General features: G+C 68.6%; 48 protein-coding genes and 2 pseudogenes (2 of these 50 only partly in view). 23 read left to right on the plus strand and 27 right to left on the minus strand.

What is annotated here, in order from left to right; genetic code table 11:
- Window positions 1-424: the 5' portion of a M23 family metallopeptidase gene (locus tag J4H86_RS23485; protein ID WP_236540412.1), read on the minus strand. The gene continues 71 nt to the left of window position 1, outside the view; the window shows 424 of its 495 coding nt (coding positions 1-424); its start codon is at window positions 422-424; its stop codon lies off the left edge, out of view.
- 254 nt (window positions 425-678) lie between these two features.
- On the opposite strand from J4H86_RS23485, the gene rpsB reads away from it, so the two are divergent.
- From rpsB to J4H86_RS23510, 5 genes are all read left to right on the plus strand, one after another.
- Window positions 679-1635 carry a 30S ribosomal protein S2 gene (gene rpsB / locus J4H86_RS23490; RefSeq protein ID WP_236540413.1) on the plus strand — a complete coding sequence of 319 codons (957 nt, stop codon included), beginning with the start codon at window positions 679-681 and terminating at the stop codon, window positions 1633-1635.
- Window positions 1636-1669: 34 nt separating this feature from the next.
- Window positions 1670-2506 (plus strand): translation elongation factor Ts, encoded by an 837-nt coding sequence (gene tsf, locus J4H86_RS23495; RefSeq protein ID WP_236540414.1) that lies wholly within the window; start codon window positions 1670-1672, stop codon window positions 2504-2506.
- A gap of 122 nt (window positions 2507-2628) precedes the next feature.
- On the plus strand, window positions 2629-3396 hold the full coding sequence (gene pyrH, locus J4H86_RS23500; RefSeq protein WP_236540416.1) for a UMP kinase: 768 nt from the start codon (window positions 2629-2631) through the stop codon (window positions 3394-3396).
- Between the two features lie 56 nt (window positions 3397-3452).
- Entirely contained in the window at window positions 3453-4010 is a 558-nt protein-coding gene (gene frr, locus J4H86_RS23505; RefSeq protein ID WP_236540418.1) for a ribosome recycling factor, read from the plus strand.
- 3 nt (window positions 4011-4013) lie between these two features.
- A complete protein-coding gene (locus J4H86_RS23510) occupies window positions 4014-4949 on the plus strand; it encodes a phosphatidate cytidylyltransferase (protein ID WP_236540420.1) in 936 nt (311 codons plus the stop codon).
- A gap of 49 nt (window positions 4950-4998) precedes the next feature.
- Here J4H86_RS23510 and J4H86_RS23515 read toward each other — a convergent pair whose 3' ends face one another.
- Window positions 4999-5844: an NmrA family NAD(P)-binding protein gene (locus J4H86_RS23515; protein WP_236540422.1), complete on the minus strand. Its 846-nt coding sequence runs from the start codon at window positions 5842-5844 to the stop codon at window positions 4999-5001.
- A gap of 203 nt (window positions 5845-6047) precedes the next feature.
- Window positions 6048-7115, minus strand: coding sequence for a suppressor of fused domain protein (locus tag J4H86_RS23520; RefSeq protein ID WP_236540424.1), 1068 nt, complete (start codon window positions 7113-7115; stop codon window positions 6048-6050).
- 250 nt (window positions 7116-7365) lie between these two features.
- On the opposite strand from J4H86_RS23520, the gene rlmN reads away from it, so the two are divergent.
- Window positions 7366-8460, plus strand: a complete 1095-nt coding sequence (rlmN, locus tag J4H86_RS23525; RefSeq protein WP_236540425.1) for a 23S rRNA (adenine(2503)-C(2))-methyltransferase RlmN — start codon at window positions 7366-7368, stop codon at window positions 8458-8460.
- A 7-nt stretch (window positions 8461-8467) separates the two neighbouring features.
- Window positions 8468-8932, plus strand: coding sequence for a hypothetical protein (locus tag J4H86_RS23530; protein WP_236540427.1), 465 nt, complete (start codon window positions 8468-8470; stop codon window positions 8930-8932).
- 165 nt (window positions 8933-9097) lie between these two features.
- Here the strand turns inward: J4H86_RS23530 and J4H86_RS23535 are convergent, their stop codons facing one another.
- From J4H86_RS23535 to J4H86_RS23545, 3 genes are all read right to left on the minus strand, one after another.
- Complete coding sequence (locus J4H86_RS23535; protein WP_394356410.1) at window positions 9098-9340, minus strand: hypothetical protein; 243 nt, start codon at window positions 9338-9340, stop codon at window positions 9098-9100.
- Window positions 9341-9639: 299 nt separating this feature from the next.
- Complete coding sequence (locus J4H86_RS23540) at window positions 9640-10455, minus strand: carbon-nitrogen hydrolase family protein (protein ID WP_236540429.1); 816 nt, start codon at window positions 10453-10455, stop codon at window positions 9640-9642.
- Window positions 10452-11387 (minus strand): 3-methyladenine DNA glycosylase, encoded by a 936-nt coding sequence (locus J4H86_RS23545; RefSeq protein WP_394356532.1) that lies wholly within the window; start codon window positions 11385-11387, stop codon window positions 10452-10454. Before J4H86_RS23545 ends, J4H86_RS23540 begins: the two co-directional genes overlap by 4 nt.
- Before the next feature lie 464 nt (window positions 11388-11851).
- On the opposite strand from J4H86_RS23545, the gene J4H86_RS23550 reads away from it, so the two are divergent.
- From J4H86_RS23550 to J4H86_RS23575, 5 genes and pseudogenes are all read left to right on the plus strand, one after another.
- Window positions 11852-13570, plus strand: coding sequence for an ABC transporter substrate-binding protein (locus tag J4H86_RS23550; RefSeq protein ID WP_236540433.1), 1719 nt, complete (start codon window positions 11852-11854; stop codon window positions 13568-13570).
- An 85-nt stretch (window positions 13571-13655) separates the two neighbouring features.
- Entirely contained in the window at window positions 13656-14660 is a 1005-nt protein-coding gene (locus J4H86_RS23555) for an ABC transporter permease (RefSeq protein WP_236540435.1), read from the plus strand.
- On the plus strand, window positions 14660-15613 hold the full coding sequence (locus J4H86_RS23560; RefSeq protein ID WP_236540437.1) for an ABC transporter permease: 954 nt from the start codon (window positions 14660-14662) through the stop codon (window positions 15611-15613). Before J4H86_RS23555 ends, J4H86_RS23560 begins: the two co-directional genes overlap by 1 nt.
- 7 nt (window positions 15614-15620) lie before the next feature.
- Window positions 15621-16677 (plus strand): annotated as a pseudogene (locus J4H86_RS23565) (ABC transporter ATP-binding protein).
- 137 nt (window positions 16678-16814) lie between these two features.
- The gene (locus J4H86_RS23575; protein WP_236544149.1) at window positions 16815-17891 is read left to right on the plus strand and encodes an ABC transporter ATP-binding protein; all 1077 of its coding nucleotides are present in this window, start codon (window positions 16815-16817) and stop codon (window positions 17889-17891) included.
- A gap of 368 nt (window positions 17892-18259) precedes the next feature.
- Here J4H86_RS23575 and J4H86_RS23580 read toward each other — a convergent pair whose 3' ends face one another.
- Entirely contained in the window at window positions 18260-21511 is a 3252-nt protein-coding gene (locus tag J4H86_RS23580; protein WP_236540439.1) for a tetratricopeptide repeat protein, read from the minus strand.
- 637 nt (window positions 21512-22148) lie between these two features.
- Between J4H86_RS23580 and J4H86_RS23585 the strand changes: the two genes are divergently transcribed.
- The 3 genes from J4H86_RS23585 (at window position 22149) to J4H86_RS23595 (ending at window position 25288) form a co-directional block, all read left to right on the plus strand.
- Window positions 22149-23210: a C40 family peptidase gene (locus tag J4H86_RS23585; protein WP_236540441.1), complete on the plus strand. Its 1062-nt coding sequence runs from the start codon at window positions 22149-22151 to the stop codon at window positions 23208-23210.
- A 291-nt stretch (window positions 23211-23501) separates the two neighbouring features.
- Window positions 23502-24389, plus strand: a complete 888-nt coding sequence (locus tag J4H86_RS23590; protein WP_269134497.1) for a carbohydrate kinase family protein — start codon at window positions 23502-23504, stop codon at window positions 24387-24389.
- Entirely contained in the window at window positions 24386-25288 is a 903-nt protein-coding gene (locus J4H86_RS23595; protein WP_236540443.1) for a pseudouridine-5'-phosphate glycosidase, read from the plus strand. The genes J4H86_RS23590 and J4H86_RS23595 overlap by 4 nt, the downstream gene beginning before the upstream one ends.
- Window positions 25289-25351: 63 nt before the next feature.
- Here the strand turns inward: J4H86_RS23595 and J4H86_RS23600 are convergent, their stop codons facing one another.
- From J4H86_RS23600 to J4H86_RS23615, 4 genes are all read right to left on the minus strand, one after another.
- Window positions 25352-26251 carry a DedA family protein gene (locus tag J4H86_RS23600; protein ID WP_236540445.1) on the minus strand — a complete coding sequence of 300 codons (900 nt, stop codon included), beginning with the start codon at window positions 26249-26251 and terminating at the stop codon, window positions 25352-25354.
- Window positions 26252-26498: 247 nt separating this feature from the next.
- Window positions 26499-28007: an Hsp70 family protein gene (locus J4H86_RS23605; RefSeq protein WP_236540447.1), complete on the minus strand. Its 1509-nt coding sequence runs from the start codon at window positions 28005-28007 to the stop codon at window positions 26499-26501.
- Between the two features lie 61 nt (window positions 28008-28068).
- Window positions 28069-28980, minus strand: coding sequence for a tetratricopeptide repeat protein (locus J4H86_RS23610; RefSeq protein ID WP_236540448.1), 912 nt, complete (start codon window positions 28978-28980; stop codon window positions 28069-28071).
- Between the two features lie 617 nt (window positions 28981-29597).
- On the minus strand, window positions 29598-30470 hold the full coding sequence (locus tag J4H86_RS23615; protein WP_236540450.1) for a metal ABC transporter substrate-binding protein: 873 nt from the start codon (window positions 30468-30470) through the stop codon (window positions 29598-29600).
- Window positions 30471-31104: 634 nt separating this feature from the next.
- Between J4H86_RS23615 and J4H86_RS23620 the strand changes: the two are divergent.
- Window positions 31105-32450: pseudogene (locus J4H86_RS23620) on the plus strand (MFS transporter).
- A gap of 67 nt (window positions 32451-32517) precedes the next feature.
- On the opposite strand, the gene J4H86_RS23625 reads toward J4H86_RS23620, so the two are convergent.
- From J4H86_RS23625 to J4H86_RS23635, 3 genes are all read right to left on the minus strand, one after another.
- The gene (locus tag J4H86_RS23625; RefSeq protein WP_236540452.1) at window positions 32518-33195 is read right to left on the minus strand and encodes a potassium channel family protein; all 678 of its coding nucleotides are present in this window, start codon (window positions 33193-33195) and stop codon (window positions 32518-32520) included.
- A 19-nt stretch (window positions 33196-33214) separates the two neighbouring features.
- A complete protein-coding gene (locus J4H86_RS23630; RefSeq protein WP_236540454.1) occupies window positions 33215-34636 on the minus strand; it encodes a TrkH family potassium uptake protein in 1422 nt (473 codons plus the stop codon).
- Between the two features lie 118 nt (window positions 34637-34754).
- The gene (locus tag J4H86_RS23635) at window positions 34755-35666 is read right to left on the minus strand and encodes a cation diffusion facilitator family transporter (protein ID WP_236540456.1); all 912 of its coding nucleotides are present in this window, start codon (window positions 35664-35666) and stop codon (window positions 34755-34757) included.
- Between the two features lie 85 nt (window positions 35667-35751).
- On the opposite strand from J4H86_RS23635, the gene cmtR reads away from it, so the two are divergent.
- The gene (cmtR, locus tag J4H86_RS23640; RefSeq protein WP_236540458.1) at window positions 35752-36099 is read left to right on the plus strand and encodes a Cd(II)/Pb(II)-sensing metalloregulatory transcriptional regulator CmtR; all 348 of its coding nucleotides are present in this window, start codon (window positions 35752-35754) and stop codon (window positions 36097-36099) included.
- A gap of 138 nt (window positions 36100-36237) precedes the next feature.
- Here the strand turns inward: cmtR and J4H86_RS23645 are convergent, their stop codons facing one another.
- The gene (locus tag J4H86_RS23645) at window positions 36238-36744 is read right to left on the minus strand and encodes an ATP-binding protein (protein ID WP_236540459.1); all 507 of its coding nucleotides are present in this window, start codon (window positions 36742-36744) and stop codon (window positions 36238-36240) included.
- A 360-nt stretch (window positions 36745-37104) separates the two neighbouring features.
- Entirely contained in the window at window positions 37105-38001 is an 897-nt protein-coding gene (locus J4H86_RS23650; protein WP_236540460.1) for a helix-turn-helix domain-containing protein, read from the minus strand.
- Window positions 38002-38280: 279 nt separating this feature from the next.
- On the opposite strand from J4H86_RS23650, the gene J4H86_RS23655 reads away from it, so the two are divergent.
- From J4H86_RS23655 to J4H86_RS23670, 4 genes are all read left to right on the plus strand, one after another.
- Window positions 38281-38493 (plus strand): hypothetical protein, encoded by a 213-nt coding sequence (locus tag J4H86_RS23655; protein ID WP_236540462.1) that lies wholly within the window; start codon window positions 38281-38283, stop codon window positions 38491-38493.
- 435 nt (window positions 38494-38928) lie between these two features.
- Window positions 38929-39798 carry an ABC transporter permease gene (locus J4H86_RS23660; protein WP_236540463.1) on the plus strand — a complete coding sequence of 290 codons (870 nt, stop codon included), beginning with the start codon at window positions 38929-38931 and terminating at the stop codon, window positions 39796-39798.
- Window positions 39795-41900 (plus strand): dipeptide ABC transporter ATP-binding protein, encoded by a 2106-nt coding sequence (locus tag J4H86_RS23665; protein WP_236540465.1) that lies wholly within the window; start codon window positions 39795-39797, stop codon window positions 41898-41900. The genes J4H86_RS23660 and J4H86_RS23665 overlap by 4 nt, the downstream gene beginning before the upstream one ends.
- A 135-nt stretch (window positions 41901-42035) precedes the next feature.
- On the plus strand, window positions 42036-42752 hold the full coding sequence (locus tag J4H86_RS23670; RefSeq protein WP_236540467.1) for a hypothetical protein: 717 nt from the start codon (window positions 42036-42038) through the stop codon (window positions 42750-42752).
- Here J4H86_RS23670 and J4H86_RS23675 read toward each other — a convergent pair.
- The 4 genes from J4H86_RS23675 to J4H86_RS23690 all read right to left on the minus strand — a co-directional run bounded on the left by J4H86_RS23675 (window position 42749) and on the right by J4H86_RS23690 (window position 47973).
- Window positions 42749-43138 carry a hypothetical protein gene (locus tag J4H86_RS23675; RefSeq protein WP_236540468.1) on the minus strand — a complete coding sequence of 130 codons (390 nt, stop codon included), beginning with the start codon at window positions 43136-43138 and terminating at the stop codon, window positions 42749-42751. The two genes, J4H86_RS23670 and J4H86_RS23675, sit on opposite strands and share 4 nt — an antisense overlap.
- A gap of 445 nt (window positions 43139-43583) precedes the next feature.
- Window positions 43584-44987: a hypothetical protein gene (locus J4H86_RS23680; protein WP_236540470.1), complete on the minus strand. Its 1404-nt coding sequence runs from the start codon at window positions 44985-44987 to the stop codon at window positions 43584-43586.
- 231 nt (window positions 44988-45218) lie between these two features.
- Entirely contained in the window at window positions 45219-47357 is a 2139-nt protein-coding gene (locus J4H86_RS23685; protein WP_236540472.1) for a serine/threonine-protein kinase, read from the minus strand.
- Between the two features lie 100 nt (window positions 47358-47457).
- Window positions 47458-47973, minus strand: a complete 516-nt coding sequence (locus J4H86_RS23690) for a hypothetical protein (RefSeq protein ID WP_236540473.1) — start codon at window positions 47971-47973, stop codon at window positions 47458-47460.
- Window positions 47974-48297: 324 nt separating this feature from the next.
- On the opposite strand from J4H86_RS23690, the gene J4H86_RS23695 reads away from it, so the two are divergent.
- Window positions 48298-49005, plus strand: a complete 708-nt coding sequence (locus J4H86_RS23695) for a response regulator transcription factor (protein WP_236540475.1) — start codon at window positions 48298-48300, stop codon at window positions 49003-49005.
- Complete coding sequence (locus J4H86_RS23700) at window positions 49002-50285, plus strand: sensor histidine kinase (protein WP_236540476.1); 1284 nt, start codon at window positions 49002-49004, stop codon at window positions 50283-50285. The genes J4H86_RS23695 and J4H86_RS23700 overlap by 4 nt, the downstream gene beginning before the upstream one ends.
- A gap of 36 nt (window positions 50286-50321) precedes the next feature.
- Here J4H86_RS23700 and J4H86_RS23705 read toward each other — a convergent pair whose 3' ends face one another.
- The 7 genes from J4H86_RS23705 to J4H86_RS23735 all read right to left on the minus strand — a co-directional run.
- On the minus strand, window positions 50322-51134 hold the full coding sequence (locus J4H86_RS23705; RefSeq protein ID WP_236540477.1) for a polyphosphate polymerase domain-containing protein: 813 nt from the start codon (window positions 51132-51134) through the stop codon (window positions 50322-50324).
- Window positions 51131-51805: a DUF4956 domain-containing protein gene (locus tag J4H86_RS23710; RefSeq protein ID WP_236540479.1), complete on the minus strand. Its 675-nt coding sequence runs from the start codon at window positions 51803-51805 to the stop codon at window positions 51131-51133. Before J4H86_RS23710 ends, J4H86_RS23705 begins: the two co-directional genes overlap by 4 nt.
- Window positions 51806-51903: 98 nt before the next feature.
- A complete protein-coding gene (locus J4H86_RS23715) occupies window positions 51904-52623 on the minus strand; it encodes a hypothetical protein (RefSeq protein ID WP_236540480.1) in 720 nt (239 codons plus the stop codon).
- 19 nt (window positions 52624-52642) lie between these two features.
- Complete coding sequence (locus J4H86_RS23720) at window positions 52643-54571, minus strand: NHL repeat-containing protein (RefSeq protein WP_236540482.1); 1929 nt, start codon at window positions 54569-54571, stop codon at window positions 52643-52645.
- Between the two features lie 181 nt (window positions 54572-54752).
- Window positions 54753-56693: an NHL repeat-containing protein gene (locus tag J4H86_RS23725; protein ID WP_236540485.1), complete on the minus strand. Its 1941-nt coding sequence runs from the start codon at window positions 56691-56693 to the stop codon at window positions 54753-54755.
- A gap of 184 nt (window positions 56694-56877) precedes the next feature.
- Complete coding sequence (locus J4H86_RS23730; protein WP_236540487.1) at window positions 56878-57525, minus strand: hypothetical protein; 648 nt, start codon at window positions 57523-57525, stop codon at window positions 56878-56880.
- Between the two features lie 60 nt (window positions 57526-57585).
- On the minus strand, window positions 57586-57671 hold the 3' end of the coding sequence (locus tag J4H86_RS23735) for a serine/threonine-protein kinase (RefSeq protein ID WP_236540489.1). It continues 1390 nt past the right edge of the window; 86 of the gene's 1476 nt are visible here — the last part of the coding sequence; its start codon lies off the right edge, out of view — the gene reads right to left on this strand; it ends in the stop codon at window positions 57586-57588.

The following is a 57671-nucleotide window of genomic DNA, read 5'->3' on the forward strand; positions in this document are numbered from 1 at the left end:
ATCCGCGCAGCAGCCCCCAGTGCAGGCAGTCGCGGTCCGCGCAGTGCCGGCCCTGGTCGCTGAGCGTTCCCACCGGTTCCCCGGCGGCCACGACATCGCCCCGCGCGACGTCACCGGCCACGGGCAGGTAGGTGGTGCGGAGGTCGCCATGGCTCACCGACACGACAGGGGTGCCCGCGACGTCTCCGGCGAACCGCACCACCCCGGCGCCCGCCGCGTGGACCGTATCGCCAGGGTCCGCCGCCAAGTCCACTCCCCGGTGTCCGGACAGCCACGGCTCGGGTGGCGGGGCGAAGCCGCGCAGTACCTCCGGCTCCGGTCGAAGCGGCCACGTCCAGGGGCCGGGGGCGGTGTCCGCGTGCGCCGGAGGCGTGGCCGAGCACAGGAGCGCGGCGGCGAGCAGAAGAACGCGTGGGGTCGTCATGGCGTTCACACTGGGACAGGACCCGTGGGCCCGCCAGTCGCCGTCCGCGCCCTGTGGACGAATCCGGGGGCGCGTGAAGGGGTGCGCAGCGGCTAAACTCACGAGGTGGCCCCAGGGCCAAACAATTCGCGCGTCCTCTGTCCTCCCGCCGGGAGGGGTTCGGCCCCGCGGTCCACCTTCGGGTGGCGGGCCGACCAGGACGCCAGGACCAACCGTGGCGGGCATGTGTCCGCCGGCTGCAAGGAGGACCAGTCATGGCCGAAGTCGTGACGATTCGCCAGCTTCTGGAGAGTGGCGTCCACTTTGGACACCAAACCCGGCGCTGGAACCCGAAGATGCAGCGCTTCATCTTCACTGAGCGCAACGGCATCTACATCATTGACCTGCAGAAGTCGCTGGACTACATCGACCGCGCCTTCGAGTTCGTCAAGGAGACCGTCGCCCACGGTGGCACGATCCTGTTCGTCGGCACCAAGAAGCAGGCGCAGGAAGCGATCGAGGAGCAGGCGCGTCGTGTCGGCCTGCCCTACGTCAACCAGCGCTGGCTCGGTGGAATGCTGACCAACTTCTCCACCGTGCACAAGCGGCTCCAGCGGCTCAAGGAGCTGGAGGAGATCGACTACGACGACGTCGCCGGTTCTGGTCTGACCAAGAAGGAACTGCTCGGGCTGCGCCGTGAGAAGGAGAAGCTGGAGCGCACGCTCGGCGGTATCCGGGACATGGCCAAGGTGCCCAGCGCGGTGTGGATCGTGGACACCAAGAAGGAGCACATCGCCGTCAGCGAGGCGCGCAAGCTCAACATTCCGGTGGTCGCCATCCTCGACACCAACTGCGACCCCGACGAGGTGGACTTCCCCATCCCGGGTAACGACGACGCGATCCGCAGCGTGAGCCTGCTGACCCGCGTGGTCGCCGACGCCGCCGCCGAGGGCATGCTCGCCCGCTCGGGCGCGTCCACCGGTGGTGCGAAGGACACGGCGGAGCCGCTCGCGGAGTGGGAGCGGGAACTGCTGGAGGGCAAGGCCAACGAGGCGGCTGCCGAGCAGCCCGCCACGGATGCGCCCGCGGAGTCCACCGAGGCCGCCGCCCCGGCCGAGGCCCCCGCCGCCGAGGCCGCTGCCGAAGAGGCGCCGGCCGCCGAGGCCACGCCGGCCGAGGAGAGCGCGCCGGCCGAGGAGACCGCCTCGGCTCCCGAGCAGACCGAGTCCTGACGAGCCCACGAACCACGAAACGAGTTCTTTAGTTATGGCGAACTTCACCGCCGCCGACGTCAAGAGGCTGCGTGAGCTGACCGGCGCCGGCATGATGTCGTGCAAGAAGGCCCTGGAGGAGTCCGACGGTGACTTCGACGCCGCCGTGGAGTTCCTTCGCGTCAAGGGCGCGAAGGACGTGGGCAAGCGCCAGGAGCGGGTCGCCGCGAACGGCCTCGTCGCCCTCCACACCACGGGAGACTCCGCCGCGGTTCTGGTCGAGCTGAACTGCGAGACCGACTTCGTGGCGAAGAACGAGCAGTTCCAGAAGCTCGCGGCGGACATCGCGGAGTTCGTGGACCAGAAGGAGCCGGCGGACGTCGCCTCCCTGCTGTCCGCGGAGTTCGGCGACGGCAAGACCGTGCAGACCGTCATCGACGAGACCAGCGCGATCATCGGTGAGAAGCTGGAGCTGCGCCGGTTCGCGAAGTTCGAGGGCGCCTACGTCGCGAACTACCTCCACAAGTCCGACCCGGACCTGCCGCCGACCCTCGGCGTGCTGGTGGAGCTGGACAAGGCCGACGCCGAAACCGCTCGGGACCTCGCCCAGCAGATCGCCGCCCTCGCTCCGAAGTACGTGAGCAAGGACGAGGTCCCTGAGGACGTGGTCGAGAACGAGCGGCGCATCGCCGAGGCCACGGCCCGCGAGGAGGGCAAGCCCGAGCAGGCCCTGCCCAAGATCATCGAGGGTCGCGTGAACGGGTACTTCAAGGAGACCACTCTCCTGGGGCAGCCGTTCGTGAAGGACAACAAGAAGACCATCCAGAAGGTGGTCGACGAGGCCGGTGTGACGGTGAAGCGCTTCGTGCGGTTCAAGGTCGGACAGGCCTGAGGGTTTTGACATGATGGGAGGTGTCGGGGAGTTCCCCGGCACCTCCCATGAGGATGAGGGGCCGGGCGTCACCACAGTGGGACGTCCGGGCGAGAAGAATCGACTGAGGAGGACGAAGCACAGTGCCAGAGACCGAGGGGTCGATCCCCGCCAGGAACGAGGTTTCACCTGAGCGGCGCTGGCACCGAGTCGTCCTCAAGCTGTCCGGCGAGGCTTTCGCCGGCGGCGACGGACTCGGGATCAACACCGAGACAGTCGAGTACATCGCCGCCTCGGTGGCGGCCGCCGTCGCCGAAGGTGTGGAGGTCGCGGTCGTCGTGGGCGGCGGCAACATGTTCCGTGGCTCGGAGCTGTCCGCCGCGGGTATGGAGCGCGGCCGCGCCGACTACATGGGCATGCTCGGGACGGTCATCAACTGCCTGGCCTTGCAGGACTTCCTGGAGCGGTTGGGCGTGGACACCCGGGTGCAGACCGCGATCGCGATGAGCCAGGTCGCCGAGGCCTACATTCCGCGCCGCGCCGTGCGTCACCTGGAGAAGGGCCGAGTGGTGATCTTCGGCGCCGGACTCGGGCAGCCGTTCTTCTCCACCGACACCACCGCGGCGCAGCGGGCGCTGGAGATCGGCGCCCAGGCGGTGCTCAAGGGCACGCAGGTCGACGGCGTCTACGACTCCGACCCGCGCAAGAACGCGGAGGCCGTGCGGTTCGACCACCTCGAGTACAACGAGGTGCTGACGCGGGGGCTGAAGGTGATGGACGCGACCGCGGTCAGCCTCTGCATGGACAACGGGCTGCCGATCGTCGTCTTCGACCTGATCGGGCAGGGCAACATCGTTCGCGCGGTGCGGGGAGAGAAGATCGGCACCCTGGTGGGGCCGGCGACGAGCTGACCGCGACGCCCACGAACGCAATCCGGCGCACGAACCAGCGACACACGGGAGCCGACATGATCGACGAGACCCTGCTGGAAGCAGAGGAGAAGATGGAGAAGGCCGTCGTGGTCGCCAAGGAGGACTTCTCCGGCATCCGCACCGGCCGCCCCAGCCCTGCGACCTTCAACAAGATCACCGCCGAGTACTACGGCGCTCCGACACCGATCAACCAGTTGGCGTCGTTCCAGGTTCCCGAGCCCCGCATGGTGGTCATCTCGCCGTTCGACAAGTCCAGCCTGTCGGCGATCGAGCGCGCCATCCGTGACAGCGACCTGGGCGTGAACCCCGCCAACGACGGCAACCTGATCCGGGTGGTGTTCCCGGACCTGACCGAGGAGCGTCGCCGGGAGTACATCAAGGTCGTGCGTTCCAAGGCCGAGGACGCCCGGGTGTCGATCCGCAACATCCGCCGTCACGCCAAGGACGCCATGGACAAGGCGGTCAAGGCCGGCGACATCGGCGAGGACGAGGGCCACCGGGGCCAGGAACAGCTCGACGAACTGACCCACACCTACGTCGGGCAGATCGACGAGTTGCTCAAGCACAAGGAAGCGGAACTCCTCGAGGTCTGATCCTTGTCCACACCCGATCCCTCAGCGGACGATTCCGGTAACGACAACGCCGAGCCGCGGGCGGAGAGCACCGCCGGCGACTCGGACAAGAAGGGCTTCGCCCTACACAAGCCCGACGGTCAGCCCGTCCGTGCCGGGCGTAACCTGCCTCTCGCCGTCATCACGGGGGTGGCGCTCGGCGCGCTGGTGCTGGGGTCGCTGTTCACTTTCCAGTGGACCTTCGTGGTCGTCCTCTCGGCGGGCTTCCTCCTGGGTCTGCGCGAGCTGTGGCGGGCCTTCGCCGCACAGGAGACGAAGCTCGCCGTGTTGCCGCTCGCCGTGGGCGGCATCACCATGCTCGCCGGCGCCTACTTCGGTGGAACCCGGTGGCTCTTCGGCGCACTGGCGCTGACCGCGATCGCCACACTGGTCTGGCGGCTCGCCGGCGGTGCGAACGGCTATCTCCGCGACGTCGGGGCGAGCCTGTTCACCCTGGTCTACGTGCCGATGATGCTGGCGTTCTGGCTACTGATGCTGGATACCGACGGAGACGGTCGCTCCCGGCTGATCGTCTTCATCATCGTCACCATCGCCAGCGACATCGGCGGCTACTTCGCCGGTATCTTCTTCGGCCGGCACAAGATGGCCCCCACCATCAGCCCGAACAAGACCTGGGAGGGCTTCGCCGGGTCCATGCTGACCTGTGTCGTGGCCGGTGTTCTCAGCGTCGTCCTGCTGTTGGACGGGGCCTACTGGGCCGGGATCGTGCTCGGTGCGGCGGTGTGCGTGGCGGCGATCCTGGGCGACCTGATCGAGTCGGTCATCAAGCGCGACACCGGCGTCAAGGACATGGGAAGCTTCCTTCCCGGTCACGGTGGCCTCCTTGACCGCCTTGACTCGCTCCTCGTCGCCGGTCCTGTCGCCTGGCTCGTCCTCACCCTCCTGGTGTCGTCGGCGTAGCCGTGCTCCGCCCGGTGTCCGCCGGGGGATCCCGGCGGGATCGGAAACCTCACCGGAAGTCCGCGGCGTGGTCCTGGGCCCACTGCCGGTAGGTTCGGGCTGGTCTACCAGTCACGGCGCTGGACGGGTTCAGCTGTTCCTCGTAGTCGGGCCGGGAGAACAGTTCGTGCGCCTCCAGGATGGCGTCGATGAAGTCGTCCGGAAGTCCGGAGGCGCTGAGTTCCATCCGGGCCTCCTCCAACGGTTGCTCCTCGAGACGCAGCGGCCGACCAACCGCCTCGCCGATCATGGCGACCCGGTCCTCGGTGCTGAGCATCTCCGGCCCGGTGACGGTGTACGTCGCACCATCGTGGCCGTTCTCCGTCAGGGCCACGACTCCCACCTCGGCCAAGTCCGCCTCGTGCACCATGGACCGACGCGCCTTGGGGAACGGGTCGCGGACGACGCCGTTCGCCCGGATCCCCTTCGCCCACTCCAAGTCGTTGCTGGCGAACCCACCACCACGAATCGTCGTCCGTCGGATCCCGGACGCTCGCAGTTGCCGTTCGATCCGCGCGTGCATCCCGTTGATGGGATCCGCCTGCTCCTCCACCTCGTCGTTCACCCCGTCGGAGGAGAGATGGATCACCCGCCGCGCATGGGACGTCAGTAGGTCGAGCACCGGTGTCGGGTCCAACTCCAACGCGGCCCACACCAGGAAGACGTCGTCCACACCGCGCAGCGCCTTACGTAGCGACTCCGGGTCGTCGAGGTTGCCTCGAACCACCTCGACCCCCACCGGAAACCGAGTCCGAGCCGGATCCCGGACGAACGCCCGTACCGGAATCCCACGCTCCGACAACTGCCGCACCGCGGCTCCGCCGACCTTGCCCGACGCCCCAATGACCAGGATCATGCGTGACTCCTCTGAGTTGCCTCTCACCGGGAAGTCCGGAGAGACACCACTGAGCCAAATCCATCAACCTAACTTGATGTCAAGCGGACGCCCACCCCATCGCATCCTGGTTGGCTGTCTGAAGGGATCGACGCAGCGAACGTCGTCCTGGCGGTCGCGAGCCCCCAGCGCTCCCAGAGAACCGAGCCATGAGAGAACACGACCTAGCGCAGGACCCAACTGCGGCCTTCGGCGGCGAGCTTGTCGAGGAGGGTGGCGGCGTCGTGTTCCTTGGCGAACATGTGTTCTGGGCGGGTGATGGGGACCACCCAGAGCCATCGGACGGGGTCGCCGTGGAACTCTAGCCCCGAGGTGTCGGGGGCGGGCGGCCCCGGGAGGACGGCGGGGTCGGTGATGAGGAGGGCGGCGGCGTAGGTGGGGCTGAGGCCGGAGCCGTCCTCTCCCTGGAACCACTTCACGCTGTGGCCGGGACCGAACCAGGTGACGGCGCGCCAGGGGAAGACTCCGAGCCAGCGGAACACGTGAGCCGCGCGGTCGGCGGGGAGGGTGGTGGCCATGGCGAGTTCCACCCGGGCGTAGGAGGCGGACTCGGCCATGTACCGGTCGAGGGTGGGCATGCGTTGCCCACACATGCCCACGGTGCTGACCACGGTGTAGTCGCGGCCCTCGGTGGCGGGGCGTTCGGAGACGCAGATGAGTGGTGGCTGTCCGTCGGAGACGTCCCAGTAGTGGTCGCCGGGGCCGATCGTGCGGGACAGGTGGGAGAACACGGTGCGCTGTACGGTGCGGGACGCGCCGGGGGCGTCGCGCCACTGCCAGTAGGCGTCGGCGTGCACCACACGGGGCCACAGCCGGTGCGCCACGTCGTCCAGGGCCCAGGCGTGCGTGCTGCGCCCCACGGCCTCGCGTGCGTAGCCCGGGAGACCGACCTCGGCCTCGGCCCAGCCGGGGATGACGGCGAGAAGGCTCTCACCCTCGAGGAGCGCGACGCCGTCGCCCTCCTCGAACCACACCGCGCGCAACTGGTCGGAGAGGATTGGGGGATGGCCCTTGGGGTGCTTGGTGTGCCGGGCCGGTACCAGCGTCCCGTTGCCGGGCGCCGTGGGGTCGGCGACCGCGGGGGCGGGGGTGTGGTTGGCCAGCCACACCGGCACGAGGATCTCGCCCCGTGGGTCCCGGAGGTGGGCGCGGGTGGTGTGGGCGTCGCTGACCACAGTGACCCGACGGCTGCGGTACGGGCTGACCTCGTCGAGCAGGATGTCCACCGTCATACTCCCGCCTTACCACGGGAGGTGTCTTCGGATCCGCGGCCCATGGGGTGCCGACCCACTCCTCCCGACGCCGCGCACCGTTGCGTTCACCAGGCCGGCGGCGGTGCTGCGCACGCATAGACTTCAGGGGCGCCCCAAGACAACCGGCCTTGCCCGTGGGGGTGCTTGATGTCTCAATCATGGCGCATCGTGCAGGTTCTAGCCAGCGCCGCGAGCCAGCTCCGTGTTTCCGACCCCGTGGGTGCCACTGATGCCGACAGAACTGACCTTCACCGCGCCGAGGCGGGCCAAGCCGCCGCGTCACCTCGCTGACCTGGACGCGGCCGAGCGCGCCGAGGTGGTCTCGGAGCTGGGTGAGCGACCCTTCCGGGCGAAGCAACTGGCGCGACACTATTTCGGCCGGTTGGAGCGCGACACCGAGCGGATGACGGACCTCCCCGGCGCCACCCGGGAGGCCCTCGGTGCGGCCCTCCTGCCGGAACTGCTCACCAGCGTCCGCCACATCGCCTGTGACGACGGCCAGACCCGTAAAACGCTGTGGCGAGCCTTCGACGGGGTCCTGTTCGAGTCGGTGCTCATGCGCTACCCGGACCGCAACACCCTGTGCGTGTCCTCCCAGGCCGGCTGCGGCATGAACTGCCCGTTCTGCGCCACCGGCCAGGCCGGTCTGACCCGCAACCTCTCGACTGGCGAGATCGTTGATCAGGTCGTGGCCGTCGCACGCGACCTGGAGCGCGGTGAGGTCGCGGGCGGCCCCGGACGGATCAGCAACATCGTGTTCATGGGGATGGGGGAGCCACTGGCCAACTACCGCCGGGTGCTCCAAGCGGTGCGGCGCATCACCGACCCGGTACCGGACGGGCTGGGCATCTCCCAGCGCGGGGTGACGGTCTCCACGGTGGGTCTCGTGCCCGCGATCAACCGCATGATCGAGGAGCGGTTGAAGGTCCGGCTCGCCGTCTCCCTGCACGCTCCCGACGACGAGCTGCGCGACGAACTGGTGCCGGTCAACACGCGGTGGAAGGTGGCGGAGGTCCTGGACGCCGCCTGGCGCTACGCCGGAGAGACCGGGCGTCGCGTCTCCATCGAGTACGCCCTGATCCGAGACATCAACGATCAGGCGTGGCGCGCGGACCTGCTCGGCCGCCTGCTGGCCGGCAGGCTCGCCCACGTCAACCTCATCCCGCTCAACCCCACGCCCGGATCCAAGTGGACCGCGTCGCGGCCGGAGGACGAGCGCGAGTTCGTGCGCCGGCTCGAGTCGCACGGTGTTCCGGTGACGGTTCGCGACACTCGGGGACAGGAGATCGACGGGGCCTGCGGGCAGCTCGCGGCGCGGGCATAACCGAGGTATGACCGAGGTACTCCTGGCCATGGCGGTCGCCGTGGTGAGCGCGCTGGCGCCGTTCGTCAGCATCGAGGTGTATCTCGTGGGAGCGACCGCCGTGACCCCGGAGGGCGCCTTGGCCGCGATGGCGATCGGGGCGGGGGTGATGCAGCCCATCGGGAAGCTCGCCTACTACTCCATGGGCCGAATCCTCAACGTTCGCTGGCTCAAGCGCAAGAAACCCGGCCGCTGGGCGGGGCGAATGGCGCGGTGGCGGGAACAGGCCGAGGACCGTCCCGTATGGTTCGCCGCCCTCATGGGCGCGAGCGCCTTCGCCAGCGTCCCGCCCTACCTGCTGATGTGTGTCCTGGCGGGAACGGTACGGATGAACGTCGTCGTGTTCCTCGCGGTGAGCGTTCCGGCGCGGATCGCGCGGTTCCTCATCGTGGTCTTCGTCCCCCACGCCGCCTTCACGTGGTTCGGACTCTGATCGGCGGCACGATCCTGGCGCCCGGGGCGTGGCGGCACCGATGGAAGCGCGGGGGCATGGCGCTGGACCGCTGCGAGTGGGCGCCGGTCGTGGGCGCCGGGTGGACGGTCGATTCCGGCCGTCGTGTCGGACGCGAGGTTCGTTCCTCGAACACGCGTGGCCACCTCAGGCGAGCGCCATCTGCCCCCCGACCGGTGTCTGGGTGATCTCCGCGCACTCGGCGCAGCAGTAGATCGGGCTCCCGTCCGCGAGCACCCCCAGGGCTGTGCGTGGCCTCGGCCAGTGCGAATGGCAGACCGCGCACGCGTCTCCCATTGTTTGTGCCGTGGTCAACGCCCAGGTGTCCAAGGCGGTGTCGGTGAGTACTGTGGGATCGACGGAGAATCCCATCGTGCTGAGACCGCTCAACGTCCCTGCTCCCCCCTGAATAGGACAGTCTGCGGATCGTCACCGAGGCTCGGTTGAACCGGAGACATGCTCCTGTCGGAACGATTCAACCGCGTTTCGGTCACTCATTGTTTACATTTAACTCCGTAGAGTAGTCAAATGTTGATCAAGCTTTCCTGAAAGTCCGCTTTGCGTGTCCGGCGGCGCGCGTCCCGACGAGGCGATGCCGTCCAGAGGTGAGCGCGTACCGCCGTGACGGGCCGCCCACGCCTCGGGGAGTCGGCGCCCCTCAAGCGGAACCGCGCCTCTCGGCGGGCCGTCTAGCCGGTTGTCGAGTTGGTGGGGCGCGCCGTCACCGCGAAGCGCCGCACCCGCAGCGCGGGGTTACGCTCACGCACCTCCGCGGTACGTTCCTGGCGCACGTGACCGACCGCGACACCAGTCTCCTCCGCGAGGGACGCGATCGGCGCCCCCATCGGGTCGACGATCATGCTCCGACCCGCGCCGGTCGGGGCATTCTGCGCCGCCGCCGCGACGTACAGGGTGTTCTCGATCGCCCGCGCCCGCAGCAACGTGACCCAGTGGTCCTCCTTGAGCGGCCCGGGCACCCACTGCGCGCCCATCAGCAACACGTCGGCCCCGGCGTCCACGATACGCCGCGTCACCTCGGGGAACCGGAGGTCGTAGCAGGTTTGCAGCCCGAAGACCGTGTCGTCCACGGTGAAGGTCTCCGGCGCGGCGATGTCCCCTGGGCGCACGACGTCGGACTCCCGGGCGCCGAAGGCGTCGTAGAGGTGCAGCTTCTGGTAGGAGGCGACGAGCTCTCCGCGTTCGTCCAGGGCCACCAGGCGGTTGGTGAACAGATCCGGGTCGGAGGTGGACTCGTTCACCCCCGCCACCACCACGAGGCCCAGGCGCCGCGCGATGCCCCGGAGACCGGTCATGAAGGGGCCGTCCAGGGGTTCCGCCGCCGTGACGAAGCGCGTGTCGGTTCGCGGAGCCGTGAACATCGTGTACTCCGGCAGCACCACGACCCGGGCGCCCCGTTCCGCCGCCTGTCGGACCAGCCCCTCCGCCGTCCTCAGGTTGGCGGTCTTGTCCTCCGTGGGCGCGAACTGCGCCACCGCGACCTTCACGACGCGACCTCCCAATTCGTCTCGCTGGCCTCGGTGTGCTCCAACGCGGCGCACACCTCGAGGAGCCGCCCTCGCAGCTCCGACGCGCGCCGGGCGAACTGCCGTTGCGCGGCGACGTACTGCGCCTTACCCTCCGGCGTCTCGATCGCGACGGGTTCGTAGCCGTATGCGCGCAGGTCGTAGGGGGAGGCCCGCATGTCGAGCTCCCGGACGTCGCGCGCCAACGTGAAGCAGTCGAGGACCAGTTCCCCCGACGTGGCCGGTGCGAGCTTGTAGGCCCACTTGTACAGGTCCATCGTGGCGTGCAGGCAACCCGGCTGGTCCATCTCCACCTGGGTGTCCCGCGCGGGCTGCCGTTCGTTCAGCGGCCGCGCCGGGGGCGTGAAGAAGCGGAACGCGTCGAAGTGGGAGCAGCGAATCCGGTGGGACGCCACGACCTCGTCGGTCTCCGCTCTCCCCAGGCGCAGCGGAACCCGCGCGTGGCGTTGCTGTTCGGGTGACTGCCGGTACACCATGGCCCACTCGTGCAACCCGAAACAGCCGAGGAACGCGGGACGGTCTTGGGTGGCGCGCAGCAGTCGGGACACGAAGTCGATGGCACGGCTCCGGTCGGCCCGGAACCCCTCCCGGTCCACGCCCACGCCTGTGCGTTGACCTGAGGCCCGTGCGGCGTCTTCGGGCACCGGCCGCGAGGTGTAGTGGCGCCGGGACAGGAACTCCTGGGCGCCGTCCCCGGTCAGCAGAGCGGAGACCCCCGGATGCCACCGGGACAACCGACTGGGCGAGTAGCTGTAGTAGGTGAACAGGAAGTCCTCCACCGGATGGGGCTCACCCGCGGCGCGGCGGCGCCGGTGCCCGGCGAGCAGCGCCTGGGCACGCGCCGTGTGGCGTTCCTGGCGGGCCGCCCACTCGCCCTGGTCGAGAACCTGGATCACGCTGCACAGGATAGGCGCCGTCGCGCGGGGATCCGAGCGGGGGCGGGCGCCGCCCGCCGCGGGCCGTCCGGACGTGGCGCGGCGAGAAGAGCCCCTGGTACGGGAAATCGAGCACCGACCCCGGGCGACAAACTCGGGGAGTAGTCGACCCGGGACACCGGATATTTCCGAGAGTTACGACTCCGGCGTTCGGAAAGAAACTGTGCCAGGTTTCGGCGGAGGATTTTGGCAGCTCGAGTGGCGTTCGTTTTTCGAACGAACGTTCCTGGTGGGTGTCACTCCCTCGATGAATAGCGGAGAGTGAGCGTGTCACGTGGGGTACGGATCAGAAACATTCCCATTAAGAGCGCGTATCGCTCTCGGTATGCGCCGTTCCGGGTGATCTCCTAACCGGAGAAAGCGGTCATAATGGCGTGGATTCGGACGCAGCGTTCCGACACACCCGACGACGAGGTGGGAGTATGCGGAGACTCAAGAGATCACTTCTTTTGCCCGCCGCGGCGGCGATGGCCCTGGCTATGGCCGCAGCCGGCTGTGCCCAGAGTGACCGGGACGGCGGTGGTGACGCATCGGAACGTAACGAAAGCGATCCGTTTATCTTCGCAGGTGCGAGTAACCCGCGATCGATGGACCCGATTTACGCCAGTGACGGCGAGACCTTCCGAGTTTCCCGGCAGACGACCGAGGCACTCCTCCGGCACGAGCCCGGCGGCACCGAACTCGAAGGTGCCCTCGCCGAGGACTGGGAGCACAACGAAGAAGGTACCGAATGGACCTTCTTCCTGCGTGACGGCGTGACATTCCACGACGGCGACGAGTTCAACGCCGACGCGGTCTGCGCCAACTACGAACGGTGGAACGAAACCACCGGAATGGCGCAGTCCAGCTCGGTTATGTACTACTGGAACGTTCTCTTCGACGGCTTCGCCGAGAACGAGGACGACGACATGCCCGACTCGAACTTCGTCGGCTGTGAGGCCGAGGACGACCTCACCGTCACGATCGAGATCGAGGAGTACTCGGCCCGGTACCCGGGTGCCTTCAGCATGGCCGCCATGGGGCTGCTGAGCCCCAGCACCATCGAGCAGATCCCGGACGACCCGGTCGGCGGCGACAGCGACGACCCGTCCCTGCCCGAGTACGCCCTCGACGACACGATCGCCGGCACCGGTCCGTACGAGCTCGTCGACTGGGATCACGGCTCCGAAGAGGTCAAGCTCGAGCGCTTCGACGACTACTGGGGCGACACCGCGAACATCCGCGAGATGATCATCAAGACCATCGACGACGAGACCGCCCGTCGGCAGGCTCTCGAAGCCGGTGACATCCACGGATACGACCTCGTCGCCCCCGCCGACGTCGACCCGTTGGCGGACGCCGGGTTCAACGTGCCCGAGCGCGACGTCTTCAACGTGATGTACCTCGCCATGGTGGGCGACGAGCGCATCGAGGACGACCACCCCGACCGCCTCGAGGAGGCCGAGGCGCTGGCCGACAAGGACGTGCGTACGGCGATCGCCCACGCGGTGGACCGCCAACGCATCGTGGACACCATCCTGCCCCCCGGCGGCGAGGTCGCGACCCAGTTCATCCCGGACACCCTCTCCGGCTTCTCCTCCGACGTCACGACCTACGACTACGACCCGGACCTCGCCCGCGAGATGCTGGAGGACGCGGGATACGAGGAGGGCGACCTGGAGCTGGAGTTCTGCTGGCCGACGGACACCACCCGTCCCTACATGCCCGCACCGCAGGACATCTTCAACGTGGTCTCCAACGACCTCGAAGAGGTGGGCATCACGGTCAACGAGAACGGCCTGATCTGGGACGACTACATCCCCTACACCGAGGACGGGGCGTGCAGCCTCTACCTCCTGGGGTGGACCGGTGACTACAACGAGACCTACAACTTCCTCGGAACCTGGTTCGCCGGGTACAAGAGCGCGTGGCGGTTCGAGGACGACGACGTGTTCGACACCCTCGACGCCGTGAACGCCGAGCCGGACGACGAGGCGCGCATCGAGCTGTACGAGGAGGCGAACGAGGCGATCATGGACTACCTGCCGGGCCTTCCGCTCTCCTCCTCGCCCCCGTCCATCGCCTTCGCGGAGGACATCGACCCGCCGACGGTGAGCCCGCTCACGCAGGAGGACTTCGCCGAGACCTCCTGGGCGGAGTGACCACAACCAAATAGGCACAGTCTTGGCTGCCCGGCCCCTGTGGGTCGGGCAGCCAACGCCTGACGAGTGAGAGGTGACTTCGCGCGTGTCGCGTTTCATCGTTCGCCGCCTCCTCCAGCTCATCCCCACGCTGTTCGGTCTCTCGGTCGTACTGTTCATCTGGTTCAACCGCCTGCCCGGCGGACCTGAATTCGCCCTCATGCCGGAGAACGCCACTCCGGAACAGCGCGAACAGATGCGAGAGATACTGGGGCTGGACGAACCGGTGGCAGTCCAGTACATGAAGTTCCTCGGCCGCCTGGCGGAGGGAGACCTCGGTGTCTCCATCGCCTCCGGCCGCCCCGTCCTCGAGGAGTTCGCGACTCGGTTCCCCGCGACCGCGGAGCTGGCCATCCTGGCGATCCTCATCGCCGTCACCCTGGGCATCCCCCTCGGCTACATCGCCGCGCGCAACCGAGGTCGCTTCCTCGACTTCGCCGCGATCGGCGGATCCCTGCTGGGGATCTGCACCCCCGTCTTCTTCCTCGCCTACATCTTCAAGGTGATCTTCGCCGAGAACCTCGGCATCTTCCCCTCGGCCTTCCGGCAGTCCGCGGGTCTCAACGCCACGAACATCACGGGCTTCGCGATCCTCGACGGACTCATGACCCGCGAGTGGGACGCGGCGCTGGACGCGTTCATGCATCTGGTGCTCCCCGCGGCGGCCGTGGCGACGATCCCTCTCGCCGTGATCGTGCGCATGACGCGCGGCAGCGTCTTGGAAGTACTCAGTGAGGACTACGTGCGCACCGCGGAGGCCAAGGGGCTGCACCGCCAGACCATCCGTGGCCGCCACGTGCTGCGCAACTCCATGCTCCCGGTCGTCACCGCCATCGGTTACCTCTCCGGCCAACTGCTGGCGGGCGCGGTCCTCACCGAAAGCGTGTTCGCGTTCAACGGGATCGGCTATTTCATCTACCAAGCCACTCAGAGTCGCGACTATCCCGTCGTCATGGGGTTCATCCTGATCATCGCGCTGATCTATGTCCTGATCAACACGCTGGTTGACATCTCCTACAACCTGCTCGACCCGAGAGTGCGGGTGAACTGATGTCCCGCAAGACCGAACGGATCGACCGGCTGGCGGAGCTCACCGCGAAACGCGTCACCCACGGACAGGGGCGCGGGATCTGGCGGGAGACCTTCGACCGGCTACGTCGCAGCCCGATGGCCATCACCGGGGCCGTCATCGTCGGACTCTTCGTGCTGGTCGCCCTCCTGGGCAACCTCATCGCACCCTACGCACCCGGCGCACAGACCTGGGGCAACGAAGTCTTCCCGAACCAGAACATCTTCGTCGGACCCCGCGCGGAGAACTGGTTCGGCCTCGACAACCTGGGCCGGGACCAGTACTCCCGTATGGTGATCGGGGCGCGCCAGTCCCTGCTCGTCGGCGTGGTCGCCACCCTTCTCGGACTCGTGGGTGGAGCCATCATCGGCGGCCTCGCCGGTGCGGCGGCCGGCCTCGGCGGCCGATGGGGGCAGCGCATCGACGCCACCCTCAGCCGGATCATCGACATCCTGCTGTCCATGCCGACCCTGCTCCTGGCGATCACCGTCGCCGCGATCCTCGGCCCAAGCCTCCTCACCGTCATGGTCGCGGTCGGTGTCGCCAACATCCCCCAGTTCGCGCGGCTCCTCCGTGGATCCATGATCGCCCAGTCCAGCCGGGACTACGTACTCTCGGCCCGCGCGCTGGGTGTGAAGACCCCCCGGATCGCCCTGAGCCACATCCTGCCCAACTCCCTCGGCCCCGTGTTGGTGCAGGCCACCCTCGCCCTGGGAATCGCGATCATCGACGCGGCGGCCCTGTCCTACCTCGGACTGGGCAACCCGGACTCGGCCTCGCCCGAGTGGGGAACGATGCTCGCCGACGCCCAACGGTTCCTGTCCGCCGCGCCCCAGCTCGCGGTGTACCCCGCGGTGGCGATCATCACCGCGCTCGGGTTCACCCTGTTGGGCGAGGCGCTGCGGGAGTCCCTCGACCCGAAGTTGCGGAGTTGATGTCTCGATGACCCTGTTGAGCGTGGAGGACCTGGCGATCACGTTCTCCCGGCGCGGGACACCCGACTTCCATGCGGTGAACGGGATCTCCTTCGCCTTGGAACAAGGCAAGATCGTCGGGCTGGTCGGCGAGTCCGGCTGCGGCAAGAGCGTGACATCCCTGGCCCTGATGGGCCTCCTTCCCGACCGCGGGGGTGAAGGTCTCCGGCAGCGCGCACTTCGAGCTGGAGGACGAGTTCGTCCCCACCGGAGGACGGGCCCGACAGGACCTCAGCGGCGTGGTCGACCTACTGGCGCTGGGCCGGGAGCCCATGCGGGAACTCCGGGGCTCCCAACTGGCCATGGTGTTCCAGGACCCCTTGACCTCGCTCAACCCGGTCGTGCCGATCGGGCGGCAGGTCACCGAGATCCTGAAACGCCACCGAGGCATGAAGGGCGAGGCCGCGCGGACGGAGGCGGCGAACCTCCTGGAACGTGTGGGGATCCCCGACCCGACGCGGAGGCTCAAGGAGTACCCGCACCAGATGTCGGGCGGTATCCGGCAGCGTGCGCTGATCGCCATCGCGGTGGCGTGTCGGCCCCGTCTCCTCATCGCCGACGAACCCACCACGGCCCTGGACGTGACGATCCAGGCGCAGATCCTGGAGCTCCTCCGGGATCTGGTGACCGAGGAGGGCACGGCCCTGTTGATGATCACGCACGACCTGGGCGTGGTCGCCGGGCTGTGTGACTCCATCAACGTGCTGTACGCCGGCAAAGTGGTGGAGTCCTCACAGCGTCACGCGCTCTACGCCGCTCCCACCCATCCCTACTCCGCGGGCCTGTTGGGGTCGATCCCGCGGCTCAACGCCCCACGGGGCGAGCCACTGACGCCGATCCGCGGTTCGGTCAACGACAACATCGCCTGGGACGACGGCTGTGCGTTCGCGCCCCGGTGCGACCACTACACCGAGGACTGCCTGGACGGGACCCTCGGTCTCACCGTGTCGACGAGCGACCATTTCTACCGGTGCGCGAACCCGGTGCGCCATCCGCAGCCCGAACACGAAGGGGGGCGACGTTGACCAGCGACGGTTCCGCCAACGAGGACAAGAACACCGGCACCCCCGAGGGCTCGTCCCCTCCGGAGCCGGACGAGGCCACCTCCGACGCCCGGGACAAGGCCCTCGCCACGGAGGAGTCCGGCACTCCGGTCGGTGACATGGGAGAGGCCGATGGGGACTCCGTGGACGAGGAGGTCCTGCTCACGCTGGACGACCTCAAGGTGCACTTCCCGATCCGCAGCGGCATCCTGACCGACCGGGTGGTCGGTCACGTCTACGCCGTGGACGGGGTGTCGCTGTCGGTCCGGCAGGGTCAGACCTACGGGCTGGTGGGGGAGTCCGGCTGCGGCAAGACGACACTGGGGCGGGCGGTGCTGCGCCTCTCGCCGGTGACCGACGGCTCGGTGTGGTTCAAGGGGACCGACCTCGCTGGGCTCTCCAACGAGGAGATGCGGCGCCAGCGCCGACACCTCCAGATGGTGTTCCAGGACCCCCTGGGCAGTCTCAACCCCCGGCAGAACGTCGCGACGATCCTCAACGAGGGGTTGTACGTCCACGACCTCGGGGGTTCCAAGGCGGAGCGTCGGGACCTCATCGTCGACGCGCTGGAGACGGTGGGACTGCCGTCATCGGCGCTGGACCGCTACCCGCACGAGTTCTCGGGTGGACAGCGGCAACGGATCGGCATCGCGCGGGCCCTGGTGCTGGAGCCTGACCTGATCATCTGTGACGAGCCGGTGTCGGCGCTGGACGTCTCCATCCAGGCCCAGGTCCTCAACCTCTTGGAGGACCTCCAGGAGTCCAAGGGTCTGACCTACCTGGTGATCGCGCACGACCTGTCCGTCGTGCGCCACATCAGTGACATGGTGGGCGTGATGTACCTCGGTGGACTGGTGGAGGAGGCGGACTCCGACACCCTCTACTCCGAACCGATGCACCCCTACACCAAGTCCCTCATGTCGGCGGTGCCCGTCCCCGATCCCGAGGTGGAGGACACCCGCGAACGCATCCTCCTCACCGGGGACCTCCCCTCTCCCGCCAACCCTCCAGCCGGCTGCCGGTTCCACACCCGCTGCCCATGGGCCCAACCCGAACGGTGCGCCGACGAGCGTCCCGTTCTGCGCCGCGTGGGTCCGGACCACCGCGTCGCCTGCCACTACGCGGAGGAGATCAAGGCCGGCACCATCCACCCCAAGGCCGGTGACACCGCCACGATCGTCCAGCCCACCGCCTGACCCTGGCCGGTTGGGCCGCGCGAGCCCCCGTGCGGCCCAACCGGAAATCGGAGGGCGTCCCCGGCCCGGAAGCGTCCCTGGGACTCCGAGCCTGGCCCGTCGGTCGTGGGTGCCGGATCGTGGCCGTCCCCCCGCCGCGTCGTGTACCCCGGCCAGGCGTGGACGTCGACCGCCGCGTTCGGGCACGGAACACTCGGCACCACCTGTTCTGGCCGCCTGCCGGACGCGGAGCGCCGCTGGGTGGTTCGTCGCGGAGGGGGAGAACCCAAGCGGCGAGTCGTGCGGCGTGTCCCGGCCGGGCGCGGTCCGGCGAACGGTCCCCGGAGAGTGTCGCCAACCGCCCCTCGTCACAGGTCCACGACGTCGCGTCACGGGGCCGGGTGGTTCGGGGGGAGCATGGATCCGCCGCTGGTGATTCTGAGCCAGTGAAGCCACTTCGTCGCCTCGCGTTCGACCTGGAGGAAACCCTCCTCGCGGGCTTGCTCGGCGTAGGCCGACAGCCGGCCGCGCAGTCGCTCCGGGGCGATGCCGCCGGCGGCGCGGTCGATCCGAACGAGCAGGATCTTGGTCAGCAGGACGCCGACGGGTTGGTCGGCCTCGGCGTAGGCGTCGTGGGCGGTCTCGGCGTGGACACGAGCCTCGGAGACCACACCTTGGCGCCAGGGGGACGCGGCGACCAGGTCCAGGACACCGAACGGCCCGTACCCCTCGAAGGAAGGGGTACCGCCGTCGTCGGATCGCAGGAGCATGGTGAGGATCTCCTGCGCGGCGAAACGGTGGGAGCGAGCGAACCACCACGGGTCGCCGATGGCGGCGAAGCCCTCCGCGGCGGCGACCACCTGTTCGCGACCCTTGACCACATCGGACATGCGGATGAGCAACAGACCGTGGGTGAGGGTGGTCCAGTGCAGGCCCCACTGGTCGCCGATGCGCCGCAAGATGCTCATGGCCTCCTCGAGCATCGCGATCTGGGACCGTGGCGAGAAACCCGTCAACACCTGGCGGCGGCGAAGACGTCCCCTTGAGGCGGTCTCCATCGCGTGCCCCAACTGTTCCCTGGCGCGACGCGTCATGCTCTCCTCCCACTGGGTGGTGCCGGCGAAGACGTCGGCGCACTGGGAGTTCAGCAGTCGGCTGTCCAGGGACCCCAGCGCGCGCAGACAGCGGGCGTGGTACCAGGACTGGCGGCGGGTGTCCGTGCGGCCACGGATCTCCTGCAGCAGAACCCACGCCTGTAGCGCCTGCCCCCGGTTGGCCAGAACCTCCGCGAGCCGGAGTTGGGCGAGGTCGTGCTGTTGGTTGTCCCGCGCCTGGTCGAACTGGGCGATGGCCCGACGGAGGAGCTCCTCCGCCTCGTCGTACTTGCTGAGATGGTCCTGGAGGTCGCCGAGGTTGGCCTGTGTGCGGGCGAGCCAACGCGACTCATCGTGTTCGGTGAAGACCCGCACCGCTTCCTCGAGCTGGACGAGGGCGCGCGCGGTCTCACCCTTTCGGTGCAGGCTGACCCCGAGCGCGCGGTCGGCTCGGGCCCGCCAGCGTGGGTCCAGGTCCGCGTCGACGCACAGCGCGTGGGCGTCCCGCGCATACCGGGCGCCCTCGTCGTACTGGCCCTGGTTCGCGCGGATCTCGGAGTGGTCGAGGAGCGCCATCGCCATCCGCTGCTGGTCGCCGAGGAGTTCCGCGGCGCGGCGCTGGGACTGGACGGCGCGCTCCCACTCGTCCCAGTGCATCCGCAGGACCTGGCACATCTGGGAGACCGCGCGGGAAGTGCGCCACTGGAGCTCGACGTGTCCCTGGGTTTCCGCGGTGGTGAGACACCGCAACAGTGTCTGGCGGTCCCGGGCCAGCCACTGCTGCGGGTGCGCCGAAGGCTCCACCGCCAGGATCTCGACTTCGGTGAGGTCCTCACGGACGGGTTGCGGAAAGTGGTCGTCGGTGCCGTTGAGCGCGTCGGCGGCGGACTCGGCGAGAAAGCAGTAGACCACCAGTACCCGACGGGTGGCGACGAGCGTGCGTTCCGGCGACCATGCGGAGCGCTCCGCCGGCGACAGGTCGAAGGAGGTGGAGTCCAGTTCGCGGAGGGACACGGCGATGAGCTCGGGAAGTCGGTAGCGGCGTACCCCGTCCGAGGCCGGCCCGAGGGGGTCGAGCAGGAACCGGGTCGCGAGTTCGTCCAGGAGCGTCTGCGCCTCGGAGGTGCCGACGCCCAGGAGGGCCGCGGCCGTGACCGCGCTGGCCTCCTCGAAACCACTGGCCGCCATCCGCCGGAGCAGGAGTCGTTGGCGTGCGGTGCACTCATGGAAGGCGATGCGGAACGACGACAGGAACCCGTTGGTCGCGTCGTGGATGATGGGCGTCTCGGCGGCGTTCTCGAGTTGTCGCAGCAGGACCACGCTGGGATCCGGGGCGTCGGTAGCGGACCTGTCGGCGTTCGGCTGCTGCAGGATGGTGCCACAGAAGCCGAGCGCCAGCGGTAGGCCGTGGCAGAGCTCGACGATGCGCCAACGCCTGCGGTGCTCTCGCAGCCGGTCGTCCATCACTCCCGTGTGGCCGGCGATCCTGTCCAGCAGTTCCAGTCCCTCGTACGGCGAGAACCCCTCTAGCGCGACCTCCTCGTAGTGCAGGCGCGCGTCACTGAACGCGACCGGACTGGTGACGATGACGGCGCTCAACGGGCTGGAGGGTAGCAAGGCACGAACCTTCTCCGACGAGGTCGCGTTGTCCAGCACGAGCAGGATGCGTTTCCCGCTGGTGAGGTTCCACCAGGTCTGGGCGAGTTGGCTTGGTTGGGTGCGCGGGGTGTCACTGAACCACTCGATCAGTTCGCTGAGCAGACTCTCTCGGGTGCGGGGCGCTCTGGAGCCCCTCCGTCCGCCGTCGGGAACCTCCAGGGTCGCGGTGTTCGTGTCCCGCTGGCCCCGAATCATGCGCAGTAGTGCGGCCACCCGTCCCTCGGACGCGGAGTCGTCGCGTTCGTCGGCCGCGTTCTCCAGTTCCGAGGCCTCATGGGTGGAGGCGTCACCGTGCATCTCCACCCAGCGCACCCCGTCGGGAAACCGGTCCCCGAACTCCTGCGCCATGTGGTTGGCCAACTGACTCTTACCGATGCCGGGCCCACCGGTGATCACGATGACGGCGGGGGCGTCGCCGGGTACGGAGCGGCCGCGCAGCCTGGCCAACACGCCCCGCCACCCCGGTCGGGGGAACCGGCGCAGGACACGCCCGATCGCGGCACGCTGTGAGTGGTAGCCCACCATGTGGGCCGGGGGCGGAGGAAGCGCGGCCTTGGCGCCACCGCGGTCGCTCGGCGACGACGATCCCTGGGGTTCGAACCACAGCCCGAAGAACACACCCGCCAGGGCGCTGCCCACCGAAGCGGTGACCGCCGGCACCCACACCACTGACTCGGGCAGGTGATCGAGGAGTGGAGTCGAGGTCTCCAGATAGGTGGGAACGGCCATGAGAACGATGGACATGCCCAGGCCGACCACGAGCCAGGACGTGCGAACGCGGCGCGTCGGACCTGACTCGGCGGAGCCGGGAGTGTGTTCTGCGACCAGGTTGATCACCTCGGCGGATGGGGGGAGACGCGTGGGGATCGCGTCGGCACTGCGCACCACCGTCGCCGACCGTGGGCGCGGTGGCCCAGGCGGAGCCTACGGCTGCATCAGGACCCCCTCCCAAGCGGGGATTTGGTGACAACCCTATCGACAAGGGTGACATGTGGCGTGTCCTGAGTCACTCGCTTCGCGACCGGAGAACGTCATGGGTGAGTCAATGACACATCTCACACCCATCAACTGGTCGGACGGAGAAGAGGCAGGAGGAGCGGGCCCCACAACCCCGTCGGTGCGGAGGATTCAGCCGACCCGGTTAGTCACCAATCACCAGCGAATCGGTAACGCTCGGGTAAAAGCCCTGGTAGCGAGCTGTATTTGTATCGCCTATGGTTCGTCACCAGGTCGGATCGTTCAGTCTTATCCCGTTTCTGTGGGATAGCGGTCGACCCCCGCCGCACTCTGCTCAGTCGTCAAACACACCGTCCACCCACGAGCAGAGGCCGCGAACCGCCGACACAGTCCTCCCGCCCCCGTGCGGACCCCGCCATCCGGCGACCTGTGTCCGGTTCACTCCAGCGCTCGCCCTCTACGGGGCTCCCTCGCTCCCTTCACGAGCTCGGGGCGCTGGTGCGGATCCGCTCCCTCCGGGGGCGCCCACCGCGGTAGGCGGACTGTGGGGAGAGAGGCAATCGCTCTCGTGGAACGAAACGGAGCTCGACCGGCGCGCGCCCGACGCATGGGCACGATGGCCGCGGTCGCCGCTGGTGCGTTCGCCCTGAGCACCGGCATCGCCCAGGCGGACCCCGATGACGCGCGCGCTCAGCAGGAGGAGCTCGAGGAAGAGCTCGCCACCCTGACCGAGGACTACAACCTGGCCCTTGAGGACCACGAAGCGGCCGAGTCTCGTCTCGAGACCATCGAGGGCGAACTCTCGGACGTCGAGGACATCCTGGACAGCAAGTCCGACCAGGTGCGCAACATCGCGACGGCCGCCTACGCCGGCGCGAACTATGAGGGGATGCACCTCTTCTTCGACGGTGACCCCGACGAGGCCCTCTCCGGGTCGGCGGACCTGTCCTACCTCTCGGAGAACAACAACAACACCCTCGCCGACTACCTCGCGGAGCGGCAGCGCCTCGACACCCTGCGCGACGAGGCGGTCGAGACCGAGGAAGAGGCCGCAGCCGCGCTGGCCGAGGCTGAGGACCGGATGACCGAAGGCGAGGAAGCCGTCGCCGAACTGGAGGACGTGCTCGCCGAGGAGGAAACCGACTCCGCGTCGTCGTCCTCGTCGTCTTCCGCCTCATCGGAGTCCTCCGAGTCCAGCGGCGGTTCCAGCGCCAGTTCCGGTGGCGGCTCCGACTCCAGCTCGGACCCGGCTCCCTCGTCGAACGCCCAGGGGGCCGCGGCCGCGATCGAGTTCGCCCGCGCCCAGATCGGCAAGCCCTACGTGTGGGGCGGCACCGGCCCGGACGGGTTCGACTGCTCGGGCCTCACGCTCCGTGCCTGGGAACAGGGCGGCGTGACGCTGCCCCGCGTCTCCCAGGACCAGTGGAACTTCGGCACCCGCGTGGACCGCTCGGACATCCAGCCCGGGGACCTGCTGTTCTTCTACGACAGCAGCGCGCCGACCCACGTCGGCCTCTACTCGGGCGACGGCAAGATGATCCACGGCTCGAACCCGGCGAAGCCCATCGAGGAAGTCAACCTCGCCGACTACTGGGACGGCGTCTACGTCGGAGCGATTCGCCCGAACTAGCCAACCCAACCCGAGGGCGATGCCCCCAGCCTTATCCCGCCTCTGGCTGGGGGCAGAGCACTCACCCACCAGGCGCCCACCAGCGGCGCCCCGGCCCCCAGCGTGCACACGCTGGGGGCCGTTTCGCGTACGGCCCCCACACCGCTACCCCCACACCGCTGCCCCCCATCAAGTCTTCTCCACCCCCACAAGGTTTCCTCCCCATCCAACCGATGGGGGTGCGCATCGATCCGCGGTAGCGAGGAAATCCCCACCCAGCCGTGGATTGGGGGCACGCGGTATTGTGCGGGGGTGCATGATCCCCCCGTTCTTGCCGTTGTTGGTGACTTGTTGGAAGACGTCGTGGTCTGGTCTCCCGGGCCGCTGCGTCTCGCGACGGACAACCCTTCGGTCATTCACCGTTGCCGTGGCGGCAGCGCGGCCAACGTCGCGGAGTTCGCCGCGGGGCTGGTCTCCACCCGATTCATCGGTCGGGTGGGGGATGACCCACTCGGAGCCTCGTTGTGCGGACAGTTGACGGCGGCGGGGGTGGACGTCCGAGTCCAGCGGGTGGGGCGCACCGGGTGCATCGTCGTGGTGGTCGACGTCGACGGGGAACGGACGATGTTTCCGGACCGGGGGGCCTCCGCCGAGTTGCGGGACGTCCCTGAGGAATGGATCAACGGCATCTCCGGCCTGCACCTCACCGCCTACACCATCGCCACCGCGGACAGCGAGAAGACGGCGGTCGCCCTGCTGTCGAGCGCCCGAGCCCGCGGTGCCGTCACCTCCGTCGACGCCTCCTCCACCACCACCCTGCGCGAGTACGGCGTGGACCGATTCCGGGAGCTGGTGCGGGACCTCCGGCCGTCGATCCTCTTCGCCAACGCGGACGAGGCGCGGCTGCTCGACCTGCACGCCTCCGACGCCACCCCCGAGACCACCGTGGTGATCAAGGATGGGGCACGGCCCACCACGGTGATCGACGCGCGCGGGACGACGCGGACACCGGTACCGCCGATACCCGAGATCCGGGACACCACAGGGGCCGGCGACGCCTTCGCGGCCGGTTACCTCGCCGCCGTCCTGGGCGGAGCACCCTCCGAGGAAGCCGTCGCGGGAGCACACCGCCTCGCCGCCCAAGTGTTGGCCACACCGGGGGCCCAGACAGCAGCACCAACGACACGGGAGGTCATGTGACAGCGACGCCGATCCGGCTCTCCGAAGAAGTGGGCGCCGCGGTGGCGGACGGGGCCGCGGTGGTGGCCCTGGAGTCCACCATCTTCTCCACGCTCGGACTGCCGGCGCCCGCCAACGGTGAGGCCCTCGCCCGTTGCGAGGCGGCGATCCGGGCCCGAGGAGCGGTGCCCGCCGTCACCGCCGTCCTCGACGGTCAGTGGCGGGTCGGCCTGGAGCCGGGTGAGGAGAAGCGGATCCTGGCCGGTACCGCCAAGGTCGCCGAGCGCGACCTGTCCGTGGCGGCGGCCCAGCGGTGGGACGTGGGCGTCACGACCGTCTCGGCGAGCGTCGCGCTCGCCCACCACGCCGGGATCTCGGTCTTCGCCACCGGCGGGATCGGGGGAGTGCACCGTGGCGTGGAGCTCAGCGGCGACATCTCGGCCGACCTCGACGCCCTGGCCAAGCATCCTGTCGTCACGGTCAGTGCGGGGGCGAAGGCCTTCCTCGACCTACCGCGCACCCTGGAGTACCTGGAGACCGTGGGAGTGCCCGTGCTGGGCTGGAGGCACGACGACTTCCCCGCCTTCTACACCCGATCCTCCGGTCTTCGGGTGCAGCACCGGGTGGAGGCGGCCGAGGAGGTCGCCGCCACACTGGAACACCGTGTCCGCCCGGACACCGGCGTACTCCTCACCGTGCCGATCCCCTCGGAAGAGGAGCTGGACGGGGACGAGATCGACCGGAAGATCGCCGAGGCGTTGCGCGCGAGCGAGGAGGCCGGAATCAGCGGTCCGGCCGTCACCCCGTTCGTACTGAGCCGCCTCGAGGCGCGGACCGACGGGGCCAGTATCCCCGCCAACCTCGCGCTCGCGGAGAACAACGCGAACGTCGCCGCGGAGATCGCGACCGCCTTCGCGTGATGGCGTGGCCGTGTTCCCGTAGCTCTGTCCCGGGAACACGGCCACATACCAGCAACACAGTTCTCAGTCGTCGCCCGCGGCGACGCCCACTGTCTCGTCCTGCCGCTGGTGGCGCTGCTTCTCCTTCTCCTCCCGCGCGGCGGCCCTGCTCGCCTTGATCGCGGGCCACATCGCGATCGCGACGATCAGGGCCAAACTGATCCACAGCGCGTAGTTGTCGATGGCGAGCGCCACGTCGACGGCGCTCTGCCCCAGCGAGTAGCCCAACCAGGCCAACCCACCCGTGACCATCGTGGCGCCGAGAGTGTTGAAGAACAGGAACGAGACCAGACTCATCCGGGTCCAGCCGGCGATCGCGAAGACCAGGGCGATCGGGATCCCCGGCAGGTAGGACAGCATCACCGCGATCCGTATCCACCACGGATTGAGGTGCTGGGCGCGGGCGGCGAGATTCTTGGCCCGCGGGGTGGGAGCGAGCATGTCGACGATCTTGTGGCCCCACTGGCGACCCGTCCACCAGAACAGGAAATCGAACTTCACGGTCCCGACGACGCCCGCGACGACCACCACCCACAGCGGAATCTCACCGATGCGCGCGAACCCGGCGGCGACCCCGGTCGCCGCGTGGCTTCCCGTCATGAGCTGCAACAGCACCGGGTTGGAGCCGATGACGAACGGGCGGAGCGGCAGCATGACGATGAAGAAGACGAACAACCCGGCGATACTCCACAACAGCGCCTTGTCGAGCCGAGTGGGCGTTCCCTCCCAGGGCAGGAGCTGCTTCCAGTCGAAGTCCTCGGGGACGCCGGGACCTCCGGCACCACCGGAGGACGCCTCGGGAACGTCCCCAGTCGGGTTCTCCGACGAGTCCTCCTCGTCCCGCGACACCAACTCGTCCTCGCGGTCGCTGGCCTGCTGCGGTGGCGTGGCGGGGTTGTCGCCTTGGGTAGTGGAGTCCGTCATGCGTTCAAGTGTTCCAGCCGTGGAGAAAAGGGACAGAGGCGGATATCACCTGACGTGTGTGCGGCCTCGCACGCCGTCGTGATGACAGATGTCATGACCCCACACCGTGGTGTGGGGTCATGCGGCCGGGAACACCGGTCCGGTGGGGGACCCGCGTCAGCCGCGCGGAGCCGACCAGGACGGAGTGGGGGAGCGGCGCGGCCCGCGGGACTGCCCGCCGGGCAGCACGCCGCGAGCCCCTGTCCCGTCAGAGGATCTCGACTCCCGCGAGCTGGGCGCGGTAGTTGCTCACCTCTTCGCGGGTGAGGTTGTTCTCGCGGTGGAGTTGCACCTCGCCGAGGGAGACACCGGTGGCCTCCAGGAACACCTCGGCGTGGATAACGCCGTCGACGTCGTAGGCCATCACCACCTGCAGCCGGGTGCCTCGACGCAGTCCGCGCGGGAGTGGGATGTTGTCCCCCTTGAGCACGGTCACGTAGTCGAGCTCGGTGTCGTCCCCCTCGGTGACGTCGAGGTTCACCACACGTTGGCCGTCCTCGACCGTGGTGTAGACACGCTCCCGCTGGCAGGGCACCGGCGCGTTGCGCGGGATGATGATGGTGTTCACCCGGTTACCGGACTCGTCCAGCGCCGGGGTGCCCAGTGCGTGGGAGGTGACGTCGCGGACGGTGAGCGCCGCCATCTCGGTGGCGTTGCTCTCGCCCAGGGCCAGACTCTCGGCGTACATCGCCGCCCCGAGGGCCACCGCGTCGTCGGGGTTGATCCCACCGTCGGGCTTGCGCCCGGACAGCCGCTCGATCATGTCGCTGATCATCGGCATGCGGGTGGATCCGCCGATGAGCAGAACTCGGTCGACCTGTTCCCAGCTCGCCTCGGCGTCGTCGAGGACCCCCTCCAAGGTGATCTCGGTGCGGGTCAGCAGACCGTTGGTGATCTCCTCGAAGGTGGCGCGGCTCAACGGCACCTGGTAGTTCTTGCCCTCCAGGGTCATGCGCACGCTGGTGGTGGTCGCACGGGACAGGCGTCGCTTGGCCGCCTCACACTGGCGCCGCAGCTCCGCCTCGACGCCACCGGAGTCGAACAGCATTGGCGGTCCGCCCTGCTCGAGTACCTTCGCGGCGACGTGGGTCATGATCTTGTTGTCGAAGTCGAAGCCGCCCAGGTTGCGGTCCCCGCCGGTGGCAAGGACGGTGATGTCGCTGTTCTCGACCTTCATCAACGTGGCGTCGAAGGTGCCGCCACCGAGGTCGTAGACGAGGAACATCCCGTTCTTGCGGAAGTCCAGCCCGTAGGCGATACCCGCGGCGGTGGGCTCGTTGATGAGCCGCATGGGGTTGAGACCGGCGATCTCGGCGGCGTCCCGTGTCGCCATCCGGCGGCCGTCGTCGAAGTACGCCGGGACGGTGATCACCGCGTCCCGCACGTCCTCACCCAGGATGGCGGCCGCGTCGTCGGCGAGGCGACGCAGGAGCAGGGCGGAGATCTGCTCCGGGCCGTACTCCTTGCCGTTCTCGTCGATGTATTCCGGGCCCGACTCCCCCATCTTGCGCTTCACGAACTCGACGTAGTCCTCCGGCATGGAGGTGGAGAGATTCCGTGCCTCTTTGCCGACGAGCGGTTGGCCGCCCTCGAAGGCGACGACTGATGGGGTGAGTCGGTCTCCGTCGCGGTTGGGCAGGATCTCGGCGACGCCGTCAAGGGAGGTGGCGACGGCAGAGTACGTCGTTCCGAGGTCGATGCCGATGGTCCTGGTCACGGGTTTCTCCACATGCTTTGAGTCTCCAGGGGGAATGTCGTCACCCGGTCGGGCTCGGCGGCTAGTAGCCGCTGCGGCTGGCTGGCTGCGGCCAGGCGCGCTGGCGCGAGGAAGCCGTCACTTCACGTCGGGGCATCCACCGGGTGGGGCCTTCCAGCAGGGGAACGTTGCCGCGCGGGGTGGCGGACGCGTTCTGTCGTTCGTTGACACTCCACTGCGGGCGGGCACCGGCGTTGAACTCGGTGAGGACGTGGGTGGTCCCAGCGCCCAACCCGCTGCACAGAATGATGAGCCCCATGACCAGTGACGCCTGGGCGACGATGAAGGACAGCAGGATCGCCGGCACCAGCCAGCCCGCCATGATCGCGGTGTAGGCACCCATGGTCCGTGCGGTGCGGGTGGGTTTCTCACAGGCGAGCAGGTAGCGCTCGATCTTCTCGATCTGGGCGATGAGCTTGTTGTTGGCGCTCAGTTCCTGGGCACGGTTCAGCAGGTCACGCATGCGGCGGATCTCGTGTTCCGACGTGACCACGTATCGGCTTCCGCGCTGTACCCGCGGCGTCTCCTCCGCTCGCGCCACGAGGACCCCTGCGAGGCGGTTGCGGTCCTCGGGGCTGTCGGTGTCCTTCGCCAGGCGTTCGAAGACGAGGGTGGCGTCGTGGAACCGGCCGGCGTCCAAGTGCAGTTCGGCGATGCCGCGGTTGGCCTGGTTACGGACGGCGGCTTCGTTGGACTTCACGGCCCGTTGGAAGATCGACTGGGCGGCGTTCGGTTGGCCGATCTCGCGGTAGAGCTCCCCGATCTCGATCAGGAGCCCACCGTCGGAACCGGCGACGTCGATCGCCTGCCGGATCTCGTAGTCCGCGTCCTGCTGCCGCCCCAGACCGACACTCGCACGGGCCTGAAGTGTCCACACCTCCGCGGTGGGGCCGAGGACGCTGTGCGCGTGCCGCGCCGCCTCGCTGGCCTTCATGAACTGACCGGCGCTGAGGTGGTCTCGCGCTTGTCGCAGCAGGTCGGCGGCATTACTGCTGTCGTTCGTCGCTGGTGAGGGGCGGGGCGCGGGGCGACGAGCGGTTTCCGCGGGCCGGCGTCGAGTCCGGGAACTGGGGCGGGGGGCGTCCCGCGTCGGCGGAGTCGTGCCAGAGCGGGGCCGCCGGGCCTCGCGGGGGGTGGGCCGGGGCGAGGATGAGCGGGACGGAGCCGAGGAGGACGAAGACGAGGACGTCGTACTGGACGAGTCGGGTGGACCCAGAAGCTCGTCCCGGGCCTGCATCAACTGGGCGACCCGTTGCTCAGCCTCTTGTCGACGTTCGAGGTCGGCGGCAGCCGTACGTCGCTGCCACAGTCGCAGCTCCGAACGGAACTTGCTCGCGATCTCCTCTCGGGAGGCGTTTCTGCCGAGTCCGAGGAGCGTGTAATGGTCGTCCAAAGCGCTGCCCCCTCGATCGAGACCGGTACGCGGTCAGTCCACCCACGGCCCGCACACTCACTCAGACGAGTGTAGAGACTGGTCCGTTCCACGGCTATCCGAAGATGCCGTCGGGACAGTTCGGAGGTGGACGAGCCGCGTGCTCCGACCTTACTCCGTCATGTGGAGCATCGCTGATGCGCGGTCAGCTCGCTGAGGTTGGCACTCATGACACTGGGGTAGTCATCGCCGGGCGAGGCCTCGGTGATGCCTTCCAAGGGGTCCAGGACGGAGGTCTCCACCCCGGTCTCCTCGGCGATGATGTCCGCCGTCCGCGCGCTCGCGAGCGTCTCGGTGTAGATCGTGTCGATGTCGCGATCGTCCACGATCGACGCGATCTCCCGGATTCTGGCGGGGGACGGCTCGGAGTCGGACTCGATACCGCTGATCGCGATCTGTTCGAGGTCGTAGCGATCCGCCAGGTACCCGAAGGCCGCGTGGCTGACGACGAACGCGCGTTGCGCACAGTCGGCCAGTCCGGCCTGGTATTCCGCGTCGAGGTCGGACAGCTCGTTGGTCACGGCCTCCGCGCCGTACTCTCCATCGGGGTCGATCTCGGAGAGGCGGTCACTCAGGGCCTCGCCCGCGGTGATGAAGCGTTCCGGGTCGAGCCACATGTGGGGGTCGAGCCCGCCGCCCTCGTCGTCGGGGACGGTGCGCAGCTCCACGACGTCGGCGATGTCGAGACTGTGCTCCGGCGCCTGTTCGGCCACGGCCTCGTCGACCGCCGGCTGCATTCCCGAGATGTAGACGACGAGGTCGGCCTCACCCATCTCACCCACCTGCCGTGGTGAGAGCTCCAGGTCATGCGGATCCGTCCCCGGTTCGGTCAGGTTGGTGACCGTCGCCTGGTCACCGGCCAGCTCTGCCGTCAACCACTCCAGTGGGTACACGCTGGTGTATACGGAGATTCCGTCGGCCTCCGTGTCATCACCGCAGCCCACCACCGCCAGCAGTGCCACGACGGCGCCCGCCGCTCCCAGGGTTCGCATGAACTCCATCATCCGGACAATGAAAACGGTTGTCAATTTGTCGGTTTCGGTGGGGTCGTCGTCCGTGGCATTGGCCGGAATCGGCCCATCCTGGTCGGCTCGCACTCCGGGGGTGAAGCGGGGTCGAGTGATCGGTGCGGTTCGGTGGGGTCCGTTGCCGCGACCCGAAGGCGTCTGCGGTGCTGCATTGACATCAAGTTCAATTGAACTTTTAGTGTTCATCGTGTTCGAAGCGGCGCGGGTTCGCGTCGGACCCACACGGATCAATGATCGGTTTTGGGGTTAGCCTGCTGACTGTTCGAAAACGGTGCCGGTCGCACCGTTTCGCACCTCCCCCCTGAACCCCGGCTGTTGCCCTGACCCAGAAGGACACATGATGGACACCACCGCCCCCGCGCTGGGCCGCGTACCTGGCTTGGTCTCGTGGCACTTGTGCTGCCAGCGACGATCATCTCGATGGATATGACGGTGCTGCACCTCGCGACGCCCCACCTCGCGGCTGCGCTCCAACCCAGCAGCAGCGAGCTGCTCTGAATCGTCGCCATCTACGGTTTCGCGATCGCCGGCCTCCTGGTCACGATGGGCACCATCGGGGACCGTGCCGGTCGGCGCCGACTGTTGATGATCGCTGTTGATGATCGGTGGTGTGCTTTTCGCCGGGGCGTCCATCCTGGCCGCTCTCTCCACCAGTCCCGCCATGCTGATCGCTGCCCGGGCCTTGCTCGGTCTGACGGGCGCGACGTTGCTGCCCTCCACACTGGCGCTGCTGACCAACATGTTCCGGAACCCCGTCCAGCGCAGGATCGCCATCGCGCTGTGGACCACCAGATTCTCCTTCGGGGCCGCGGCCGGTCCGCTGGTCGGGGAGCGCTGCTGGAGCACTTCTGGTGGGGGTCGGTGTTCCTCATCGCCGTCCCCGTGATGGTGCTGATGCTGGTGGCCGCTCCAGCACTCGTGCCCGAGTTCAAGGACCCGGAGAACGCCGGTCGGGCCGACCTGTTCAGCGTGTTGCTCTCGATGGCCACGCTTCTCCCGATCGTCTACGGGATCAAGGAACTCGCGAAGTACGGACCGCAGGTCCTCCCGATTCTGATGATCGTGGCGGGCTTCGCCGTGGGCGTGGTCTTCCTGCGCCGGCAGCGCATCCTCACCCGGCCGCTGATCGACGTCGAACTCTTCCGCCGTCGTCCGTTCAGCGTCTCCCTGGCCTCCCAGACCCTCGGCCTCTTCGCGCAGGGAGCGATCCAGTTCCTCATCATGCAATACCTCCAGCTGGTCGTCGGGATGTCTCCCCTGGAGGCGGGGCTGTGGACGGTGGGTCCCTTGTTGATGGGAATCGTCGGATCCCTGATGGCGCCCCGGGTCGCCCGACTCACCTCCCAGGTTTACGGTCTCGCCTTCGGTTTCGGCCTCGCGGCCGGCGGCTTCCTGCTGATCCTCCCCGGCGGACTCGGCTGGACCGTGGTCGGCTTCACTCTGACCAGCTTTGGCATCAACCTCGGGATGGTGCTCGTCTACGACATGATCCTCGCCAGTGCTCCACGGGAGCGCGCCGGTACCGCCTCGGGGATGGCTGAGACAGGTAACGAGCTCGGGATCGCCCTGGGAATCGCGGTGATCGGCAGCCTGAGCGCCGCCGTCTACCGTGCCCAGGTCACCGAGTCGAACCTTCCCGGGATTCCGAGCGATGCCGTGGACTCCGCCCGCGAGGGCGTGGGCAACGCGGCTGCCGTCGCCTCGGACCTCCCCGCCGACGCAGCGGACCAAATGCTCCGGGTGAGCCAGGACGCGTTCTCAAGCGGACTACAGACCGCTGCGGGAGTGCTCGCCCTGGTGACGGCCGGAATCGCGATCGCCGGGGTCGCGCTCCTGCGCGGCCGGCACGCGCCCGCCTCCGACGACGCCGACGGATCGGACGCTCCTGAGCAGCCGGACGACGCCGGGGACGAAAGGGGAGGCGCACCCGAACCGGTGGGCTGATTGCCCCACGAGGACGTGGACCTCAGGACAACGATGACCGTGGGGGCGCCGATCGGCGCCCCCACAGTCATTTCTCCAGGCTGGCGAAGCGTTCGACGTCGCGGATGCTTCCCGCGGCGATCACGATGTCGCCCTGTTTGGGGACCGTCTCGGCGGTCGCGTAGGTGAAGGCGCCCCCGCGCCGCTTGATGCTGACGATGGTGATCCGGTACTTGCCGCGCAACCCCGTCTCGCCGAGCTTGTGGCCGACGATGAACTGCGGGGCCTCCGTGCTGCCGAGCGCGAAGTCCTCGTCGATCTCCACGAAGTCCAGCATCCTTCCCGACACCAGGTGCGCCACCCGCTCACCCATGTCGTGCTCGGGCAGCACCACATGGTGGGCGCCGATCTGGTGCAGGATGCGGGCGTGCCGGCGGCTGGTGGCCTTGGCCCAGATGTGGCTGACCCCGAGGTCCACGAGCAGGGAGGTGGTCAGGATGCTCTCCTCCAGATGTGAGCCGATGGCGACCACGGCTCGGCTGAAGTCGGGGGCACCGATCTGGCGCAGCGTCTCGTCGTCGGTGGTGTCGGCGACGACGCTCTGGGTCAGGATGTCGCTCTGCGCCTGGACCCGGCGGGCGTTGGTGTCGACCCCCATCACCTCCCACCCGTCGTTGACGAGCTCCCGGGCCAACGAGCCGCCAAACCGCCCGAGCCCGATCACGAGCGCGCGCTTGTCGTCCTTTTCCTTGTTCCTGCGGGGCACTGTGCCCTCCTCAATGTCGTCAGCCGATGACGGGGCGGCCCTCGGGCAGCTCGTAGCGGCGGGTGCGGTACCGCAACGCGAGTGCGGAAGCGACGGTGATCGGCCCGAGGCGACCGGCGAACATGACCGGAACCAGGATCGCCTGGGCCACAGGAGGTAGGTCGCCGGTGATCCCCAAGGAGAGTCCCACGACCCCACCGGCGGAGATCGCCTCGAACATCACCTCCTGCAGGGTGAACGGGGTGACGGCGAGCAGGGCGATCACCGTGCCGCACACCAGGGTCATCGAGAGAAAGGTCAGTGCCAGCGACTGCCGAACCACGTCGGGGGTGAGGCGACGACCGGCCGCGTGCGGGTTCGGGTGGCCACGCATCTCGGTCCACACCACGATCCACAGCACGGCGAAGGTGGTCACCTTGATGCCACCCGCCGTGCCGCCGCTGCCACCACCGACGAACATGAGCATCATCGTGGCGAACACCGAAGAGTCGTTCATCGCACCGGTGTCGATGGCGTTCAGCCCACCACTGCGCGGGGTGACCCCGTGGAAGGCTCCGACCAGGAGTTTCTGCGGCCACTGCATCGGGCCCAGCGTCGCGGGGTTGGTCCACTCCATGGTCGTGATCGCCCCGATGCCTCCCACCAGCAGGAAGACCGTGGTGTACACGGTCAGTTTGGTGTGCAGGCTCCACAGCCGCTGGTGGACGAGGCGCCGACGCAGCTCCAGCAGCACCGGTACACCGATCCCACCGATGATGATGCCGAGCATGGCCGGGACGAGGATCCAGGGGTCGTCGTTGTACCGGGTGAGACTGTCTCGGAAGAGCGAAAGTCCCGCGTTGTTGAAGGACGCCACGGCGTGGAAGACCCCGATCCACAGGCCCTCGCCGAACGACTTGTCGTAGGAGAGCCACAGGCGTACGCACATAGGCAGCGCGATCAGGACCTCGAAGAAGAGGCTCATCTTCAGGATGCGGAGCACGATCCTGGGCATCGAGTCGCTTACGTTGAACGCGCGGGTCTCCTGTTGGAAGCGCAGGCGCGCCCGGAGACCGAAGCGGCCGATGACCAACAGCGCGAGGAGCGCTGTCAGCGTCATGATGCCCAGGCCGCCGATCTGCATCAGGAAGACCAGGAAGATCTGGCCGGGCAACGACCAGTGGGTCCCGGTGTCCAGGACGGCCAGCCCCACGACGCACACGGCCGACGTCGCCGTGAACAGCGCGGACACGAAGGAAGTCGATTCGCCGTCCGCGTTCATCACCGGCAGCATCAGCACCAGCGCGCTGACGACGATCACGCCCGCGAACCCCACCACGACGGCCAGGGCGGGACGCATGAAGCGGTGCCGGTTGATATCGCCGGTGCCGCCGAGACCGGGGCGACGAAGACGATGGCCCCAGGCGAGGAATCGATCCCGGAGGGAACCCAGAGTCCTCATCGGGATGACTCGCCTGGAGCCGTGTGGGTCAGGTGCACAGTGCTCGAAGGTAGCGCGTGGGACGCCGAGAAGGCCAGGTGACTCCCCCTACGGATCGACCTCTTCCCCCCGCGCCCGGTCAGGTGTGTCTGGCCCCTTCGTGGTCGACGTGTCCCTCCGGTTCGATCTGCAGTGTGGAGTGCGCCATGTCGAAGTGACCGGACAGGCACGCGTGGAGGTCGTCCAGGATCTTGCCGCAGTCCGCCAGTACCTCCTCGCGGACCACGACGTGGGCCGACATGACGGGGACGCCGGAAGTGATGGTCCACGCGTGCAGGTCGTGGATGTCGACTACTCCAGGCTGGGACAGCATGTGGTCGCGCACGACCTCCAGGTCCACGTTGCGGGGGGTGGCCTCGAGCAGGACGTGGACTGCTTCGCTGAGGAGGCGCCACGCACGGGGGACGATGATCGCGGCGATGAGGAGGGAGGCGACGGAGTCGGCTTGGTGCCAGCCGGTGGTCCAGATGACGACGGCGGCGATGATCACGCCGAGGGAGGTGAGCATGTCGCTGAACACCTCGAGGTAGGCGCCCCGGAGGTTCAGGCTCTTGTCCTTGCCCTTGCGGAGCAGCATCATGCCGATGAGGTTGCCCACCAGGCCGAAGGTCGCGACCGCGACCATGATCGGTCCGGTGACCGGTTCCGGCGACATGACCCGCTTGACCGCCTCGTACACCACGAAGGCACACAGGGCGAAGAGGATCAACGCGTTGGCCGCCGCCGCGAGGATCTCCGCCCGCTGTAGACCGAAGGTGCGCTTCGTCGAGAACGGGCGACTGCCCAGCCAGACGGCGAAGAGGGCGAGCGCGACCCCCGCCGAGTCGGCCAGGCTGTGGCCGGCGTCGGCCAGCAGGGCGAGGCTGCTGGAGAACCCGCTTCCGATGACCTGCACGACAGCGATGAACAGCATGAGGCCGAGGACGATCGCCAACCGTCCACGATGCTCATGCGCCGCGGTGCGTTCTCCATGGTCGTGACCGCTGGACACCTTGCGCCTCCGATCTGGGATAGTTCAGTCTCTACTGTTTATACACTCCAGGCTGTCGATAAAGCAAAACTTGTACAGTGGTTCCATGTTGACAACCGAGCAGCGTCTCGCCGCCATCCAGCGCCTCGGTCGGGCGTTGGGGGACCCCACCCGGTGTCGCCTTCTACTCGCGTTGCTCGATGGGCCCAGTTACCCTGGACGGCTCGCCGAGCAGTTGGGTCTCACCAGGCAGAACGTCTCGAACCACCTGTCCTGCCTGCGTGACTGTGGAGTCGTGGCGACCGAACCGCAGGGCCGCCAGGTCAGCTACCGCCTGGTCGACGACCGACTCGCCCACGCGCTGGAGGACCTGTTGTCCGTGGTGTGGGGCGACTCCGTCCCTCACCCCGGTCCGCACCGGCAGGAGAACGCGGTGGCCGACGCCGCCTCCTAGCGTTCCCCACCCCACTGCCCGGCACGCTCCCATGCCGGGACTGGGTGTTGCCGGGACCTCGGGGGTGCGCCGGGGGCGGTGTGCCAACCGATCCGATCTCGGGCGTGGCGTGGGGACGGTCCGGGGGCCGGAGCGCGCTCACGTCGTGGAGGAACCCGCCGGGCCCTCGCCGCGCGAGCCGGACACCTGTGTACGGAGTTCGAACCACACCATCCGGCCGTAGTCCCGATCGGCGGTGCCCCACCGGGCGGACAGGGCCTCCACCAGGTCCAGGCCACGCCCGTGGTCCGCGATGTCGAAGGCGTCGCGCTCCTGCGGTACGGGGACGCTGCTGCTCCCGGAGTCGCCGACCTCCACGCGCACGTGGCCGTCACCGACGATCACCGCGATGTCGAACTTGCCGCCCGGTGCTCCGGAATCGGAGTGAACGACCGCGTTGGTGACGACCTCGCTGGTGAGCAGGATGGCGGTGTCCGCCTCTGGGAGGTCACCCAGGCACCGTGCGACGAACCGCCGCGCGTGTTTCACCTGGCTCGGCAGTCCGGGAAATCGACGACGGCTCCGATGCCGGGTATCCGGCCGCGGATCGTCGTCGTTGTCGGTCTCGACCGTCTGGGGGGACGGTGGTGTCTGGCGATCACGCATTCGCTGGACACTCCCCAGGGGGCGTTGGTACGGCGCGGGCCGTGCGACGGGTTCACGAACACGCTCTGGGAGAACGGGCGGAACGGTGAACCGGTCCACGGATGCGCCTAGCGGGTTTTCTACTCACAGCAGGATACAGAAGCGGTTTCTGGTGGTCTTGGGTATCCCAGTGTCAAAGCGCGCATATCGACACACCCTGTGTCGCTGGCGACTTCGTGCGTCGTGTTGTGTCGTCGAACGGTGAGTCGCTGTCTGCCACGTTCCGCGGAGGACGGGGGCCCGGCCGGTGATCCCGCTGAGCGAAGGTGCCGGCCGGTCGGTTCACGATCGGTGGTGTTGGCGGCGGGCGGGCGGAGATGGTCAGTGCCATGACCAGGCGAGCCCCACGTGCTCGCGATCGAGGTTGTGGAAGTCCCAGTGGTAGAAGCCGGCGGGGCTGTGCTCGAGGTACTGCTCGGGCAGCGGAGCCGCGTCGGCGATCGTCGGCTCCGAGCCGCGGAACCGCCACACCCGCCGCGGGAGGGCCGGCTCGGTGAAGCAGAGGCGCACGGCGTAACGACCCACCGAGGGGCGGCCGTAGTAGCTGATCACCGGATGGGCGGGGATCTGGCTCGTGTTCTTGATGCTGTAAGACAGCCAGTGCGGTCGGTCGTCCGAGGGGTTCAGCTCGCGGGGGAGGCGTAGGACCGCGGTCAGGTATCCGCGGATGCTGGACTCGCTGCGGACCAGCTCGCATCCCGTGCCCGCGTGCAGGGTGATCGTGTCGGGGTTGGTGTCGGCGGGATAGTTGAACATCGCGCTCGCCAGGGAGACCCCCGGATGGATGGCCTGGATGCGTCGGATGGCATGTGTCTCCCGGATCACCCCTTGAGCGTCCAGGCGATACACGATCTCGTAGTCGCGCACCTGATACGCGGAGCGAATCACCGAGATGTCGGAACTCTCGGTGATCGCCGGTGGATCGGACATTGACGGTTTCGCGGAGATTCGGTGCGCACGTCGGCGCTGTTCAGTCGTTGATTTCAGGCGGGCGAACTCATCCAGCAGCCGTCCGTGTTCGCCGCCGAAGCGCAGCGCGTAGAGCTCGATGAATTCCCGCGACGGTGTGACGTGCCCATTCTCCACATTCGAGATATGGCCGGATGAATATTCCGGAATGCCGCGGGTCGTAACCCCGGCGGCGGTGCGGTATGCGCGCAGGGCCTGGCCCAGCCGGTAGTGCTCGTCGCTGTGTGGCTGCCGGTTCGACCCGCTCACCAGTGAGCCTCCTGGGAACCGAGTGCTTTGCTGCTTGCTTGCCACCTTTGCCTTATAGGCAAGCCGATGTGGAAAGCAGTGTACTTGCATTAGGGAGAACGGACAGGAACTTGGGACGGACAACTGAACAGAGGGACGACAAATCGCGAATCGCCGTGGGGGCGAGGATCGGGGAACAGGTGATCGCGCACCACGGTTCAGGCGACGGTTCTCAGAGTCCGGTCCGATACCGACGGGACGAGAGAACAGCGAGCGTCGAGTGCTCGGGAGGAGAAGACCATGGCGATAGTTCTGATGGCGATCGCATCTTTTGCCTGCGGGTTCGCCGTGGCCTGGGTCTTCGTCTGGAGCGCGGCCACATCCGCGATGAGCCGCCAATCCGACCGCAACAGTGCCCAGGTCAGCGAGCTCAACGCGCAACTACGGAGCCTGACCGAAGTGGCGGACGAGACCACGAACAACGACCTTCGCGGAGTCGGACCGGCGACATAGCCACCGACGTCGCCCTGCGAGCAGATCGAGACCGCGCGTGAACTCGACAGGGCGACAATCCAGGGGCGGGGACCGCACATCGTTCCGGTGTCCATACGGTGTGCGCCTCCCCGTCCCGCCAAGCCCGCGGCCCAGTGGGACGGTCCCGGGCGCGACCGGCCGGCATTGGTCGGCCAGGGAGGGCCAGCCGGGGAGAGGCAGGGCAGGCGTGCGCCCTGCGGCCGGTCGCTGGGGTGTCACCCACTTCGAGGCGCGTGGGTGACACCCCGCTTCCACCCCCTTGAGACGGTCGCGGTGTGGATCCTCTGCCGTTCCCGGTCGTCCGCCCGGAGCGGTCAGTCGCGGACCTCGGGGCGCCGGAGCGTCGCCCCCTGTCCACGGATGGCCTCGATTGGCCGCGGGCGTCCGATGACGTGAATACGATGGCGCCCATCCATGAATGTGATCCAGGAGTACCGTCCCTCGGGCCGTGTCGTGCGTGCAGTACGTATGGCGCTGGCCCGGCGCCGTGTGGTCATCGGCCTGGTCGTGCTCGTCATGCTGGTCGTGGCGGCATGGCTCGGGCCGATGGTGGCGCCATGGGAAGCGGGGGAGCGGGACTACGACGCCTTCCTCGCCCCGCCGTCGGCGTCGCACTGGTGGGGGACGGACAGCACCGGGCGCGACGTGTTCGTGACGACCCTGGTTGGGTTGCGGAAATCGCTGGTCCTGGGGCTGGCCGTGGCTGTTCTGTCCACCGCGGTGGCCGGCGTACTCGGGGCGGTGGCCGGGTTCTACGGCGGACTCACCGACCGGGCGTTCATGCGCCTCGCCGACCTGCTGCTCATCCTGCCGCCGTTCCTCATCCTCGCGACGCTTGCCTCACTGGCACAGGGCGGCGGGTGGGTGACCTTCGTTCTGCTCCTCGCGGGACTGCTGTGGATGGTCACGGCGAGGATGGCGCGCAGCATGACCCTGTCGCTGCGCCAACGTGACTACGTGCGGGCGGCGCGGTATATGGGCGTGCCGTCCCACACCATAGTGCTGCGCCACATCATGCCCAACCTCGCCCCGTTGCTGACGGTCGACGTCACGATGAACGTCAGTGGCGCGATCGTCCTGGAGAGCGCGTTGTCCTACTTCGGGTTCGGCCTGCGCTATCCGGACGTCTCCCTGGGCACCTTGATCGCCGACGGCTCCGCGCACGCCATCACCCATCCGTGGACCTTCGCCTTCTGCACCGGCCTGCTGGTCGTGGTCGTCCTGGCCGTGCACCTCATCGGCGACGGACTGCGCGACACCCTGGACCCGAGGACCCGCCGATGACCACCCCAGCCCTCACCGTCACCGACCTCCACGTGGGGTTCTCCCAGGGACGGGGGCAGCCGGAGGTGCGTGCGTTGCGTGGTCTGGACTTCGCCGTGCGCCCGGGAGAGATCCTGGGGATCGTGGGGGAGTCCGGCTCGGGGAAGACCACAGCGGCCCTCGCGCTGATGGGGTTGTTGCCGCAGTACGCACGCGTCACCGGATCCGTGCGACTGGGAGAGCGGGAGCTTCTCGGCCTCAGCGACGCCGAGTTCAGCGCCCACCGCGGCAAGGACATCGCCCTGGTGCCCGCCGACCCGCTGGCCGCCCTCACCCCGGTCTACGGCGTGGGCCGACAGATCGCCGAGGCGGTCGGAGTCCACGATCCCGGCCTCTCCCGCGCGCAGCGGCGGGAACGAGCCTGTGCCCTGCTGGACCGGGTCCGGTTCCCCGACCCGGAGCGCTGGTACGCGGCCATGCCGCACCAACTCTCCGGCGGCATGCGTCAACGCGCCATCATCGCGATGGCCCTCGCGCACGATCCCGCCGTGATCATCGCCGACGAGCCCACGGCGTCGGTGGACGCGTCGATGCGGGAGCACGTACTGCGGCTTCTCGCCGACCGACGATCCGAGCGCTCCTCGCTGGTGTTGATCACCCACGATCTGGGCGCGGTCAGTCGGCTCGCCGATCGGGTTCTGGTCACCTACGGAGGTCGGGCCGTCGAGGAAGGCCCGACCCACCGGCTGCTGCGACAGCCACGCATGCCCTACACCATCGGGCTGTTGGCGGCCCGGCCCCGCCTGGGCGCCAAGGAGGAGTTGGTGCAGATGCCTGGCTCCCCACCCACCACGGTCGAGGATGTTCCGGGATGTTCGTTCGTGGACCGCTGCCCGGTGGCGGTTTCCCGGTGCGGCACGGAGACCCCACCCATGACGAGTGCGGGGGAGGAGTCACGTGCCGCGTGCTGGCGGGTCGAGGAGTTCGCCGGGGCGAAGGCGACCGACATCTTCCCGTCCTCCGGTCCCGCACCACGGTCAGCGCCCCGGGGGACACCCCGGGAGCGGCGTGCGGTCCTGCGGGTCGAGGGGCTCGTCCGGCGCTACCGGTCAGTCGGGATGCCCCGGTGGTCGCCCCTGCTTCCCGGTATCCCCGAAACCGTCGCGGTCGATGGCGTGCACCTACGGGTCGGTGAGGGGGAGACGCTCGCCGTGGCCGGTGAGTCGGGTAGCGGGAAAACCACGTTGCTCCGGGAGATCCTCTCGTTCGACCGGCCGCAGCGAGGTCGGGTCGAGGTGCTGGGGCGCGACACGGGAGAGCTGAACCGGAGAGACAGGTTCGGGCTGCGGCGCCAGGTCCAGGTCGTGTTGCAGGACCCTGGTGCGTCGCTGGACCCACGGATGCGGATCCTCGACACCGTGATGGAGCCCCTTCGCACGCATCGCGGTGACGCGCTGAGGCGGGAGGGGCGCGACGTGCGTTTCGAGGACCGGGCGTTGGAGCTGCTCACCCTGGTGGGACTCAGTGCCCACGACGCCGGCCGGTACCCGGAGGACCTCTCGTCGGGGATGCGGCAGCGCGTGGCGATCGCCCGCGCGGTGGCGCTCCGTCCCAGCGTCCTGGTCCTGGACGAGCCGGTTTCTGGCCTGGACGTCTCAGTCCAGGCCGGAATCCTCGGCCTCCTGGACGGGCTCAAGGACCGCCTCGGTCTCTCCTACCTCATGGTCTCCCACGACCTCGCCGTGGTTCGCCAGGTAGCGGACCGCCTCGCGGTGATGCACCGCGGCCGGATCGTGGAGACCGGGCCAACGGACACCGTGCTGGAACGCGGGCGGCATCCCCACACCCGTGCCCTGGTTCGCGCATCCGACGACGCCCGCCCGGCGAGACCCCGGCAGCGTGACGGGAGGGAGGCGCGGGCGGACGCCGAGCCCCCACCCGACGCCACGGTGGACGGACAACACGCCCCCGCGGAGGACACCGGCTGTCGCTTCTGGTCCACATGTGGTCGTTACGCCGCACTGCCCGAGGGCTCGGCCCGCCTGTGCCGCACCGTAGTCCCCCGGGCGCCGTCCGCCGTCCCGGAGTCCGGCCACTCCGCCGCCTGCCACTACGTCCCCTAGACGAGGTCCGATCCGCCACGCGGTCGTCGGGGACCTGGAAGCGGGCAATTCATTCCTGGTTGGCGCAGTACGGCGCGATTTGGATCTAATAGGGTGGTCCGGAACGGGTGTTCACATCGTTCGGGGGACGGGCACATGGGTCGACCGGGTGCCAAGGCGGCGTCGGTAGCGGTCCTGGCCACACTGCTGGTCAGCGGATGCGGGGTCGCCGAGCTTCTCTCCGCGGATGTCCAACAGAAGGACGACCCCACCCCGGACAACCTGCCGACGGGACGGGACGTGCCGTCGACGGAGGAACCCCCGGCCCCCACCGAGGAAGAGGACGACTCGGACAGCCAGAGGGTGGACAGCGAACACGGCTGGGACGGCGGCGCCATCGAGACCACCACCGAGAGTGGCGTGACGTTCGCGGTGCCGGCGGATTGGGAGCGGTTCTCGGAAGCGGAGGTGGACACGGGCCAAGAGGCCGTCTACCTGTGGCAGGAGCCGGACGCCGTCTACATCCACGCGGAGAGTTCCGTCTTCAACATGGGCACTGGCGAGCCCGAGGCGGGGGTGACCGCGTACCTGGACGTGCTCGCCGAACTGGGCCAAAACGACCAGGATCCCGACCTGGACGCCCCCGAGGAGTTCGACGTCCCCGGTGCGGACGACGCCGTCCGGGTTGACTACGCCTTCTCCCAGCCCGGCTTCGAATCCACCGCCATCGGCTCAGTCATCGGATTCACCGCCACGACGGGCGAGCTCCTGGTCTTCACAGTCGCCGCCGACGGGGACAACGCGGTCAGCGAGCTCAATGAGGAAATCATCTCCACGCTGTTGGTGGGCGCGCCCCCGGGAGGCGGCGTCTAGACACTCCGGTGCAGGACTCCGATCGAGCCGCCCAGCAGGGCGCCGCTGGCAGAGGTCGCGATCATGGTGACCCCGATGCTCGTGTTGGATATCTGCATCAGCACCGGGACGCTCAGCAACCCGTACACACACGTCGTCACGCAGCACGCCCCCAGGACGGCGTACACGGGGCCGACCGCGGAACTGCAGGTCAGGCGCACGTGTGAGAACGCGGCCACAGCCCCGACTCCGCCGATGACCCCGACGATCAGCCCGAAGGTCCGGAGGGGGTTGTCATCGACCCGGTAGGAAACATCGATCAGGGAGAAAAAAGCGATCGCGGCGACGAGATAGCCGAAGAGGGCGATCAAACCATTGATTAGCGTCCCAATGAGGAATCGCTTCACGACAAATATCCTGAGGGGATTTCGAGGGTCGATGTACTTGACGGTCCGGTCGATTGTCGACAATTGTCAGTAGGTGGCGCGTCGAGTGATTGCGCTGTGTAGGGCCCCTCGCGCCAGCGGGTGTGTCACGACCGCCGTATCGCGGGCGTTCGTGAATAAGTGGCCCTTTCGTCACGCACAGTCTAACCATCCTCTGTGTGGTGTTCGGCGCGTCGACACGTTCGTGATGGGTGACTATTCCACAGGTGTCGTGCTGATTTCCGGATAATGGAGTTTCGCGGGAAATTCGCCGTCGTCCTGGTTCGCGGCTGGGCGCACCGAAAGCGGAACCCCGCAGGACACGGGGCGCGGTCGATCATGTCTACGACTGGTGGCTTCCGTCGTACGTGGATGACGGGTCGCGTGGTACACACGACACCGACCGCTTTTGGCCAGGCGGATCGGCCTAGGAGTCTCCCCGACAGGAGGGCAGGGGCATGGGCACGTGGTGACCGGTGGGGGAGGCACTGAGGTACCACGCGTCGGTGGTGACGGACTCACTGGTGTGCTCGCCGTACTGTGCGCCGATGGGGATCATGCGCCAGTACACGGTGCCGCCCATCGTGTGCTCGGAACCGGATCGTTCCCGCACGGTCTGCCACACCTGGGCGCCCTCGCGGACGAGTTGGCGCCAGGCGTCGTCCGTTGGGTCGTGATCGAGCATGGTCTCCCAGAAGTGGCGGAACACCCCGGTGGTTCCGGGGTACCGCCGCAGGAAGTCCTCGCCCAGCTCACGCTCAGCGGCGTCGGTCAGCGGGACACGAACCGTGAGTGTGCGAACCTGTTGGGCCGTGGCGTCGTTGGCCGTGTCCGCACCCAGATAACGCACGTGGCCGCCACTGGTGATTCCGAACGGCATACGGTGGTCGAGCGATCCCCCGTAGGCGTGCTCGGCGTGAAGGCGGATCGAGCGCAGCGTGCCGTCGGAGTCCCGTTCCGCCTCGATCCCGGCGGTCCAGTCCAGGCTGCCCGCGCCCCCGACTCCCAGGATGACCTCTCCCTGCGCGCTCAGGGAACCGCTTATGCTGTGCCCCTCGCGCAGAACGGGGTCCGCCGTGCGGTCGTCCCGGCTCACCACACGTTGGCCGTTGGCCTCCAGAGCGGCCCCCAGACCCATCCCGATGTCCACGGACGCCTCACCGCCGGGCACGGCGTCGAGACGCAGGCCCGTGCTGGTCGCGGTGGTCCCGTCGACGCGCAGTTCCTCCGAGGTGAGTCGGATGTCCGGTGTCGGGAGCTCGGGCGCGGTCCCGGTGGCACGACGCCACCACTGACGCGCGGGGTCGGCACCGATCGCGTCGTCGTTGAGCGTCTCCTCGAACGCGGTGGCCTCCTCGCCCTCGTCCGGTCCGAAGGTCCACACCATCCCGTGGCCCCACCGATAGGCGCCCTCCGCTTGGGCGTGCCAGCCCAGCCGGCTGCCGGCCTTCCCGTTGCCAACCGTCCCTCCGGCACCGACCCCCGCACCCACCTCGTCGGTCCAGGGCTGCGCCGTGTACCACACGCTTCCGTCAGCCCACTCGGTGCGGGTGACGGCCGTGTCCCCCCGATAGTGCACGAGGGCCTGCGCCCGCACCCAACGCCGTTGTTCGGCCGTGTGCCGTGGACAGGCGGCGGCCACCTCTCCTGAGACACCCGGATCACTCGGGGCACAGTCCTCCGTCGATCCTCCCAAGGCCACACAGAACGCCCGCCGAACATGCTCCGACACGGTCCCAGCCACTCCCGTCACCGGGAGCATCGCGACGATCACCACCCCCAACGCGACCACCACGGCGTACTCCACCAACCACCCACCTCGGTCACCCATCGCACCCCCAGGGACAGCGGCGACGAGCCCAGCATCCCCCCATGGCGAAACCCGCCACCAGAGCCCCAGGACCCATCTTCACGCAGGTCCCGGACCTGGGCTGTGGCAACGCTATGGGTGCTGTTGTCCTCGCTGTAGCGGGTCGAAGCGCACCCCCACCGGTCGGATGTGGAGGAATCCTGATGGGGGTGGAGAAATCCTGGTGGGGGAGGTGTGGGAGGTGGAGGGGGGTTAGCCCGCGCAGATGTGGCGGGCGACCTGGAGGTCGCGTTGGATGGCGCGCACGCCGGCGTCGAGTTGCGGGAGGGTCTGACTGAGGTAGGCGGCGCGGGCTCGGGCGGCTTTGCGGGTGGTGGGGAAGCCGTCCCGGGGGCGGTCGCAGCGGCCGATGATGACGCCGGCGACGATGAGGGCGATGCCGGAGATGTAGGGCGGCCAGGGGAAGGAACCCAGGTCGAAGAGCTGTAGGTTCCCGCCCAGCAGCACGAGGCCGACTCCGATGATGATGAACGCGATCCGGATCGGGTGCAGCCAGCGCCACAACCACACCGAGCGCTCCGCGGCCTCCAGCTCCTGCTTCGCGTCGTGCAGCCGGAGTTCCCACTGACGGCGCTGGTCGCCCAGGGACGCGACGATGTCGGTCGTCGCCCAGATCGCGGCGGCCCGGCCGGCGGCACGTTCCCCACCCGCCGACTCGACGGATCGCCACAACACGTCCGACCACTCCTGGGCGTTGTGGTCACTGAACGACGGCTGAGTGATCATCTCGGGGTGGAGCAGGTAGGTGAGCACCATCGCCGTGTTCACGGCACGTTTCTGGTTGCGCCATCCGGCGAGCTGCTCAGCCATCCGAGCGAGGAATTCCTCCGCGGCGTCCTCGGCCTCGCGGAGCTGTTCGGTGAGCCGGCGCAGGTCGGTCTGTCCCTCGTGCATCGCCAGCGTGCGCAACACCTGTGGTCGGGCCAGCAGCAACAGCTCCCCGGCCGTCCGGTCCCCGGTCACTACCCGGTCGGGATTGCTGAACAACTGTGCCAGCCCGGCGACGGAGGCGTCGTGCCCGCGGAAGACAGGTGGTAGCTGCGGGTTGGCCTGCACGATGAAGGACGCGACCGCGAGGTTGATCTCGTCGGGTCGGCGTCGGAACAGGGACCGGTCGACGGTGGTGTCGTTCAGGTCGTCCATCAGCCAGGCGCCCAGCGTGGCCAGCTCCTCCGCCGACCCGAACAGTCGCGCCGCGGCCTTCCAGTCGCGCTGCATCTCCGCCGCCAGGCTGCGCGGGTCGGTGAAACGCATCCCGTTGAAGTGGAACGGGGGAACATCGGACGTGCCGCGCTGGCGAGAGCTGCCGCCGTCCAGCGCCGCGCGCGACACCACGGGATAGACGGACTTGGGCGACGGTGGGGTAGGTGGCGCGGTGAGCGGGAGCTCGGGGGGAGGGTATGTCGGGGGGCTCTCGACCCGTGTCGGGCCGATACCAGCGACGGAGCCCTCGCCGTGTTCTACAGGAGGCGCGGGTGACATCACCGCGGTCTGCGGCACGCTGTTGACGGGGGACACGAGGAGGGTCAGGAGGCGGGCCGCGTCCGGACGCCGCTCGGGATCCTTCTCCAACGCGGCGCGAACCGTGGAGGCCAGCGGCTCCTCCAGCGCCCCGATGTCGGGCGCGCCAGTGAGAACCCGAGTGATGCGGGCCGCCTGGGTCGGTCCCGGGAACGCTTCCCTGCCGGTGCCCGCGAACACCATCGACGCCCCCCACGCGAACACGTCCACGGCGGGGCCGAGTCGTGCTCCCTCCAACTGCTCGGGAGCCATGTAGCCGACCGTGCCGACCACCCCGCTCGCGGTGACCGCCGTCGCCTCCAGGCCGCGGGCGATTCCGAAGTCGATGACGCGTGGTCCGTCCGCCGCCAACATGATGTTGTCCGGCTTCAGGTCCCGGTGGACCACCCCGGCCGCGTGAATCGCCGCGAGCGCCGTGGCCGTCGACACCGCGAGCCGGTGGAGCGCGTCCCCGGAGCGGGGGCCCTCGTTCACCACCGCCGTACTGAGCGTCGGGCCGTCCACGTACTCCGTGGCGATCCAGGGCTGGTCGGCGTCAGGGTCCGCGTCCAGGATCGGGGCCACGCAGAACCCGCTGACCTTTCGGGCCTGCGACAGCTCCTCGGCGAACCGGCGGCGCATCGCGGGGTCAGAGGTCATGCTGGTGTGCAGGACCTTGACCGCGGCGCGTTGACCCTCCTCGTCCACCCCGAGGAAGACCTCACCGAAGCCGCCCCGCCCCAGCAGCTCGACCGTCCGGTACGGCCCCACCTGGCCGGGTCCGACGACCTGCGGGTCGGTCTCGTGGACCTCGTCACTGCCTTCCGCCACGATCGCTCCTCGGTGACCCGGGTTTTCGTCGGGACACTATGGCACGCGGTGACGGACGAACTCCACTTGAGTCGCCGGGTGGGGCCAAGTTCGCGATCGATTAGTCGTCGTATTCGACCTGGAGCCGCGGTTGGCCGTCGGCGCAGGTGATCGTGTACTCGACCTCCTGGCCACCGCCCTCGAACTCCACTTCGGCGTCGTCGTCGGGCCCCGGGTCGACGTCCTCCACCCAGAACCCCTGGGCGGCGACCCACCACACGAGCTCGGCCCGTCCGTCGGTGCAGCGTGCGAGCACCGTGCCCCCGTCCTCGGAGAAGAGGGCGCTGCCGTCGTCCTCTTGGGCGTCGGCGTCGTCGGGAACCTCGGGGAGCTGTCCGGACGGGAGCTCTTCAGGAGGCTCCTCGCTCTCCGGTGCGGACGGGTCGTCCTTGGCTTCGTCACCTCCGTCGCCGTTGTTCTCGGCGCGCTGGAGCTCCGCGGCGACCTCGGCGTCCGACATGGGCTCGCCCGGGCCGGTGAGAGACCCACCCTGGACCAGGAGCACAGCGGTGATTCCGGCCGCGACGGCGACGATGGCGGCGGCGACCCACCCAGCGATGACGATTCGTGACTGCATGCCCATCAGAGTTCCTCACCAGAGACTAAGACCAGGCTAAGAGGTCCCTAAGTCGGAGTTCAGGACCCAACCTTGGGCAACGCGCCCTCGCGGAGTGGGGACCGGGCCACAGCACTGACTCCGAGGTTCCGACGCCGCCGGCGTGATCCCCACCACGTGCCACGCGGCGGGCCGCGCGGATGTGGATCGGTCCGGAAGTGACGCGCTCACCGGACAGAGAAGCGGTCTGTCGGCGCTATGACCAGCTCTTCCCTGGCGATCATCCTGGCCACGCGACGGACGGCGGCGCTCGCGTACCGGTGATCCCTACGTACATTGGTACCCGTGGCGCAGCTTCTACTGATCGAGGATGACGCACGAGTCCGCACCGCGTTGATCCGTTCCCTGACGGACCTGGGGCACCAGGTGACGTCGGCCCCGGACGCGATGAGTGGCCTCCGCGGCGCGGTCGACGATCCGCCGCACCTCGTCGTGTTGGACCTGGGACTTCCCGACCTGGACGGCAGCGAGATGTTGCGCATGTTGCGCGGAGTCAGCGCCCTGCCCGTCATCATCGCCACCGCCCGCGACGACGAGGAGGAGATCGTCCGGCTCCTCGGAGCCGGAGCAGACGACTACCTGGTGAAACCCTTCACCGCACGTCAACTCGACGCCCGGATCCGGGCCGTGCTACGGCGAAGCGCCCTCGCCGAGCCCACGGTGTCGACCGTGAACGTCGGCCCGCTGACCATCGACCCTCGGGGACGGGATGCCCGCCTCGGGGAGCGGACCCTGGACCTCAGCCCGCGCGAGTTCGATCTCCTGCACTACCTCGCCGTCCGGGTGGGAGAGGTCGTCAGCAAACGTGAGCTGCTGCGGGAGGTGTGGTCCGAGCCCTACGGCGGGGCCGACAAGACGGTGGACGTGCACGTCGCGTGGCTTCGCCGCAAGTTGGGGGAGTCCGCGCAGCGACCACGCTTCCTGCACACGGTGCGGGGTGTCGGCATCAAGTTGCTGGCACCCCCCGACGACACCGTCGTGGGGCCGGCGTGAGGCGCCGACTCACACTGCTGGTGGCCGCGACGGTCGCCCTCGTCATCCTGGCCTTCGCCCTCCCCATGGGTCTGTTGCTGCGCAACGCGGCGGTCGAACAGAACCTCAGCCGGGCCTCCCAGGACGCCGAGGCCCTGACCGCGCTCGTGGCCACCGCGGACCGGACCACCGTTGAGGCGTCGGTCGCGCAGGTGAACGCGACCGGGGAGTACCCCGTCACCGTCTTCTGGCCCGACGGCACCATCCAAGGAGAGGAAGCCCCCCGATCCCAGGCGGTGGACCTCGCCGCGACCGGTCGCAGTATCACCGCGGAGGCGCCGGACGGGCGGGAGATCCTGTTCGGTGTCCAGGGGCCGGACGGCGACATGGCGGTCATCCGGTCCTACATCTCCGACGATCAGCTCGCCGCCGGAGTGGGACGTTCCCTGGCGATCGTCGCCGTGCTCGCGGTGGCCCTCCTGGGCTTCGGCCTGCTGCTCGCGGACCGGGTCGCCCGCCTACTCATGGAACCCTTGGGAGAGCTCGCCTCAGTGTCGCACCGACTGGGCGCGGGAGAACTGGACGCCCGGGCCACCGTGACCGGCCCGCCCGAACTACGCGAGGTGGGTTCGGCGCTCAACGGCCTGGCGGGACGCATCCGTGACCTCCTCGCCCTGGAACGCGAACGCGTCGCCGACCTGTCCCACCGCCTCCGCACCCCGCTCACCGTGTTGAAGCTGGAAACGGAGTCAATCCGGAACAGCGAGGAACGCGAATCGGTGGAGACGGCGGTGGCCGACGTCGAACGCGCGGTCAACGCGGCGATCAACGCCGCCCGCTCCCCACGCCCGACCGACGGCGCGAGTGACGCCGCCGCCGTGGTCGCCGAACGCGTGGAGTTCTGGTCCGCCCTCGCCGAGGAGACAGAGCGCCACGTCCAGTCCGATCTCGCCCCCGGGCCCCTCATGGTGCGGGCCAGCGGCGAGGAGCTGTCGGCGTCCATGGACGCCTTGCTCGGCAACGTCTTCGCCCACACGCCGGACGGCACCGGTTTCTCCGTCCGCCTGTCCGCCCGCACCCAAGGCGGCGCCACCATCGAGATCACTGACAACGGCCCCGGATTCCCCGACGAACACGTCACCGAACGCGGCCACAGCCAAGGCGGATCCACCGGTCTCGGCCTCGACATCGCCCGCCGCACCGCCACCAACTCCGGTGGCGAAGTCACCCTCGGCACCGGCACGGGCGGCCACGGAGCCCGGGTCACCATGGAACTCGGCCTCACCACGGAGCGGGGGTAACCTCCTCAGCCCTCCTCGCCTGGGGACCGGCTGGTGTCAGGCGGCTTCGGGCACCCTCCACACGGCGGGTGTTGCGGCCGTGGGGCCGAACCACTCGCGCAGGACCCGCGCCCATGGGTTCGCCGGTACGTCGGGGTTGAGTACGGCGGTGGCTACGCAGTACTTACTGAGGCGGATGGGGTGGGCGCCCAGGGAGCGCATGAGACGGTCCACGGGGTTGCCGGGTTTGGTGGCCTTCGTCTCGACGACGACCATGGGGCCGGCGGCGACTCGCCGGTCGCCCGAGGAGCACACGAGGGCGGTGTCGCAGGTGACGCGAGTGCCGGCGGCGCGGTCGATCAGCGTGTGTCGACGGTACTCGGTGCGGGCGCGGGCGGCCAGGTGTTCTGGGACCTCGACACCGTAGGCCGCGTCGAGCACCTCGGCCACGAACTCCTGGGCGCGGGCGGTGAGGCGGTCGGCGTCGTCCATCGCGTAGGACATCCGCCGCTTCACCGTGGACTCACGGGCGCCGCGTAGTTTCACCTCGAAGGAGCAGTCGCCGGTGTCCAGGTATGCGCGGGTGCGGATCTTGAAACGGCGTCGGCGGCCCTGGCGGTGTTGGTGGTAAGTGAGCAGGGACGGGGTGTCGAAGTAGGTCGAGCCGTAGCGGAAGTGGCGCTGGCCGTCGATTGCCAGGCACGCCCACTCCGGCCGCTGCGCCAGGGCGGACAGCAGGTGGGCGTGGGTCGCCGGGGCGATCAGGTACTTGGTGTCCACACGCGTCTGCAGGCCTGCCCGGTCGTTGATCTCCTCCAGCCCCACGCCGGGCAGCGTGTCCAGGGACAGTGACGGAACACGGCGACTCACCGGAAACGCTCCAACGGCTGGGTGTGCCCGTACGCGGGGGACGGGGCGGCCAGGGGGCGGGCTTCCGACTGTTCCTGGGCTGTGGCGGATGGGGCGGCCGGTACGGTACCGGTGGCCTGGGGGCGTGGCACCCGGAATCGGACGTCAACACGCATCGTGTCCCGCACGTAGTCCACCATGCTGACGTCGACGCGCAGAATCTCCCCACCCAAGCGTTGGCGCAGGTCGGCGCGGAGGGACGCGTCGTCGTGGTGCACGGTGTCCAACATGAGAAGCCGCCGTTCCATGCGGCGTCCCACCCGCGGATGGTCGGCGACGAACATGGTGGCCAGCAAGAGCAGGTTGAGTCCGAGCATCAGTAGGGGCATCGAGGATCCGATGCCGTTCACCAACCCCAGGGCAAGGGCGACGAAGAAGTAGCCGACCTCGCGGTGGTTGATCTCCTCGGAGCGCAGCCGCAGGATCGACAACACCCCGAACAGTCCGAACGCGACCGCCATCCCCACCTGTTGGCTCATCATCAGCGCGGACGCCGTGAACACACCCACGTTCAGCGCGATGTAGGCGAGCATGAGGTCGGGGCGGTGGTGGCGCCGGTAGTAGATAGCGGCGGACAGAACGGCGATCGAGAACAGATTGATCGGCACCGCCAACAACAGCGCCACGGTCACGATGTCCTCCAAGTCGAGTGAGCTTGCCGGTGAACATCGTGAACGCTACGAGCCGCGGGGTTAAGCGCCGACTAAGACACCTATAAGAAAACCGCCCGTCACTTCCCGGTGTTGTCCCGTTCGGTGTGCGGGCGCGGGTCCCACGCCGCGAGCGACCGCACCACGTCGTCCAACGGCGCGTGCACGTTGCGTTCCTCGATCCGCAGCGCCCTGCGGGAGTGGACATGACGTTCCCGCTGCCCTCGGTCGAGGTCAGCGCGCGCCGCGTCCGTCAGGCCGATCCCCAGAAAACACCGGGACGAGTTCTTTCCACGAGCGGAGGGCGCCGTCAGAACCAGGGACTCCACCCCTTCCCACGTCACCCAGATCCCCCGTCCGGAGAACACCACGCCCGGATAGGCCCGCGCCGTGCGTACCCAGATCCCCGAGGAGTCCGCGGCCAGCAACGGGGCGGCGCGCACCCACTGGACGATGAGCACCACGGACGCGGCCACCAGGAGCGACGCCACCGTGTGATAGCCGAGGGTCCAATCGCGTCCAACCGGGGCGGCGTCCGGTTGCACAGACGCGTAGAGCAGCATGAACACCCCGCCCGCTGGCCACAGCAGGGTCGTGGCCAGCGGACGCAACGCGGGCCACACACGCACGGGTCGGTCACGCGGGATCGACGCCACAGGACGTGCGAGTGTCGGGCCGTCAATCGCCACCTGTTTCGCCTGGGTCTCCACGGCCGCCCGCCGACGGCCCAGGAGCACCATCAACGACGCTGTCAGGGCCATGAGTCCAATCGCGGCGGGCAGGCTCCAGGCAGGAAACACGGGTCCTCCTCGGACGTGGTCACTCCGCCGACGAGATCGCCCTGCGGAGCCCTATCAGGACCGCGGCGGCGACCCCGAGCGTAATCGCCAGCGCCACGGACATCCCTCCCAGCGGATACCCACCGGACGTCGGGGCGTCATGGGCCGCGGTGACCGCGAGGGCCGCACCGTCGTCCACGAAGACGAGTGTCCCGGCGCTGTCCACCGCCGGCGCGGTGGGCGCCACGAGTTCGGTCTCCAGCCCTGGACTGGGGTAGGAGGCCGCGTCGGAGCCGCCTCCGGCGATCACCTCTGGGGAGCCGGAGCCCGCGTGGCGCAGCACCCGTCCCGAGCCGCTATCGGTCACGTACAGAATCTCGCGGGGACCCACGGCCAGTCCTGTCGGTGTGAACGTTCCCGGGACGTCGTCGGTGTCGAACATCGTCGACGGGCGGCCCGACGCCGCGACGCGCACCACGATGTAGGCCGAACCGGTGTCCACGGTCGCGTACACCATGTCGGAGTCCGGGCCGGTGGCGAGCGCGATGATCCGTTCGTCGGGGCCCGCCAGGGCGTGGGTGGTGAACGGCATGAGCATGCCGTCCTCGGACAGGGTGTACACCTCGCGCTGACTGGCGAAGTAGGTGTCATCGCCGTTGCCCGCCAGGTGCAGCAGCCGTGGTGGGCCGGCGCCCTCCTCCAATGCGGAGAATGTCATCCCGATGGCGAGCGACCGTGGCGTCCCGTGCTGGTCGATCCGGTACAGCGTCCCGTCGTTGAGCACGTAGCGGTAGGAGTCGCGGCCAGCGACGATGGAGGGAACCTCGTCCCCGTCCGGCACGGACACGGCGTCTCTCTCGTCCCACAACAGGGAGCCGCCGTCAGACCCGGTGAACTCCACGGTGCCGCGGGAGCCGAGGGGACTGAGCGCACCTGTCTCGGTCACCGTCATCGCCGTCACCGAGGCCAGGCTCGTGTCCTCACGTATCGACAGGACCGTGCCCGCCCCGTGACCGTTGTCGTTGACCTCGAGGCGGCCGGGGGCCGCCAGCCGTATGGGGTCGGTCGCGACGTTTTCGCGCAACTGCCACGCCGATCCGGTGTCGTCACTGACCACCAGTCCGCCACCCAGCCCGTGGGCTACCGTGTCGCCGGTGACCGTGGGGTGCACGACGGGCGGTCCGTTCTGGGGGACGGCGACGAGGCCGCTGTCCCCGACCGCGTACACCGTGCCCTGCTCGTCCACCGCGACATCCCGGGCAACGGTGTCCTTCTCCTCGTAGGGAACGCCCAGCTCCCACCCCGAGGAGGGGTAGAGGGTGCGGGACGCGGAGCCGTCCTCGACGGTGACGACGGCGTCCCCCGTCGCCGCGTATAGGACGCCGTCCGGTCCCACGTCCAGCCCCGTGACGGGCCCGGGCAGGGCCGCGGTGACGGAGTCGATGTCGGCGGAGTCGGGGTCGATCTCGTGGATCTCGCCGGACGTGGACCCCACGAACAGGGTGTCCTCGTTCGCGGCGAGGGTCAGTTCATCGCCCGCGGGAGCCAGTTCGCCGCCGGGGACGAGCGTCTCGATCTCGCCTTGGTCGATCCTGTGGATCGCGCCCGCCTCGTCGCTGACGAAGGTGCGGTCAGACGTCGCAGACGCCACGTCCTGGGGCTGGTCGATGGGGGTCTCGGCGGCGCGCTCCCCGTCCTCGGGCGTGCCGGGCTCGCCCGTCCCCGCCAGGACGCTCTTCGATCCAGCGGCGTCCACCTCGAAGACGAGGGAGGAGTTGGAGTCGGCGACCACCACGACCCCGGTGTCGCGCGCGGCCACACCGGTCACGTTCGGTGACGGAACATCGTCGAAGTCGGCCCACTGCGTCAGGGGCACGACCTCGGGCAGGGTGACGGATCCGTCCGACCACGCGGGGGCCGCCGGCAGACCGGGGGTCACGATCACGGAGGAGAGGAGTGAGAAACCCATAGCTGCGCGCAGTGTGCGTTTCATGACGCATCCTCGCTTCTTCCGTTGTTTCGCGTGCACAAGAATGCCACCGTGCACGGCGATTGCCAATGAATCTGTCCGCTATTGGTCGGCGCTGCCCCATGCTGAGCCGCCTGGATCCGCCGGTGCGGAAGGTTCGCGGCGACCACTCGCAGCGGTCTCACCGGCCGCTGGCGGCGGCCTTCCGGCGAACGACCAGGAGGAGCCCGGCCGCGGCGCCGATCACCGCGACCGCCGCGAGCGACATGGTCAGCATCGACTTCGGTCCGCCGATGGCGGGAGCGTTGGACGCGTTTGGAAGCATGTAGACGGAGCTGTTCGCGTGGAACACGAGGTTGCCCGCAGCGTCCACGGCGGGCGCGGCGGGGGATCGCAGTGTCGTCTCCAGGGCTGGAGTGGCTTCTGTCGACGATGGGTCCGCCGGTTGTTCCTCGCTTCCAGCGATGACGGCGGGCTCCCCGCCCAAGGTGGGGGTGTAGCGCACTATGCGCGAGGACCCCTGGTCGGTCACATAGAGTTCCCCGTTGGGCCCTACCGCCATTCCGTTCGGCGTGAAATCACCGGGGATATCGTCGCCATCGAATACGTCGCTGGGTTGACCACCAGAGTCGATCTTCTGGATCGTGGTAATCGAGGCCGTCTCGACCGCGACGTACACGCTGGCGTCACGTTGGTCGACGGCCAAGGCGAGAATCTCGCCGTCCAGGCTGGTCTCGTCACTGAAGAACGGTGAGAGGAGCCCGTTGACCTTCATCCGGTACAGCCGGCGCTGATCCGCGACGAGGAACTCGTCAAGGTAGCGCGCCATGTGGCTCAGTTCCGGAGGGGCGGCGAACGTGTCCGATTCGGCGACACCATGGGGGATGGACGACTGGTACTCTCCCTCGATGAACCTGTGAATCACTCCCCCGGCGAGCACGAAACGTGTGCCGTGCTCACCGCCGACGATCGATCCGCTCGGTGAGGGGGCTCCGGCGACCTCCTCCGGGAACGTGATCGTCGCCCATTGACGGGACGCGGAGAAGTTCGTGACGCCCTCGGAGCTGAGCACACTGACCTCCCCGTCGGATCCGATGGTCATGGAACTGACATCCGCGCGGATTTCGTCGCCCAGTGCGACGAGCGCGCCGGCGGTGGCTTCCTCGGGAAGCGTGAGTTCGACGTCATCCCGGGAGGAGAAGAGGATCGGATTCGATTCCTGGCTGGACGTGACCTGGTAGGCGGTGTTCTCGTGAGCCGCGACGACTGTTTCGGAGCCCTCAGCGGTCGCGACCGCGTGTCCCCTGATGGTCGGACGTACGAAGGTGATGGCGGAGGGCGGGACGACCACCAAGCCGTCCTCACTCGCCGCGTAGACGGTCGCGTCGGAGCCCACCGCGACGTCCATGAACTCGGCCGACGACGGGAACGCACCAACCTCGACCAGAGTCTCGGCGATGGTCACACCGTCGACACGCACCACCGCGGTCCCCTTGGCGACGTAAATCTCGTCCCCCGGCCCAACGTCCAGCCCATTCACGTGCCCGCCGATCTCGTAGGTTTCCACGATCGTGACCTCGTCGCCGGAGAACTCGACCTCGTGCACCTCGCCCCGATTGGTGCCGACGTACAGAGCCGACGGCCCCGTGGCGAGTGAGATGACCTCCCCGGACACGACATCGTCGTCAGCGGAGATCACCGTGGAAGCCTGATCGTGCTCCACCGCGTGGACCGCGCCGTCGCCGTCGGCGACGTAGGTGATGCCGTCATCGCCACGTGCAACGGCGCTGGGCTCTGTGATCGGAGTGTCAACCACTGGCCCCTCGTCGTCACTGGCGCCCGCCTGACCGGTACCGATGACGGTCGTGGCCTCACCCGAGGAGTCCACTTCGTACACCGTGTTTTCTCCGGGCACGGCGATGACCGCCGTGCCGTCGGCACCGACGTCGATCGCTCCGATGTCCGACTCGCCAACGTCACCGGGCACGTCGTCCTGGTCAACGAGGAGAGGGGTCATCTCCGGCGCCGCGTAGGTGTCGGCGAACGCCGGAGCGGCCGCCGGTCCGGTTCCGAGCACACCGAGCAGGGACAAGCCAACGATCATCGGGAAGACGCGGCGCATGGACCAGCCTCGATTCGCGGGATTCCCGCTTAGGATGCCACCACGGCCTAATGACTGCCAACAAAAACGGCCATTAGTGGACACGGGGTCGCACCGTGACGCCCAGCGCACGGCGGTTCCCCGATGGCGCCGCTTCTGCCTCGGGTGCGGTCGGGTACCCGAGGAGCCGTGCGGCGGACGTCCGCTACCAGCCGCCCGGGTCCGGCACGTCCTCGCAGGCTTCCCGGTGGGGGTTGAAGTCGCCGTCGGCTTCGTAGCACAGGGGAGTGCGGTAGAGGAGCCCCTGGTCGACGACCTCTTCGGGGGCGTAGCTGAGCGCGCCCTGAGTGGGGGCGTCCGGAAGGACGACCGTGAACTCCTGGACCGGGTCGTCCGGAGTGAGGACGGCCAGGTCGGTCTCCTCCGCGGGGCGCAGCAGCGAGTCCTCGGCGACCCCGACCGGGTCGACGCCGCCGGGATGGGCGTAGTGGAAGAAGTCCTGGGATCGAACCGTGTACTCGCCCTCGTCAGGGAGGTACTGGCTGGTGAAGGCGATTTCGACGTCGTCGCCCTCGGCGCGCGTCTCCCCGGCGGTGAGTGCGGCGACCCCCGCCCCGTCCACCACGACGAGGAAGGTCGCGCCGTCCAGACGGGTGTAGCTGAGCCCGGCCGCGTTGCCGAAGGGGTCGACGGCGACGCTCGGTGCGGAGTCCTCCTCCGACCCGGACGCGGGGGCGGCCTCAGCGACACCCGACGTTGTCAGAGCGTTGACCGCGTATCCGCCGACGCCGGCGCCGAGGATCGCGCCCACCCCGGCGAGGGCGAGCAGCCCTATGGTCAGTGGTCGAGGCACAGCGACTCATTCCTCCATCCAGTCCACGGTCGGAGAACCGTCCGTGGGACACGGTGACGTCTACCCGCAGTTGTCGAGATCGGCCTCATCGCCGTGGAACGGTTGGAAGTCACCGCCCACCTCGTAGCAGAGTCCCATCGGTGGGA

The organism is Spiractinospora alimapuensis, assembly GCF_018437505.1.
Classification (GTDB): domain Bacteria; phylum Actinomycetota; class Actinomycetes; order Streptosporangiales; family Streptosporangiaceae; genus Spiractinospora; species Spiractinospora alimapuensis.

Excerpts from the sequence above, each read along its gene's own strand:
- J4H86_RS23575 (WP_236544149.1), top strand. The coding sequence starts at position 16,815 with ATGGGAGAGGCCGATGGGGACTCCGTGGACGAGGAGGTCCTGCTCACG.
- J4H86_RS23660 (WP_236540463.1), top strand. The coding sequence starts at position 38,929 with ATGAATGTGATCCAGGAGTACCGTCCCTCGGGCCGTGTCGTGCGTGCA.
- J4H86_RS23725 (WP_236540485.1), bottom strand. The coding sequence starts at position 56,693 with ATGCGCCGCGTCTTCCCGATGATCGTTGGCTTGTCCCTGCTCGGTGTG.
- J4H86_RS23645 (WP_236540459.1), bottom strand. The coding sequence starts at position 36,744 with ATGCGTGATCGCCAGACACCACCGTCCCCCCAGACGGTCGAGACCGAC.
- J4H86_RS23610 (WP_236540448.1), bottom strand. The coding sequence starts at position 28,980 with ATGAAGGCCAGCGAGGCGGCGCGGCACGCGCACAGCGTCCTCGGCCCC.
- J4H86_RS23520 (WP_236540424.1), bottom strand. The coding sequence starts at position 7,115 with ATGACGGTGGACATCCTGCTCGACGAGGTCAGCCCGTACCGCAGCCGT.
- J4H86_RS23720 (WP_236540482.1), bottom strand. The coding sequence starts at position 54,571 with ATGGGTTTCTCACTCCTCTCCTCCGTGATCGTGACCCCCGGTCTGCCG.
- J4H86_RS23680 (WP_236540470.1), bottom strand. The coding sequence starts at position 44,987 with ATGGGTGACCGAGGTGGGTGGTTGGTGGAGTACGCCGTGGTGGTCGCG.
- tsf (WP_236540414.1), top strand. The coding sequence starts at position 1,670 with ATGGCGAACTTCACCGCCGCCGACGTCAAGAGGCTGCGTGAGCTGACC.
- J4H86_RS23655 (WP_236540462.1), top strand. The coding sequence starts at position 38,281 with ATGGCGATAGTTCTGATGGCGATCGCATCTTTTGCCTGCGGGTTCGCC.
- J4H86_RS23530 (WP_236540427.1), top strand. The coding sequence starts at position 8,468 with ATGACCGAGGTACTCCTGGCCATGGCGGTCGCCGTGGTGAGCGCGCTG.
- J4H86_RS23690 (WP_236540473.1), bottom strand. The coding sequence starts at position 47,973 with ATGCAGTCACGAATCGTCATCGCTGGGTGGGTCGCCGCCGCCATCGTC.
- cmtR (WP_236540458.1), top strand. The coding sequence starts at position 35,752 with ATGTTGACAACCGAGCAGCGTCTCGCCGCCATCCAGCGCCTCGGTCGG.
- J4H86_RS23630 (WP_236540454.1), bottom strand. The coding sequence starts at position 34,636 with ATGAGGACTCTGGGTTCCCTCCGGGATCGATTCCTCGCCTGGGGCCAT.
- J4H86_RS23670 (WP_236540467.1), top strand. The coding sequence starts at position 42,036 with ATGGGTCGACCGGGTGCCAAGGCGGCGTCGGTAGCGGTCCTGGCCACA.
- J4H86_RS23665 (WP_236540465.1), top strand. The coding sequence starts at position 39,795 with ATGACCACCCCAGCCCTCACCGTCACCGACCTCCACGTGGGGTTCTCC.
- J4H86_RS23560 (WP_236540437.1), top strand. The coding sequence starts at position 14,660 with ATGTCCCGCAAGACCGAACGGATCGACCGGCTGGCGGAGCTCACCGCG.
- J4H86_RS23600 (WP_236540445.1), bottom strand. The coding sequence starts at position 26,251 with ATGACGGACTCCACTACCCAAGGCGACAACCCCGCCACGCCACCGCAG.
- J4H86_RS23615 (WP_236540450.1), bottom strand. The coding sequence starts at position 30,470 with ATGCGAACCCTGGGAGCGGCGGGCGCCGTCGTGGCACTGCTGGCGGTG.
- J4H86_RS23550 (WP_236540433.1), top strand. The coding sequence starts at position 11,852 with ATGCGGAGACTCAAGAGATCACTTCTTTTGCCCGCCGCGGCGGCGATG.
- rpsB (WP_236540413.1), top strand. The coding sequence starts at position 679 with ATGGCCGAAGTCGTGACGATTCGCCAGCTTCTGGAGAGTGGCGTCCAC.
- frr (WP_236540418.1), top strand. The coding sequence starts at position 3,453 with ATGATCGACGAGACCCTGCTGGAAGCAGAGGAGAAGATGGAGAAGGCC.
- J4H86_RS23515 (WP_236540422.1), bottom strand. The coding sequence starts at position 5,844 with ATGATCCTGGTCATTGGGGCGTCGGGCAAGGTCGGCGGAGCCGCGGTG.
- rlmN (WP_236540425.1), top strand. The coding sequence starts at position 7,366 with ATGCCGACAGAACTGACCTTCACCGCGCCGAGGCGGGCCAAGCCGCCG.